The organism is Nocardiopsis lambiniae, from assembly GCF_031845465.1.
Taxonomy (GTDB): domain Bacteria; phylum Actinomycetota; class Actinomycetes; order Streptosporangiales; family Streptosporangiaceae; genus Nocardiopsis; species Nocardiopsis lambiniae.
On the sequence record NZ_JAVREP010000004.1, the window covers coordinates 1 to 57346 of the forward strand.

Annotated in this window: 51 protein-coding genes and 2 pseudogenes; 15 read left to right on the plus strand and 38 right to left on the minus strand. The window is 71.9% G+C overall.

Annotated features, from left to right (window positions below):
* Positions 1-139 (minus strand): annotated as a pseudogene (locus RM479_RS07685) (siderophore-interacting protein); the annotation flags it as partial.
* 14 nt (positions 140-153) lie between these two features.
* Between RM479_RS07685 and RM479_RS07690 the strand changes: the two are divergent.
* A complete protein-coding gene (locus tag RM479_RS07690; RefSeq protein ID WP_397221600.1) occupies positions 154-375 on the plus strand; it encodes a DUF3817 domain-containing protein in 222 nt (73 codons plus the stop codon).
* Positions 376-658: 283 nt separating this feature from the next.
* Here RM479_RS07690 and RM479_RS07695 read toward each other — a convergent pair whose 3' ends face one another.
* Entirely contained in the window at positions 659-3814 is a 3156-nt protein-coding gene (locus RM479_RS07695) for a BTAD domain-containing putative transcriptional regulator (RefSeq protein WP_311511027.1), read from the minus strand.
* Positions 3815-3870: 56 nt separating this feature from the next.
* On the opposite strand from RM479_RS07695, the gene RM479_RS07700 reads away from it, so the two are divergent.
* Positions 3871-4623 carry an SDR family NAD(P)-dependent oxidoreductase gene (locus RM479_RS07700; RefSeq protein ID WP_311511028.1) on the plus strand — a complete coding sequence of 251 codons (753 nt, stop codon included), beginning with the start codon at positions 3871-3873 and terminating at the stop codon, positions 4621-4623.
* A 130-nt stretch (positions 4624-4753) separates the two neighbouring features.
* Here the strand turns inward: RM479_RS07700 and RM479_RS07705 are convergent, their stop codons facing one another.
* The 3 genes from RM479_RS07705 to RM479_RS07715 form a co-directional block, all read right to left on the minus strand.
* A complete protein-coding gene (locus tag RM479_RS07705; RefSeq protein ID WP_311511029.1) occupies positions 4754-5215 on the minus strand; it encodes a GNAT family N-acetyltransferase in 462 nt (153 codons plus the stop codon).
* A gap of 140 nt (positions 5216-5355) precedes the next feature.
* Entirely contained in the window at positions 5356-7770 is a 2415-nt protein-coding gene (locus RM479_RS07710) for an NACHT domain-containing protein (protein WP_311511030.1), read from the minus strand.
* A gap of 1037 nt (positions 7771-8807) precedes the next feature.
* Positions 8808-11348, minus strand: a complete 2541-nt coding sequence (locus RM479_RS07715) for a M14 family zinc carboxypeptidase (protein WP_311511031.1) — start codon at positions 11346-11348, stop codon at positions 8808-8810.
* Positions 11349-11779: 431 nt separating this feature from the next.
* On the opposite strand from RM479_RS07715, the gene RM479_RS07720 reads away from it, so the two are divergent.
* From RM479_RS07720 to RM479_RS07730, 3 genes are all read left to right on the plus strand, one after another.
* Positions 11780-13099 (plus strand): multidrug effflux MFS transporter, encoded by a 1320-nt coding sequence (locus RM479_RS07720; RefSeq protein ID WP_311511032.1) that lies wholly within the window; start codon positions 11780-11782, stop codon positions 13097-13099.
* A 57-nt stretch (positions 13100-13156) separates the two neighbouring features.
* Positions 13157-13675: a pyridoxamine 5'-phosphate oxidase family protein gene (locus RM479_RS07725; protein ID WP_311511033.1), complete on the plus strand. Its 519-nt coding sequence runs from the start codon at positions 13157-13159 to the stop codon at positions 13673-13675.
* An 87-nt stretch (positions 13676-13762) separates the two neighbouring features.
* Entirely contained in the window at positions 13763-13969 is a 207-nt protein-coding gene (locus tag RM479_RS07730) for a hypothetical protein (protein ID WP_311511034.1), read from the plus strand.
* A 40-nt stretch (positions 13970-14009) separates the two neighbouring features.
* Here RM479_RS07730 and RM479_RS07735 read toward each other — a convergent pair whose 3' ends face one another.
* From RM479_RS07735 to RM479_RS07790, 12 genes are all read right to left on the minus strand, one after another.
* Entirely contained in the window at positions 14010-16301 is a 2292-nt protein-coding gene (locus RM479_RS07735) for an exo-beta-d-1,3/1,6-glucosidase (protein WP_311511035.1), read from the minus strand.
* A 374-nt stretch (positions 16302-16675) separates the two neighbouring features.
* Entirely contained in the window at positions 16676-17647 is a 972-nt protein-coding gene (locus RM479_RS07740) for an alpha/beta hydrolase family esterase (protein ID WP_311511036.1), read from the minus strand.
* A 126-nt stretch (positions 17648-17773) separates the two neighbouring features.
* The gene (locus RM479_RS07745) at positions 17774-18172 is read right to left on the minus strand and encodes a gas vesicle protein K (RefSeq protein ID WP_311511037.1); all 399 of its coding nucleotides are present in this window, start codon (positions 18170-18172) and stop codon (positions 17774-17776) included.
* Positions 18169-18426 (minus strand): gas vesicle protein, encoded by a 258-nt coding sequence (locus tag RM479_RS07750; protein ID WP_311511292.1) that lies wholly within the window; start codon positions 18424-18426, stop codon positions 18169-18171. Before RM479_RS07750 ends, RM479_RS07745 begins: the two co-directional genes overlap by 4 nt.
* 80 nt (positions 18427-18506) lie before the next feature.
* Positions 18507-19298: a GvpL/GvpF family gas vesicle protein gene (locus tag RM479_RS07755; protein ID WP_311511038.1), complete on the minus strand. Its 792-nt coding sequence runs from the start codon at positions 19296-19298 to the stop codon at positions 18507-18509.
* Complete coding sequence (locus RM479_RS07760) at positions 19295-19711, minus strand: gas vesicle protein (protein WP_449589930.1); 417 nt, start codon at positions 19709-19711, stop codon at positions 19295-19297. Before RM479_RS07760 ends, RM479_RS07755 begins: the two co-directional genes overlap by 4 nt.
* An 18-nt stretch (positions 19712-19729) precedes the next feature.
* Positions 19730-20791 carry an SRPBCC family protein gene (locus tag RM479_RS07765; RefSeq protein WP_311511039.1) on the minus strand — a complete coding sequence of 354 codons (1062 nt, stop codon included), beginning with the start codon at positions 20789-20791 and terminating at the stop codon, positions 19730-19732.
* A complete protein-coding gene (locus RM479_RS07770) occupies positions 20784-21452 on the minus strand; it encodes a hypothetical protein (protein WP_311511040.1) in 669 nt (222 codons plus the stop codon). The genes RM479_RS07765 and RM479_RS07770 overlap by 8 nt, the downstream gene beginning before the upstream one ends.
* A gap of 13 nt (positions 21453-21465) precedes the next feature.
* Positions 21466-21696 (minus strand): gas vesicle protein GvpG, encoded by a 231-nt coding sequence (locus RM479_RS07775; protein ID WP_311511041.1) that lies wholly within the window; start codon positions 21694-21696, stop codon positions 21466-21468.
* Positions 21697-21727: 31 nt separating this feature from the next.
* The gene (locus RM479_RS07780; protein WP_311511042.1) at positions 21728-22495 is read right to left on the minus strand and encodes a GvpL/GvpF family gas vesicle protein; all 768 of its coding nucleotides are present in this window, start codon (positions 22493-22495) and stop codon (positions 21728-21730) included.
* The gene (locus RM479_RS07785; RefSeq protein WP_311511043.1) at positions 22492-22920 is read right to left on the minus strand and encodes a gas vesicle structural protein GvpA; all 429 of its coding nucleotides are present in this window, start codon (positions 22918-22920) and stop codon (positions 22492-22494) included. Before RM479_RS07785 ends, RM479_RS07780 begins: the two co-directional genes overlap by 4 nt.
* Before the next feature lie 30 nt (positions 22921-22950).
* Positions 22951-23265, minus strand: a complete 315-nt coding sequence (locus tag RM479_RS07790) for a gas vesicle protein GvpO (protein WP_311511044.1) — start codon at positions 23263-23265, stop codon at positions 22951-22953.
* 396 nt (positions 23266-23661) lie between these two features.
* On the opposite strand from RM479_RS07790, the gene RM479_RS07795 reads away from it, so the two are divergent.
* Together RM479_RS07795 and RM479_RS07800 are read left to right on the plus strand one after the other, a co-directional pair.
* Positions 23662-25092: a hypothetical protein gene (locus RM479_RS07795; protein WP_311511045.1), complete on the plus strand. Its 1431-nt coding sequence runs from the start codon at positions 23662-23664 to the stop codon at positions 25090-25092.
* A complete protein-coding gene (locus RM479_RS07800; protein ID WP_311511046.1) occupies positions 25089-26309 on the plus strand; it encodes an ARPP-2 domain-containing protein in 1221 nt (406 codons plus the stop codon). The genes RM479_RS07795 and RM479_RS07800 overlap by 4 nt, the downstream gene beginning before the upstream one ends.
* A 19-nt stretch (positions 26310-26328) precedes the next feature.
* On the opposite strand, the gene RM479_RS07805 is transcribed toward RM479_RS07800, so the two are convergent.
* A complete protein-coding gene (locus RM479_RS07805) occupies positions 26329-27051 on the minus strand; it encodes a TetR/AcrR family transcriptional regulator (protein WP_311511047.1) in 723 nt (240 codons plus the stop codon).
* 69 nt (positions 27052-27120) lie between these two features.
* Between RM479_RS07805 and RM479_RS07810 the strand changes: the two genes are divergently transcribed.
* Positions 27121-28899 carry a CPBP family glutamic-type intramembrane protease gene (locus RM479_RS07810; RefSeq protein WP_311511048.1) on the plus strand — a complete coding sequence of 593 codons (1779 nt, stop codon included), beginning with the start codon at positions 27121-27123 and terminating at the stop codon, positions 28897-28899.
* A gap of 72 nt (positions 28900-28971) precedes the next feature.
* On the opposite strand, the gene RM479_RS07815 is transcribed toward RM479_RS07810, so the two are convergent.
* Positions 28972-29388 carry a VOC family protein gene (locus tag RM479_RS07815; RefSeq protein WP_311511049.1) on the minus strand — a complete coding sequence of 139 codons (417 nt, stop codon included), beginning with the start codon at positions 29386-29388 and terminating at the stop codon, positions 28972-28974.
* Positions 29389-29398: 10 nt separating this feature from the next.
* On the minus strand, positions 29399-29818 hold the full coding sequence (locus tag RM479_RS07820) for a helix-turn-helix transcriptional regulator (protein ID WP_311511050.1): 420 nt from the start codon (positions 29816-29818) through the stop codon (positions 29399-29401).
* 214 nt (positions 29819-30032) lie between these two features.
* Here RM479_RS07820 and RM479_RS07825 point away from each other — a divergent pair.
* From RM479_RS07825 to RM479_RS07840, 4 genes and pseudogenes are all read left to right on the plus strand, one after another.
* Positions 30033-30176 (plus strand): annotated as a pseudogene (locus RM479_RS07825) (aldehyde dehydrogenase family protein); the annotation flags it as partial.
* Positions 30177-30402: 226 nt separating this feature from the next.
* Entirely contained in the window at positions 30403-30849 is a 447-nt protein-coding gene (locus tag RM479_RS07830) for a carboxymuconolactone decarboxylase family protein (protein ID WP_311511051.1), read from the plus strand.
* A gap of 11 nt (positions 30850-30860) precedes the next feature.
* The gene (locus RM479_RS07835; RefSeq protein ID WP_311511052.1) at positions 30861-32750 is read left to right on the plus strand and encodes an FAD/NAD(P)-binding protein; all 1890 of its coding nucleotides are present in this window, start codon (positions 30861-30863) and stop codon (positions 32748-32750) included.
* A complete protein-coding gene (locus RM479_RS07840) occupies positions 32747-34165 on the plus strand; it encodes a lyase family protein (RefSeq protein WP_311511053.1) in 1419 nt (472 codons plus the stop codon). Before RM479_RS07835 ends, RM479_RS07840 begins: the two co-directional genes overlap by 4 nt.
* Positions 34166-34210: 45 nt before the next feature.
* On the opposite strand, the gene RM479_RS07845 is transcribed toward RM479_RS07840, so the two are convergent.
* The 16 genes from RM479_RS07845 to RM479_RS07920 form a co-directional block, all read right to left on the minus strand.
* A complete protein-coding gene (locus RM479_RS07845) occupies positions 34211-35014 on the minus strand; it encodes a methyltransferase domain-containing protein (protein WP_311511054.1) in 804 nt (267 codons plus the stop codon).
* Entirely contained in the window at positions 35011-36615 is a 1605-nt protein-coding gene (locus RM479_RS07850) for a class I adenylate-forming enzyme family protein (RefSeq protein WP_311511055.1), read from the minus strand. Before RM479_RS07850 ends, RM479_RS07845 begins: the two co-directional genes overlap by 4 nt.
* Positions 36612-38252, minus strand: a complete 1641-nt coding sequence (locus RM479_RS07855) for a CoA transferase (protein WP_311511056.1) — start codon at positions 38250-38252, stop codon at positions 36612-36614. The genes RM479_RS07850 and RM479_RS07855 overlap by 4 nt, the downstream gene beginning before the upstream one ends.
* Positions 38249-39856 (minus strand): class I adenylate-forming enzyme family protein, encoded by a 1608-nt coding sequence (locus tag RM479_RS07860; protein WP_311511057.1) that lies wholly within the window; start codon positions 39854-39856, stop codon positions 38249-38251. Before RM479_RS07860 ends, RM479_RS07855 begins: the two co-directional genes overlap by 4 nt.
* Complete coding sequence (locus RM479_RS07865; protein ID WP_311511058.1) at positions 39853-41202, minus strand: protoporphyrinogen/coproporphyrinogen oxidase; 1350 nt, start codon at positions 41200-41202, stop codon at positions 39853-39855. The genes RM479_RS07860 and RM479_RS07865 overlap by 4 nt, the downstream gene beginning before the upstream one ends.
* Positions 41199-42266: a UbiA family prenyltransferase gene (locus RM479_RS07870; RefSeq protein WP_311511059.1), complete on the minus strand. Its 1068-nt coding sequence runs from the start codon at positions 42264-42266 to the stop codon at positions 41199-41201. Before RM479_RS07870 ends, RM479_RS07865 begins: the two co-directional genes overlap by 4 nt.
* Complete coding sequence (locus RM479_RS07875; protein WP_311511060.1) at positions 42263-43417, minus strand: DegT/DnrJ/EryC1/StrS family aminotransferase; 1155 nt, start codon at positions 43415-43417, stop codon at positions 42263-42265. The genes RM479_RS07870 and RM479_RS07875 overlap by 4 nt, the downstream gene beginning before the upstream one ends.
* Positions 43414-44619 carry a DegT/DnrJ/EryC1/StrS family aminotransferase gene (locus RM479_RS07880; RefSeq protein ID WP_311511061.1) on the minus strand — a complete coding sequence of 402 codons (1206 nt, stop codon included), beginning with the start codon at positions 44617-44619 and terminating at the stop codon, positions 43414-43416. The genes RM479_RS07875 and RM479_RS07880 overlap by 4 nt, the downstream gene beginning before the upstream one ends.
* Positions 44620-44702: 83 nt before the next feature.
* Entirely contained in the window at positions 44703-45233 is a 531-nt protein-coding gene (locus tag RM479_RS07885; RefSeq protein WP_311511062.1) for an EF-hand domain-containing protein, read from the minus strand.
* A 150-nt stretch (positions 45234-45383) separates the two neighbouring features.
* A complete protein-coding gene (locus RM479_RS07890) occupies positions 45384-45854 on the minus strand; it encodes a DUF6917 domain-containing protein (RefSeq protein WP_311511063.1) in 471 nt (156 codons plus the stop codon).
* Positions 45851-46771 (minus strand): Gfo/Idh/MocA family protein, encoded by a 921-nt coding sequence (locus RM479_RS07895; RefSeq protein ID WP_311511064.1) that lies wholly within the window; start codon positions 46769-46771, stop codon positions 45851-45853. Before RM479_RS07895 ends, RM479_RS07890 begins: the two co-directional genes overlap by 4 nt.
* Positions 46768-47925 (minus strand): Ldh family oxidoreductase, encoded by a 1158-nt coding sequence (locus tag RM479_RS07900; RefSeq protein WP_311511065.1) that lies wholly within the window; start codon positions 47923-47925, stop codon positions 46768-46770. The genes RM479_RS07895 and RM479_RS07900 overlap by 4 nt, the downstream gene beginning before the upstream one ends.
* Positions 47922-49202 (minus strand): M20/M25/M40 family metallo-hydrolase, encoded by a 1281-nt coding sequence (locus tag RM479_RS07905; RefSeq protein ID WP_311511066.1) that lies wholly within the window; start codon positions 49200-49202, stop codon positions 47922-47924. The genes RM479_RS07900 and RM479_RS07905 overlap by 4 nt, the downstream gene beginning before the upstream one ends.
* Positions 49199-50098, minus strand: a complete 900-nt coding sequence (locus tag RM479_RS07910) for a sugar phosphate isomerase/epimerase family protein (protein ID WP_311511067.1) — start codon at positions 50096-50098, stop codon at positions 49199-49201. Before RM479_RS07910 ends, RM479_RS07905 begins: the two co-directional genes overlap by 4 nt.
* On the minus strand, positions 50070-51116 hold the full coding sequence (locus RM479_RS07915) for a Gfo/Idh/MocA family oxidoreductase (protein ID WP_311511068.1): 1047 nt from the start codon (positions 51114-51116) through the stop codon (positions 50070-50072). Before RM479_RS07915 ends, RM479_RS07910 begins: the two co-directional genes overlap by 29 nt.
* Before the next feature lie 228 nt (positions 51117-51344).
* Positions 51345-51653, minus strand: coding sequence for a hypothetical protein (locus RM479_RS07920; RefSeq protein WP_311511069.1), 309 nt, complete (start codon positions 51651-51653; stop codon positions 51345-51347).
* Between the two features lie 958 nt (positions 51654-52611).
* Between RM479_RS07920 and ctaD the strand changes: the two genes are divergently transcribed.
* Positions 52612-54294, plus strand: a complete 1683-nt coding sequence (gene ctaD, locus RM479_RS07925) for an aa3-type cytochrome oxidase subunit I (RefSeq protein WP_311511070.1) — start codon at positions 52612-52614, stop codon at positions 54292-54294.
* On the plus strand, positions 54291-54650 hold the full coding sequence (locus RM479_RS07930; protein WP_311511071.1) for a hypothetical protein: 360 nt from the start codon (positions 54291-54293) through the stop codon (positions 54648-54650). Before ctaD ends, RM479_RS07930 begins: the two co-directional genes overlap by 4 nt.
* Before the next feature lie 123 nt (positions 54651-54773).
* Here RM479_RS07930 and RM479_RS07935 read toward each other — a convergent pair whose 3' ends face one another.
* Together RM479_RS07935 and RM479_RS07940 are read right to left on the minus strand one after the other, a co-directional pair.
* Positions 54774-55334 carry a hypothetical protein gene (locus RM479_RS07935; protein ID WP_311511072.1) on the minus strand — a complete coding sequence of 187 codons (561 nt, stop codon included), beginning with the start codon at positions 55332-55334 and terminating at the stop codon, positions 54774-54776.
* A 77-nt stretch (positions 55335-55411) separates the two neighbouring features.
* Positions 55412-56056: a VOC family protein gene (locus RM479_RS07940; RefSeq protein WP_311511073.1), complete on the minus strand. Its 645-nt coding sequence runs from the start codon at positions 56054-56056 to the stop codon at positions 55412-55414.
* A 247-nt stretch (positions 56057-56303) separates the two neighbouring features.
* On the opposite strand from RM479_RS07940, the gene RM479_RS07945 reads away from it, so the two are divergent.
* Positions 56304-57224, plus strand: coding sequence for a ketopantoate reductase family protein (locus RM479_RS07945; protein ID WP_311511074.1), 921 nt, complete (start codon positions 56304-56306; stop codon positions 57222-57224).
* The last annotated feature ends 122 nt before the right edge of the window (positions 57225-57346 follow it).

The window sequence follows — 57346 nt, forward strand, 5'->3', positions numbered from 1 at the left end:
ACTCGTCGTCCTCCGCGTCGTGGTGGTCGAGGTTGGCGGTGCCGCGCCGCCGGTAACCGTCGACCTCGCAGGTGACGTTGCGAACGAACCCGCGCTCCTTGAGCAGGCGGCGGATCGGCTTGAGCGTGTCGGCCTCGCCGCGACGAGCGGGGCGTGGAGATCTTCGGCATGCTGCACGGGATCGCCTTCGTCCTCTACGCGCTCGTCTGCCTGGTCTCGGCCGTCCACCTGCGCTGGGGCGTGTGGCCGACCCTGCTGGCACTGGCCGCCTCCGTGCCGCCCCTGTGCACGCTGATCGCCGACCGGTGGCTGCACCGCAGCGGACGCCTGCCCCGGGTCCTCGACACCGAGCCCGTCCCGGAGACCGTGGGCTGAACCGCCCCCGCCGGCCTGCACGGAGAGGCCGCCTTCCGCTCTCTCCCCGCGACGCGGAAGGCATCGGGTCAAGGGAATGCGCGGCACCGGAGAAGCCTTTTCGGGAAGGGTGTCCGATAAATCCCGTCGCGGTCCGGGGCGGATGCCGGGAAAGCCACCCGGGCACACGTGGCGCACACCGGTCGGAAACGGACGGAAACGTCCGGAAAGGGTTCCCTTTCCCTTTTCGATCGTCTTCCACGCCTCGGCCGTGTCCCCCGACCGCGCACGCGACCGAGGCGCGTCAGGGCAGGACGCGCGCCAGGGCCCGGTCCACGTCCCAGCGTTCGACCTCGGTCAACGGCGCGCCGGCACTCTCGCGCAGTCCGGCGGCGCGGGCCAGCAGGTCCGCGGCCACCGTGTGCTCCCCCGCCAGGGAACGGGCACCGGCCTCGCCCTCCAGAGCCAGGGCGATGGCCCGGGGATCACCGCTGAGACGGGCCCGCTCCCGGCCACGGGCGTGCAATTCCAGGGCCCGCTCCGATTCCCCCCGTTGTTCGGCGATATAGCCCAGTTGGGTGAGGATGAACGCCGCGCCGACGTGACCCTCGGTGCGGTGATTCCATTCCAGCCAGCGGGTGAGCGACCGCTCGGCACGGTCCAGGTCGCCGCGCCGACGCGCGATCAGCGCGATGCCCGCGTCGGCGAACTGCCGGGCCACCGCGTCGTCCTGTTCCTCGGCCGACCGCAGGGCGCGTTCGTGCAGGGCGTCGGCGCGGTCCAGGTCACCGGTGAGCAGGGCGACGCGCCCCAGCCCGGCCAGGTGGCGGGAGACGACGAGGTCCAGGCGCAGGTCCCGGGCGATCCGCAGACCCTCCTCGTGGCGACGGGCGGCGTCGTCCAGGTCGCCCCGGGCCTCGGCGATCCGGGCCAGGGCGTCGGAGGCCTGGAGGAGACCCCACGGGTCGCCCAGGTCGCGCAGGGCGGCCTCGGCCTCCCGTCCGGCGGTCGAGGCCTCGGAAAGGTCGCCCCGCCCGAAGGCCGCCAGGGCGAGGGTGACCTGTGACAGGGCCGCGCCCCAGCGGTCCCCGGCCTCTCGGGCCGTCTCGTGGGCGGCGGCGACCCTGGCGGTGGCGACGGCCGGATCACCGAGCGCCCACCGGGTGAACTCGGCGAACCAGGTCAGCCGCGCCCGGGCCACCGGATCCCCGATCCGCCTCAGGTGGTCGTGGACGTCGTCCCGCCACCGCTCGTCGTCGGTGGCGTGCACCGCCAACGCGGCCCGCAGCACCGCGGCCCGCGCCCGCGACTCCCCCGACACGACGGAGACATCGTCCCCGACGGACCCGTCGGGGACGGCGGCCCCGGTGGTCCCGACCGACCCGGCGGGGGTGTCCGGGAGGGCGAGGGCGGTGTCCAGAGCCACGCGGGCCTCTCCCGCCCGGCCGCGCAGGAAGCGGTACCAGGTCAGGGCGACCACGAGCCGCAGCGCGGTGCGCGCGTCGCCGGACCGGGCGGCGAACGCGGAGGCGGCGCGCAGGTTGGCGTTCTCCCGATCCAGGAGGGCGAGCGCCCGAGCCTGTCCCGGACCGCGCAGCCGACCGTCGGCGTCCTCCGCCACGGCGGCGAAGTGGGCGGCGTGGCGGGCGCGCGTCCCCTCCTCCTCCGACTCCGACAGGTGTTCCAGGGCGTAGGCCGCCACCGACTCCGGCAACCGGTACCGGGTCCCCTCCGCGTGGGTCGTCGTCACCACCAGCGACCGGTCCACGAGCGCGCCGACCAGCTCCGACGACCCCCCGCAGACCGTGTCGACGGCGGCCGGGTCGCAGCCGTCGGCGAACACCGCCAGCCGGGACAGCAGGGCGCGTTCCGGACCGGTGAGGGGCTCCCAGCTCCAGTCGATGGCGGCGCGCAGGGTGCGCTGGCGGGCGGGCGCGTCCCGGCGGCCCCCGCCCAGCAGGGCGAACCGGTCGTCGAGGCGGGCCGCCAGGTCGGTCGCGCGCAGGTGGCGCAGGCGGGTGGCGGCCAGCTCCAGGGCCAGGGGGATGCCGTCCAGGCGGCGACAGAGCTCGGCGATCGCCGCGACGGTGTCCGGGTCGGTGCCCGGCCTGGCGCCCGCGGCCTCGGCGCGGGCCAGGAACAGGCGGGCCGCCCCCGAGGCGGCCAGCGCCCGCGGGGTGTCGTCGACGGGCACGTCCAGGGGCGCCAGCGGGTACAGGTACTCCCCCGCCACGGACAGGGGCACCTGGGAGGTGGCCAGGATCCGCAGGTCGGACACCCCCGCCAGCAACCGGGCGGCCAGGTCGGCGACCCCCTCGACGAGATGCTCGCAGTTGTCCAGGACCAGCAGGGCGCGCCGTCCGCGCAGCAGCGCGCCGATCCGGCCCGTGAGCGGCCCGTCCCCGTCGCGCACGCCGAGCGCGGTGGCCAACGCGGTCACCGGGTCTCCCTCGGAGTCCAGGGCGGCCAGGTCCACCGGCCGGGCCGGGTCGCCGGCGGCGACGGCGCGCGCCACCGCCAGGGCCAGGCTGGTCTTGCCCACCCCGCCGGGACCGGTGACGGTGATCAGGCGGTGCCGGTCGAGGAGGTCGCGCAGGGTCGCCGCCTCCGTGTCGCGACCCACCAGGTCCACCACGGCGGCGGGCAGGTTCCCGGCGGGCGGCGCGGGGATCAGGCCGTCGTCCTGGACGAGGATCGCGCGGTGCAGGGCGACCAGTTCCGGCCCGGGGTCCACGCCCAGGTCGTCGGCCAGACGGGTGCGCAGCAGGTCGTAGTGGCGCAGGGCCTCGCCCTGACGGCCGGCGGCGTACAGGGCTCGGATCAGGGCGGCGTGCAACCGCTCACGGTAGGGGTGCTCCCGGGCCGGTGGGGCCAGGGCGTCGGCGAGTTCGACGTGCGCGCCCAGGTCGAGGCGGGCCTCGGCGAGGTCCTCCAGCGCGGTCAGCCGCCGTTCCTCCAGGTGGGCGGCGGCCTCGCGGACCGGCTCCAGGTCGGTGAAACCGGCCGCGGCGGACCCCCGCCACAGGTCCAGCGCCCGGGTGAGCAGGTCGACGCGCCCGCGCGGATCGGCGGTGTCCCCGGCCCGGTCGACCAGGTCCTCGAATCGGACGAGGTCCGGCTCGACGGCGTCCAGCAGGTACCCGGGCGGTCGGTGCCGCACCAGGGCGCGGCTGCCCGTCTCGGCGCGCTCCAGGGCACCGCGCAACTGGGACACCCGGGCCTGGAGCACGGCCCTGGGCCGGGCGGGCGGGTCCTCCCCCCACAGGTCGTGGATCAGCCGGTCGGTGGGGACCACGCGCCCCCGGGCCAGCAGGAGGAGCACGAGGAGGGAGCGGACCTTGGTGTCGTGGACGGGCACGGGCGTCCCGTCCTCGGCCCGTACCTCCAGCGGACCCAACACCCCGAAGCGCATGGGCTCACCGTAGCGTTCCCGTAGGACACCCGTGGCGGAGGGCGACATCGTGATCCCACCGGGGGCGGCGAGGTGCCGCCCCGTGAGAGGGAACGGGGACCGACATGGGCGTCTACGAGAACCGCAGGGCCGTGGTCATCGGCGGGACGCACGGCATGGGCCTGGGCGTGGTGGAGGGACTGCTCGCCGGCGGGGCCCGGGTGCTGCTGACCGGAAACAACGAGAAGAACCTGGAGGCGGTGCGCGGCCGGCTGGGCCCGGACGTGTACGCGGTACGGGCGAACGTCGCCGACCCGGCCGACACCGACGCCCTCGCGGAGACCGTGGAGGGCACGCTGGGCGGTATCGACCTCCTGCACGTCAACGTGGGCGTCTCCGAACTCGGGATGTTCCCCGAGACCACCGAGGAGTCCTTCGACTGGATGTTCTCGATCAACGTCAAGGGGGTGTTCTTCACCGTGCAGCGGCTGCTGCCGCTGTTGGCCGACGGTGGGGCGATCGTGTTCACCACCTCGATCACCAACGCGACCGGGTCGTCGGGCATGGCCGTGTACAGCGGGACCAAGGGCGCGGTGATGGCGTTCGCCCGGGTGCTCGCCGCCGAACTGCTGCCGCGCGGGATCCGGGTGAACGCGGTGGCGCCCGGGTTCGTCCACACCCCCTCGGGCGGGTTCACCCGCGCCACCGATGCGGAGAAGGCGGAGATGGAGCGGATCGGCGACGAGGCCACCCCGATGGGGCGACACGGCACCATCGCCGAGGTGGCGCGGGCCGTGCTGTTCCTGGGGTTCGAGGCGACCTTCACGACCGGGATGGAACTGCCGGTGGACGGAGGCCTGGGCCAGGGTCTGCAGTGACCGGACGTGTCCGTCCGGTGAGCGCCCCGGAGCGGACGGGTGCCGGGCGCCGCCGGGCGGGCGGTGCTCGGACGCCGCTCCGGGGAGGCGGGCCGTTCGGCGCGGGCGTCCGGTCGGGCGTCGCCGCACCTCAGTCCAGGAGGAACTCGCCGACGACCTCGCCCTCGTCCACCCGACCGGTCTTACGGAAGCCGAGCCGAAGGTAGAAGTCCTCGGGGGACCCCTCGCCGGGCACCCACGAGACGGTCACCCGCTTCTGGCCCCGACGCCGGGCCTCCGCCAGGACCGTCTCCACGGCGAACCCGCCGTAGCCCTTGCCCTGTTCGCCCTCGGCGACGTTGAGCCGCCAGATCCCGCAACGGTGATCGGGGTCGTCCTCGTCGGGGTCGAAGGCGGCCATGACGAACGCGACGGGCCGGTCCCCGTCCAGGATCAGTCGGGGCCAGGCGGTCTCGCGTGAGGCGTAGGCCTCGGCGAGGGAGTGGACGACGGGGGCGACGAACGTGTTCTGGTCCTCGCGGACCCGCACCTTGATCGCGGCACGGACGTTCTCGGGGGTGATCTCCACCGCGCGGAGGGATGAGCTGTTCATGCCGGACACCCTAGATACCGACACCGACGGATCACCACGGGTTTTCGTCGTCCAACGCCCGTCGCCCGCCCGCTACCGGTTCAGGGATCTTCCATCAAAGGGCAGGGGCGACCGGCACCCAAGCGTTGTGGAATGGATTCTCATCTGCTCTCGACCCTGTCCCAGAATTCACGCACGCCCGACTGCGTTCCATCGTTGGCCAAGATCGCTGCGGCATTGCATTTTAATCGCAGCCTGACTTTTGGCTCGCCGCTGGCAGCGAGAGTTTCAAGCGTAGCCAACTCTGTCGAACTCAGGTCACTGACAAAATTCTTCCAGTAATCCGGACCGTAAGCCTGGGTCCACTTCAGCCTGTTTTCTTCCGCCTGGTGATTGCGGCGCAGAATCACCGACATTTCTGCTTTTCTCGAAAAGTTCGTCAGGAAGTGACGCGCGGCCAGCACATCGGTGGTGGGGGAGACATCGGATTCTTCCTCCGCGTCCACGACTTCCGCTCCGTGCTTTCGAAGCGCCGTGAGGATTTTTTCCTTTCGATCGAAAAGCTCACTGGTGAGAAGCAACTCGATCAGGTCGGCGTGGCGCACGCCCCTCAACCCGGAAAGATCTTCGGAGGGACCTACTCTACGAATTTTCTTGACCCTGGTATCTTCGAGATCGAGACGCCATCCCGAAGCGCCCGGGAGGACCAGCGAGGAAACTTCGCAATGGAGCATGCGAAAATGACCGAACTGCACTTCACCAAGATCGAGCTCATCCGTGAATATGGCGTTGGATATATCAACGTCAGGAATTCTTTTTGTTTCACTTATCAGGGTGGACCAGAGCGATCCGAGGTTGGTCGCGGCGACGGTCGACTCTCTGTGGCGTTCGAATTCGAAAATTCCCGGAAGAAATCCCTTGATGGCCTCAGCGATTTTCTCTGCTCCGGACGTTGCCACTACACTTGTGACGGTGGCCGACCTCCAGTGGGACTGTTGCAGCATGGTTCTGAAAAGATTGACGTGGCCGGCTTCGAGGTACTGGCTTGCCGCACCCGCCAAGAACTGATCGAAGAACAGTTCATGTTGAAATCGGAAGCGCGACGCAGACGTGTCATCCGAACTGGAAGTGATACCACAGAGCACAGGAAGTCGCTGCTTTAAATGACGCCTTCCGGGACTCGTTAGTTCTTCGCCGATGGCACTCTCCGCCGCAAGTTCCAATTCACTGATATCGGCTTCTCTCTCTTCGTTGCTCGCCATGAACTCGGCTACACACTCGAACATGCGTCGAAGTTCCGAACTGCTGAGCAGGGCTTTGTCCGACTGCCCCAGGGTCAGCTTTCCCTCTTCGCGCTCAACGTACTTTTTAAGCAAGTGCTCGGTGAGCGTACCAAATTCTTCGCCATTTTCGCTTGGCGATAGTATCATTTCAATGAAAGCACGGGCGAAGAAAGGGAGGCCAAGCAACTGGAGATCATGTTCTGACAGGCGTTCCAGGTTTTCCCGATGAACACCATGATCTTCTAGAAAAGAAATGACATCGCCAGAAGTCCAGCGTTGCACTTCCGCAATGCGGTGGCGCACGAGTGGAAGTCCTTGCTTATTGGCACGCTCCACGCTGGAACGGTACTGGCCCATGTAGTATGAGGAGCGGGCGGATACGACGACCACGCCACGCCCGCCGAGTTCGTTGAGCCACGGCCGCAGCGATCCGATGGCATCACTATAACCAACGCCACCCAGAAGTTCATCGAAACCATCGATGAGAAGTGTCATCAGTCCATTGCGGCAGAGAGCTTTCACACCGGCATCGGTAAGATTCCGGGTGGACGCGACCGCGCTCGATACCACCGTTGGCAGGCTATCGAGAACCTGTCCGGTGGAACGGACGTAAAGAAAAAGGGCCTGATCCGAGGACCGGCCTTCCTCCAGCGCCTTTTCAACGGTCTGAGCCCTGGTTTTTGCTGCGTTCACCATGGCCCTGGTCTTACCGATACCGGCCTCTCCGTTGATGAACACCACTTGGGTTTGCCCTCGGTTGGCTTGAAGATCCTCATCGACCCCGTCGATGAGTTGGTTGAACGTACAGGCCGGCTGGGAGTGACTACCATCCATGTCAGAAACGATGACCTTGGCCATCCGGGTGGTATTCGATTCTCGCGGCGGCCAACCCAGTGTCTCGGCCTCCTCTTTGGCGAGTTGTGTCTCGATCTGCTCCAATTTCTGTCGTAAACGTGTGGCTACGACTCGCCAGTTGGCCAGTGACCTCAAGTATTCAGAGTACAGAACCCACCCGTCTTCGCCTCTCCATTGCCTTGTGTCGTTGGGACCGAGACGGAAGTAGTCCCGCCGAGGTTGGGTTCCCGTTCCTTCACCGGTTGCCTTGGTCCAATAAAATTCAAACCCCTGTTCGCTTTCCGAGTACACGGGGGAGGAATCCTCATCAGCGAATCCCTGAATGTCTCTCTCGACGTCTTTGGCAAAATAATTCAATGCATTGTTTTCTTTTACTCCTTCCTTGAGGAGTGGGTGAAGTGCACTGATGATGGTTTCTTCTGATGTGGTGACGAACACTTTTCTTCCACCGAAACTGAGGTATGTGGGATTGGACCCCCGGGACCTGGAGAAAAGATGCCACTCACTTTCCCCCGTGACGTACATGAAAGGCCACAACACCACTTCTTCCTGATTCCAAACAAGTGAAGGGCGACGTGGCCTCGATGAATTCTGGTGGTCCCCGGAGAGACGGAGTTCAGCTCCGGACAGACATTCGATGATGATATCGGAAACGGACTCTATGAGATTATCAAGAGTAGTCAACTCATTCTGCCCGGTGGGCAGAGGGCCACCGTGACTGATGTGATCACGAAGACGCTTGACATTGCGGAGTTCTCCTGGAGCTTCAGACACACCCTGGTCATAGATTTTCAGAACGTCACTGATGGCCCGACCCACCCGAGACGCCGAAGGCTTCTGGCATTGTTCCAGCTTCGGCCCCGTTCGACGCAGTATTCCAATCCACTCACCAAGCCCAGGGGCCCTGCCGATAGGAGAATCCGACAAGCCAGAGGACCGAATCGTGGAAGAAGCCAGCAATGCAAGAAAGCGGAAATCGAAGTCAAGAATGGAAAACCCTTCGTGAACACTTCGAGGGCGTTCCGAGACTGAAGAATAAGAGGACATCATATAAAGAAATACTGCCCGTGGCGTTTCAATCACTGGACCTCCGACATGGCATTGGATCGACTCACTGCGCCCACCTTATCGATTCCCAGGAGATCCCACCAGAATTAATCACAAAATGATCCCAATGGGGCGTTCTTTGCACCTTGGGCTTTTTGTGTGAAATAAAACAAAAAAGACTTTTTGATGCGTTCCGTGTCCTGATCGCCACTTCGATGCGCCACCACGACCAGGATGAGGACCGCACGTCGTCGTCTCGTTTCATCGACACCTGACCGGGCACGGCGCTCGTGTCGCCGGGCCGGCCGCCGGGTGCGCGTGGACGGTGTCCGCGATGGCGGCGTCTCCGTCTCCGCCCACTGCGACGGTTCCCGACCCCGCACCCCGGGCCGCCCCGGGAACCCCGGGGCGGCCCGTCACGTGCGGACTCAGTTCTCCGGAGTGGACGACGCCCAGTAAAGGGACTGGGCGACCTGGCCGAAGAGGCCCTTGGGGTGATGGCGGAACATCGGCTCGGTGCCGAAGAGCACGACCGGGGCGCCCTGCGCCGTGCCGCTGATCACCGACGCCCGCCCGGCCGCCGCGTCGGGCCCGCCGGAACCGTTGGCGGCGGGCCGCCAGTGCCCGGCCACGAGCGGGTCGTCGCCGTAGGCCTGCTCCACCTGCACTCCCTCGCCGAGCCCGGTGAACCAGCCCGGCGAGTACACGAACGCGTGCCCGCCGGTCCCGGTGAGCACCCCCTCCCCCGCCGTCACGGCCACCACGCCGTTGGCGTCGGAGCGGCCCGCGACCCGGGTCGCCGCCAGCAGTCCCGCCTGGTCGTTGAGGCGGGCGCCGGTCGCGCCCCGGCCCACCAGGCCGCCCCCGGAGGCCAGGAACCCGTCCAGGGCCGCGCGGGCGTCGGCGTCGAGGCCGGTGTAGGTCAGACCGGCGCCCGCGTAGAGCACGTCCACCTCCGACCAGTCGAATCCGGCGTTGAGCACCGCCGTGGACACCGGCACCAGGTCGAACCCGAGCGCGTCCAGGGTGAAGACCTCGTCGGCGGCGCCCGCCACCGCCACGGTGACCGGTTCCAGGACGGCGCCGCCCGGTTCGGCGGCGGCCTCGAACACCGAGCCGTGGCGGTCCGCGGCCCCTTCCACCGCGTCGGCGGCCTCGGGTGCGATGACGGCGCCGCCCTCGGCCCAGGTCACCTCGGCCCCGGCGGCGAGCACCTCGTTGAGGGCTGCCGCGTCGGAGCCGTCGGTCACCGTCAACCGCCAGCCGGCCGCGCCGGGCGCGTCCACCCGCCCGGTGGGCGCGGCCACGGTGACCGGCGCGGTCGCGACCGTGACGGCCTCCTGGACCGGATCGACCTCGGCGCCCCACAGGAACCCGTGACTCCAGCCGGAGATGTCGTACATCGCCTCGACGTCGTCGCTGATGTCGCGGCCGGCCTCCAACAGCACGTTGGCCATGCCGCGTTTGGGCTGGTGCATGTCCACCACGTGGGAGCCCGCCGGGTAGTCCTCCCCCGCCACGGTGAACGACTCCTCGGCGCGCCCCACCCGGACGTCGTTGGCGATGAGGAAGTCGACCAGTCGCGCGGTGGCGCGGTCGGTACCGGGCAGCACGTAGGCGCGCGGGAACTCGGTGGTGTACACGTCCTCGGGACCGAACCCGGGCACCCAGCCCTCGGGCGGCACGACCTGCTCCTCACCGGCCGCGCCCCGACGGAAGACCTCGATCTGGTCGCCGACCAGTTTCTCGCGGTTCTCCCGGGCGAAGTCGATGGTGGCCTCGATGGTGGCGGCGGAGATGTCGGTGTTGATCGCCGCGCGCCGCCGCAGTTCCTCCTCGGGCAGGTTCCCGTAGTCGGCGTTGTTCACCCGCATCGGGAACTCGACCGTGGCCGAGGCGACCGCGCCCTGGTAGGGGGCGTACATGGGGGTGAAGACGGGCGGCCAGTCGTCCCATCCGTCGGTGCTGTCGCGGAACGGGATCTGCGGCGGCAGCACCCCGTCGTCCTCGGGCGTGTACCCCAGCTCCAGGACGGCCTCCTCCATCCTGAGCGCGTTCTCGTACGTGTTCTCGATGAAGATGTCGTACTCGTAGTTCTGGCCGTGCGGGGGCGTGCAGGGCTCGATGAGGGTGCCGTTGACGTACCCGTGCTGGTCCACCATGACCAGCGGCTGGGTGTCGATCATCACCTGGCGCACCGCCGCGGTCTCCGGCTGGGACACCGTGACGAAGTCGCGGTTGAGGTCGAACCCGGCCGCGTTGGCCCGGGTCCCCGCCACCCGGCCGTCGGGGTTGGCGGTGAGCACGAAGTACAGCCGCGTCCCCTCCAGCATCTCCTCGGTGTCGGCGTTCCCGCTCGTCGCCAGCTCCTCGATGACCCGCAGCGAGGCGTCCGTGCCCTCCCACTCGTTGCCGTGGATGTTGGCGTTGACCAGCACCGGGGCCTTGTACCGGTCGGGCAGGGTGCGGTCGCGGTCGGCCCGCTCGGGATCGTCGGAGATGAGTTCGCGCATCCGCCGCTGCCGGTCGGCCCGGGCCCGGTTCTCCGGTTCGGTGACCGTGACCAGGTAAAGGTCCCGCCCCCGGGTGCTGGTGCCGATGACCTCGGCGCTGACCCGGTCGGAGGTCTCCATGAGGTCGTTGAGGGTCGGGGCGAGCTCGTGGTACGGGGTCAGGCCGAGCTTGATGGAGTGGTCGGCGGGGTCCTCGGGGTGGACCGGGAGTGCGTCCTGGCGCGGGTAGGGGGCGGTGTCGTCGACGCCGGGCGCCCGGGGCGCGGGGGCGGCGAAGGTCTGCGCGGGCGCCGGGAACGGGGCGGCGGCGACGTCGTGGCGTTCGGGTCCGTTGCCGTGTTCTCGCTGGGCGGGATCGGCCAGGGCGGGCGCCGGGGCGGCGAGCACGCCGGCGGCGACCGCCACGGCCACGGCCGTCAGCGCGGCACGCCGGTGGGCGGGTGGGGATGGGTACACGGGGGTCCTTCCTGGGGGGCGTCCCCTGCTTCCTACCGGGGCGTCGCCCGGCGGACAAGACGTGCAGCGGTGAAAAGACCGTTTCGTGCGACATCCGGTCGTGTTACCGGCCCCCTGACCTGGCACGGTGTCGGATCGGTGCCGCGTCTACCGCAGGCCGGCGCCCGCACGCGCCGATTCCCTCCATGGGGGTCGTCACTCCGCCCCGGATCGCCCGCCCCACAGGGGATCCCGGCACCGTAATCCGGATCACGGGATTTTCCGGGTCGAGCGGGGATTGCCCTCCCCCGATCACGTGTTGGAGGCGGGAGTGCGGCCCTTCCGGGTCATTCACGGCGCCCCGCCCGAAGGCGGCTCACGGCGGCCATGCGCACAGTGCGTTCCGCGCACCCCAGAACATCCCTTTCTCTTCCGGTAATGGAGATTCTCCGGTGACCCTTGCCTCCGTGCGCCCCGATCGCCGCCACGCGGCGACCCCGACACTCCCGACGACCCCCTCCGTCCCGGCGCCCCCGCCGCGGTCGACGCCCCCCACGGCCGGTCCCGGCCGTGCCCGCGCGCTGCTGCTCATCGTGGTGCTGGGCGCCCTGTCGGCCATCGGCCCCCTGGCCACCGACCTGTACCTGCCGGCGCTCCCGGAGATCGCCGCCGACCTGAACACCAGCGAGTCCGCCGTCAAACTGACCCTGACCTCGGTCATGGCCGGCATGGCGCTGGGCCAGCTGGTGGTGGGCCCGCTCAGCGACCGGTGGGGGCGGCGCGGTCCGCTGCTGGTGGGCACCATCGTGTTCACCCTCTCCACCGGAGCCATCGCGTTCGCCCCGAACGTGGAGGTCTTCACCGTTCTCCGGTTCGTCCAGGGCCTGTCGGCCGCGGCCGGGCTGGTCGTGTCCCGGGCGATCGTGCGCGACGTGTTCGACGGTGACGCCGCCGCCACGTTCTTCTCCCGGCTGGTGCTGCTGTCGGGCCTGGCCCCGATGCTGGGCCCGATCCTGGGCGGGCAGCTGCTGGTCATCGGCCCCTGGCCGCTGCTGTTCGGCGTGCTGGGCGCGGCCGGGCTGCTCACCACCGTTCTGGTGTGGTGGGCGCTGCCCGAGAGCCTGCCGGTGGAGCGGCGCACGGCGGTGGACCCGCGCGGTCAGCTACGGGTGTTCGGAGCCCTGCTGCGCGATGTCCGGTTCATCGTGCCGACCATGACGCTCGCGCTGAGCTTCGGGATGAGCTTCACCTACATCTCGGCGTTCTCGTTCGTGTCCCGCAACGAGCTGGGGGCCGACGCCCGCCAGTTCGCCCTGGTGTTCGCGGTGACCACGCTCGGCATGATCGTGGGCAACCAGATCAACGCCATGCTCATCAGGCGGGTGGAGATCCACCGCCGGCTGATCCTGGGCCTGGCCGGGTCGATCGCCTCGGTGGTGGCGCTGGGCGTCCTGGACGTCTCCGGTTCGGCCTCCCTGCTCTCGGTGACCGTCGCCCTGTTCGTGATGATGCTGTTCACCGGGCTGGTCTCCCCGAACGCGACGGCGCTGGCGTTGGCCGGGCAGCCCTCGCGCACGGCCGGGAGCGGCTCGGCGCTGCTGGGCACCCTCCAGTTCGGCATCGGGTCCGCGGTGGCGGCCCTGGCCGGCCTGGGCGGGTCGGTGACCCTGTCGGGCATGACCGCGGTCATGCTCACCGCCGCCGTCGGCGCGGCCTCGGTGTTCGCGTTGGCGGCGGTGCCCGCGAGACGCGCCCGCGCCGCGACCGTGTGAATGTCGGCACGGAACGTTAATCTGGGCGGTTCACGTAAGGCGACCCGGGGGGAGCGCATGTCCACTTTTCCGAACCCGCAGGCCCGATCGTTGACCTCGCAGGAGCCCGGTGAGTGGGGGGAGACGCTGGCGCGGTTGACCCGGGGCACGGGGACGGCCTGGTTGACGGTGTCGCGTCCCGACGGGACGCCGCACACCCGCCCGGTGCTGGCCGTCTGGGTGGGCGGTCAGCCGTTCCTGGCCTCCGGTGAGGGCACCGCCAAGTCCCGGTTGCTGACCGGCTCACCGCAGGTGAGCCTGGCGTTCGCCGTGGAGGGGATGGACGCCGTGGTGGAGGGGGTCGCCGAGCGGGTCGGTGACCGCGATCGCCTCACCTGGGTGGCGGCGGCCTACGCCGAACGGTACGGGTGGGCGCCCGAGCCGGGTGAAGGGGGGTTGATCGGCGCCGAGGGTGCACCGACGGCCGGTCCGCCCCCGTACCTCGTGTACACGGTGGTGCCCTCCACGGTGTTCGCGTTCCCCACCGGGGAGGACGGCCCGGCCCCCACTCGTTGGCGATTCGACGTGTGGCCGTGACCCTCATCGGGTGAAACGTGCCAGTCTCAGGGGTAAAGGTCGGTCAGAACACCGTGGGCCGCCCCCGACCCCCTCTGGAGACGGAAGATGCGCGTGAAGATCGTTCTCTCGACCCTCGTCGTTCTATGGCTGGCGATCGGCGTGGTGGCCGTGTTCCAGCGCGGGCTGTTCAGTGACAACCCCTCGTGTTCCAACGTCGGCTACACGCTCGGGACCGTCTTCGTCGGACCGTTGAACTACATGGGGGTGAACCCGACCATCGAGTGCCCGGCCCTGCCCGAACCCTCCGAGTGATCGACGCGGTGGGGCGGGGTCTCCCCCGCCCCACCGGCGCTCATGCGCGGACGGTGAAGGTGGCCCGCAGCAGGTCCTCCTCGCGGGAGGAGGGCCCCACCCGCAGCTCGAAGTCGCCCGGCTCCACCCGTCGCGCCCCGGCCGCGTCCACCAGGGTGCACTCGGCCACCGGTACCTCCACCGTCACCCGGCGGCTCTCCCCCGGGGCCAGCTCCACCCACCGGTAGGCCTTGAGCTCCCGGTCGGCCCAGGTGACCGAGGTGACGGTGTCGGAGACGTAGACCTGCACCGTCTCCAGCGCGGGCCGGCCACCGGTGTTGGCGACGGTCACCTCGGCGCGCACGACGTCGTCGGCGCCGACCTCGCCCCGCTCCACGGTCAGGTCGGAGTAGGCGACCGTCGTGTAGCCCAGCCCCTCCCCGAACACGAACGCGGGTCGCTGGGTCAGATCCGCGTAGCGGTCGCCGTGCTGGCCGCGCACCTGGTTGTAGTAGGTCGGCTGCTGCCCGGCGTGGCGGGCGTAGGAGATCGGCAACCGCCCGGACGGCTCGATGAGCCCGAGCAGGAGCTCGGCGACGGCCCGGCCGCCCTGCATGCCGGGGTTGGCGGCGTGCACCAGGGCCGCCGCGCCGAGCGCCGACGCGGGCAGCACCAGCGGCTTGGAGGAGATGACCACGACCGTCATCGGGGTGCCGGTGGCGGCCAGCGCGTCCAGCAGCGCGGTCTGGGCGCCGACGAGTTCCAGGGTGGCGGTGGAGCGCCCCTCCCCCACCAGTTCGATGCGGTCGCCGACGACGGCGACGACGTGGTCGGCGGCCTCGGCGGCGGCGACCGCCTCGGCGATCATCGTCTCGTCGGGTTCGGCCGCGTGGACCACCGACGGTCGGGGCTGGCCGTCGGGGAAGGTGTCCCCGGCCGGGTCGGGACCCCAGTGGCAGATGTCCGCGCCCCGGGCGTGGACGACCTTCCAACCTTCGGGGGCGTGGTCGCGCAGCCCGTCCAGGACGGTGCGGGTCATCTCGCGGGGATGGCCGTCGGGGAGCCAGTCGACCTGACCGGAGGCGCCCGCCCAGTCGCCGAGCTGGGTGTGGGGGTCGTCGGCGTTGGGTCCGACGACCGCGATGATGCGCACGGCCTCGTCGGCGCGGGCGCGGGCCCGACCGGAGTCGTCGGCCTCGCGGGCGTCGGTCAGCGGCAGGGTGCCGTCGTTGGCGAGCAGGACCAGGGAGCGCCGGGCCACCTCCAGGTTCAGCTCGGTGTGCTCCCGGGAGCCGATGACGGCGCGTTGGCGGGCCGCGTCGGGGTGGCGGGGGTTCTCGAACAGGCCCAGCTCGAACTTGAGGGTGAGGACGCGGGCGACGGCGGCGTCGATCTCGGACTCGGTGAGCGTCCCGAGGGCGACGGCCTCCTGGGCTGCCTCGAAGAAGGCGGGGGTGGCCATCACCATGTCGTTGCCGGCCCGGACGGCGGCGGCAGCGGCGGCCGTCTGGTCGGGCTTGATGCGCTGTTCCCACACCATGCGGCCGACGTTGTCCCAGTCGGTGACCAGGGTGCCGGTGTAGCCCCACTCGCCGCGCAGCACCTCGTCGAGCAGCCAGGAGTTGATCGTGATCGGTACCCCGTCCATGGACTGGTAGCCGAGCATGAAGGTGCGGCACCCTTCGCGCGCGACCCGTTCGAAGGGGGGCAGGAACCAGGAGCGGAGCTTGCGCCGGGACAGGTCGGCCTCGCTGGCGTCCCGGCCGCCCTGGGTCTCGGAGTAACCGGCGAAGTGCTTGGCGCAGGCCAGGATCGCGGTGGGGTCGTCCAGGCCGGCGCCCTGGTAGCCGCGCACCATGGCGGAGGCGTACTCGCCGATGAGGAAGGGGTCCTCGCCGAAGGTCTCCCCGACACGCCCCCAGCGCAGGTCGCGCGTGATGCACAGGACGGGGGAGAAGGTCCAGTGGATCCCGGTGGCGGCGGCCTCCACGGCGGTGGCGCGGGCGACCCGTTCGAGCAGGTCGGGGTCCCAGGTGGCGGCCATCCCGAGCTGGGTGGGGAAGATGGTGGCGCCCTCCCAGAAGGAGTGTCCGTGGATGCAGTCCTCGGCGATGAGCAGGGGAACGCGCAGCCGGGTCCGTTCGGTGAGCTCGGCCGCCTCCAGGACCGACTCGGGCGAGGTGTGCAGCAGCGAACCGACGTGCATGTCCTCCACCAGTGGGCGCACCCCGCCTCGGGCGTCCAGTTGGAGCATCTGCCCGACCTTCTCCGGCAGGGTCATCCGGGCCAGTAGGTCGGCGACCCGTTCTGCGACACTCCGTGAGGGGTCGAGGTAGGGGTGCGGGGCGTTCACCGGGGCTCCTCCTGTGATTACAGAGCGCGTCGAAGGGTTACCGTAAGGCATGGGAGCGATCCCATGAGGGCTACGCTACGACACCGGACCTTGTCCCACGACGTCGGGCCCCTCGACATCGGCGGCCCGATCGTCCCTTTCGTCCACCCCTTTCCCCTCGGGCGAACGCCGCCACGGCCGGAGCCCGAGGGCCCGGCCCGCGGTCCGCGCCACGAAGGGGTGTCGGCGCGGGCGATGCCGATCGCGTCCCGCGACCGCCGGTGGACGGCCGCCGGCTCCTCCCGCCACGTCATGACCCGTTCTCCGCTCATCGTCCCCCTCGTGGCGAAGTCCAGGAGAAGACGACAGGATCCCGGACGGGCCGCCGGTTCTCCTCAGGGCCCCGTCCGGTCCAGGGGAAGGTGATGCCGGGCCAGGAACCGCCACAGCTCGTGGTGGGCCTCCACGGTGTCGGTGGTGCGCCCCTCGTCACCGGAGACGTCGGCCCCCGGCCAGGTGTGCCCGCCGCCGTCCACCACCAGGTGACGCACGTGGGCGCCCTGATCGCATCCGGACCACTCCAGGACCGTGACGTCGAGACCGGACCGGGTCGTCTCCGGACCGGACCGACAACCGTTGGCGAGGGCGCGGTCGGCGTTCCAACGGGCGAGGTCGGGCAGGCCGCGCTCGACGTCGCCCGTGTAGGGGGTGGTGGCGTCGTCGGTGCCGTGGAAGGACACGATCGGAACCGGCCGGGCCGGGTCGCACTCCAGGCCGTGGGGGTAGAACGCGCCCGCCACCGTGGCGATCGCGGCGATGCGGTCGGGGATCGCGCAGGCCAGGACCACGGCGAAACCGCCGCCGTTGGACATGCCGACGGCGTGGATCCGGGTACGGTCCGCGCAGAGTCCGGCCTCCACCGTGTCGAGGAGGGCACGGGTGAAGGCCACGTCGTCCACCCCGGGCGGGGAGTAGGGGGCGCCCTGCCACGCCGATCGGTCGTCGTCACCGATGAGGCCGTCGGGCAGGACGACGACGGCGGGCAGCCCGGTCAACCCCGACCACTCGGCCATGCGTTCGCCGCTGCCCCCGCGTCCGTGGTAGGCCAGCAGCACCGGCCAGGAACGGTGTTCGGTATAGCCCGGGGGCAGGTGGAGCAGGTAGGAACGTTCCGCTCCTCCGCTGGTCAGCGAGTACCGCACCGTGGCGCCCGGTTCGTGGGGCGGGGACAGCCCGCACCCCGTGGAGCGGTGGGCGGCGACCGGGTCGTCGGGGAGCGGGATCGTCGCCCCCGGCACGGTCACCATCAGGGCCGCCAGGGTGAGAACGAGCGCCGAGCGGCCGAGTGCGCGGACCGGACGTGGCAACGACGCTCCCCATCTACTGTCCGAAACGATGCCTTGATCTCTCGATGACGTTATCGCCCACCGAGGGTGAAAAGGGCTCTCCGACGCTCGGATGGGGAATCGGGTCGGAAAACGCAGAGATCCGGTTCAGTCCCGAGGCAGCAGGGAGCCCAGCGGCCCCAGATCGAGGTTGAGGTCGGCGGCGGTCAGGTCATAGCGCTCACGCAGTTCGGTCATGCGCTCCTCCAAGAGCATCAACGTCATGCCGACGCGCTCCTCCTGCTCCTCGCTCAGGTCTCCCTGGTCCATTCTGCGCAGGGCCTGGCGTTCCATGAGCTGGCGCACCAGTTCCACCACCGTGAGGACCAGCTTGATCAGGTCCCGTTCCACCGTGTCGGGGTCGGTGGACAGCCGTCGCCCCACCGGGCCCGAGCCCCGCCCGGCACCGGTCGCGGCTCCGGAGCCGCGGGGGTCCGAGGCCCGGCGCTGCGCGTCGGAACGCTCGGGGTCCCGCCCCTCCCGTCCGGCCCGTGCGTTCTCCGTCATGATCGCCCTTTCGCCGTTCGGCTCCGATCGGCCCCCGTCACCGGACGCAGGGGGTGGCCGTGTTCCCAGGGCGAGGGGACGTCCTCTCCGATGGACGAGATCAGGGCGCGCAACGAGATGCGGACGAGGTCGACGTCGGCGATGGAGACCGTCAGGTCACCGGTGATCACGACCCCCGCGCCCAGGACCCGGTCGAGCAGGTCCACCAGCGCCACCTCCCGGTCGAGCCACGGCTCGTCCACCCCGCGCGCCATCGAGAAGGCCCGCCTCCCCTCGGGCTCCCCGAAGGGAACGATCACGCCCCGGTCCGGCCCGCCGCCACCTCCCGACCCGTTCACGACCCTTCACCGTCCATCTCCAGCGAGGCGAAGGAATAGGGGGCCCACGGCCCCGACACCTCCACCCTGGCCTCGCCCGGCGCCTGCTCCCTCAACCGCCCCACCGCGCCCAGGAACGACGCGACGTCCTCCTCGTCGACGAGGTAGGCCGCGTTCATGACGTTCTCGCCCTCCACCCGGGACAGCGCGGCGGACTGGGGACGATGCGTCCGCCGGTCGCGCGACCGCTGGAGCAGTTCGGCGTCGATCCGATCGCACAGATCACCCACCAGCCGCCATCCCTCGTCGCGTCGGCGGTGCCGCTCGCGGCGTCTGCGCAGGTACTCCCTGCCGGATCCGGGGCCCCGTTCGGCCGGCGCGTCCTCGGTGGGGGAGGTCGGAACGGAGAAGACCTTCACAGCGAACTCGACCCGGCCGTCCAACCGGCGCAGCACGGAGTCGAAGGCCGCGTGCTCGCGTTCCAGGACCCGCCGCACCCGTTCGTCGTCGCGGTAGAGGGTGGCCAGCCGCAGGGGCACGGCCACGGCGCTCCGGGTCACCGCGTCCACCACCGTGTGGTGGGCCCGTGCCACCTCCTCCAGCCACACCAGGTCCTCGAACCGTTCCTTGAGGGCCTCCTCGTCGAACTCGGCCGCGGGCACCGCGCTGACCACCGCGGCGAGGCCGTCGCACTCGACGGTACGGACGGGGCGACCACCCACGCCGCGCACGCCCTCGAAGGGATCGGGGCCGGGACCGGGCGCGCGGGTCACCGCGTAGAGGTAGCTGATCTCCGCCGTACCGCTCATCCGTCCTCGCCTTCGGCCGTCGTCCGTTCCCCGGATCCCTCCTGTTCGGCCTCGTCCCCGGCCTGGATCTCGGCACGCGCTTCGAGTGCCTCGATCCGCTCCCGCAGACGCCGGTTCTCCTCGGCCAGTTCGTCGTCGTCGCGGTCCCGCGCCTTGGAGGAGAGCGCCGGGTCGTTCTCCCACCAGTCGATGCCCATCTCCTTGGCCTTGTCCACCGACGCCACGAGCAGCCGCAGCTTGATCGTGAGCAGTTCGATGTCGAGCAGGTTGATCTGGATGTCGCCGGCGATGACGATGCCCTTGTCGAGCACGCGTTCCAGGACGTCGGCCAGGCTCGCCGATGACGCGGGCGCGGCCAGGTTCCTTCCGTCCCGGGTCATGGGCGCCCTCTGCCAGGGAGCGGGTTCACTCACAGACCCTCCAGAATCCGGTCAGCGCTCTTGCGCGTCGTCCTCGTCCTCGTCCTCCTCGTACTCCAGCTCCTCCTCGGGCTCCTCTTCCTCCCCGTCCTCGTCAGGCTCCTCCTCGTCCTCGGGCTCCTCTTCCTCCCCGAAGTCCTCGTCCTCCTCGGCCTCCCCGGCCTCCTCGTCGTGCTCCTCCTCGGCCTCATCGGATTCGGAGCGTGACTCCTCCTGTTCGCGTTCCATGGCCTCGTCGTGGGAGACCACGACCTCGCTGTCCCGGATCTCGCCCCGCCATCCCTCCAGTTCCTCGGTCTCCTGCTGGGCCATCATCATGAGGTGGCGGCGGTAGTGCTTGAGGTCGAGACGCAGACGACGCCCCTGGGCCCGCCACAGATTGCCGGTGCGCTCGAAGAACCCGACGGGCCGGTACTCGGTCACCAGCAGGACCCGGGTGATGTTCTCGCCCAGCGGGTGGAAGGTGACCGCGCCCTTGGTGGTGCCCTTGTCCCCCTCGGTCTCCCAGGCGATCCGGTAGTCCTGGATCTGTTCGGTGATGGTGGCGTCCCAGCGCCGGTTGGACCAGAAGATCTTCGCGTTCCAGCGCGAGGCGGTCTCGTCGTCCCCCTCGTGGACGCTGATCACCCCTTTGGCGAAGCGCCCGAAGTCGGGGAAGGCGGACCACTGGTTGTAGGCGGCGCGGACCGGGACGCCGACGTCGATGTCCTCGACGATGGTGATCGGCCACTTGCCGCCCGCTCCCCCGCCTCCACCTCCGGATCCGCCCCCGGATCCGCCACCCATGCCCGGAAGCTTGCCGACCAGGCCCTTGGCCTTGTCCTTGATCCCCTTGCCGCCCTCGACCACGGCGCCCTTGGCGATCCGGGTGCCGAGGGAGGATCCGTCATCGGAGTCGCCTCCGCCGACGAGTCGTTCGACGGTGTGCCCCAGCGACTTCGCCGATTGCGTCACGACGCTCTTGGCCTTCGCGGAGGCGTAGCCCTGCACCGCGTCCGCCAGTTGAGACGTGGCGGGGTTCCTGTCGGCGAGCTCGCGCAACCGGGCGAGAGGGCCCGCGTTGTCCTCAGCCATCCTTCGCACCCTCTTCTTCCCCGGCGGACTTGCGCGCGCGGCTTCCGGTCGATCCGCTCTTGGTGGAACGCTTGCGCGCGGCGGGTTTGCGCGAACCGGTCCCACCGCTCGTGCTCCGGGACCGCCCGCCCTGTCCGCTCTTGGCGGTGGAGGCGCGGCGCCGCCGCGGCTTCTCGGGCGGCTTCTCCTCGTCCTCGTCCTTCTCCTCGTCCTCGGCCTTCTCCGCCTTCCCCTCGTCCTTCTCCTCTTCTTCTTCCTCCGCCTTCTCCGGCTCCCCCTCTTCCTCCTCGGCCTTCTCCTCGTCCTCGGTCTGCTCCTGCTCGTCCTTCTCCTCGTCCGTCGGCTCCCCGTTTCCGCCGTTGAGACGTTCGGTGCGCTCGTTCAAGGCACCGGCCATGCGTTCGGCCCAGCCCGTCACGAGGGTGTCCACCGTGCTCTTGCCCACGCCGGTCAGCTGCTCGCGGGTCTCCTTCTTCAGCTGATCCAGGAGCGGTGAGGAGGCGATCTCACCCTTGATCTCCCGGACCAGTTCGCGCGGGTCGATCTTCAACTTCTTCATCGCGATGTACATGGCCAGCGCGACGGCGAGCTTGAACTTCCGCCGCCGCCCGAGCACGTACCCCGCGCCCGCGGCCACCAGGATCTGCGCGCTTCCCGCCATGAGTCCCTCTCCCTCACCGAAGACCGTGGAAACGCTCGGCCTCGGCCAGGCGTTCCAATAATTGGTCCTCGATGCCATCGAATTCTTCTTCGCTCATCTCACCCGCTTCGAAACGGCGGAAAGCATCCGTGAGCATTCCCCGAATGGCCGCCAGATCGTAATAATCTCTTTCCGCCGCTTCGAGAACACGCTCCGCGGTCCAGCCGACGAAGCGGAGTGGGGCGGCCGGCGACGTCAGGATCATGCGTAAAAGGCCCATGGCGCATCCGTTCGTCTCACATCGGGTCACCGGTCGCCGGGTCGGGCTCGTCCGGCCCGGTCACGAAGCTGTAGGGAGGCAGCGGCCCGTTGACGCCGAGACTGACATGCGCCAACTCCCGGTCGAGCAGGCCCGTCACACGCTCGACCTCTTTCACGCCCTCCTGGTCGACCAGGAGGGACACGTTGACCAGACATCCGGCCACCGCGGCCGAGGATCCCAGCACCAGCCGGTCGGTCACGCCGGACAGGGCCCGCACGATCGCCTCCGCGTCGGCGGCGGCCAGCTCCTCCACGGCGTTCACCACCGCCTCCCCGAAGTCCATGCGCTCGGGGATCGATCCGCCGTCGGCCTCGCGCAGCCTCCGGTTGGTGTCACGGAGCCGCTCGTCGCGTTCGAGCACGACCCTGAGCGCCCGATCCTCGTCGTGGAAGGCCTTGACGTTCACCTCGACCCGGCCCTCGACCTCCGAGAGCAGGTTCTCGTACCGCTCGCGCGAACGCTCCAGTTCCTCCGCCACGGAGCCCTCCCCCTCGGCCACGACGCCGAAGCGCAGGGGCAGGACCGGGCCCAAGGCGATCAGGGCCTCCAGGACCTTCTGATGCGCGACGAGGTCGCGGCGTCTGGGGCGCAGGTCCTCGGGTGCGGGGCTGACGGCGGCTGCCAGCCCCGCGGCGCGTACCGGGGTCACCTCGCCCGGCGGGTCGCCCACACCCGCGAACGCGAACTCCTCCGGGAGGGAGGAGTCCCGGAGGATGCCGTAGACGTAGAGGCCCGCGTTCATTCCGACTCCTTCGTGGACGAGCGACGCCGAGACCTCGTGGAGGTGCGCTCCTTCTTCTCGGACTCCTCCTTGTCGGACTCCTCGGAGTCGTCGCTCTTGAAGGGCTCGGTGACGGCCTCGGTGACACCGCGCAGCGCGCCCTTGGTCTTGCCCTCCGCGCCCTTCTCCACGGTCCCGCCCACGAGGTCGGGCAGCCCCACGCCTCCACTACTGGAAAGGTCGAGGCGGTTGCAGGCCTCGGCGAAGCGGAGATAGGTGTCCACGCTGGCCACGACGATGCGGATGTCGATGGTGATGAGCTCGATGCCGACCAGGCTGACACGGACGAAGACGTCGATCACCAGCCCCTTGTCGAGGATGAGGTCCAGGACGTCGTAGAGTCCGCCCGGTCGGGCGCTGTTACCTGCCTGCTGCATGACGGTCATGGGTTCGGCCTTCCTCGGAGGGGTCGAGGCTCATTGGTGCTCGTCCGCGCGCCCGCGGACGTAACGCTTCTCCCGCCGGTAGCCCGTGAGGGCGCCGTCGGCGTCGAGTTCGAGGCGGTAGGTGGCCAGCAGGCTCACCGTGTCCGGGACGCGTCGCAACTCGACCGTCTCCACGGTCACGACCCACCCCTTCTCCTCACGGTTCACCCCGGACACGGACTCGACGTCGGCACCGGTCAATTCCTCGAACTGCTCCTGCGCGCTCTTGATGCGCAGCGCGACGGTCCTGTTCTTGGCCTTGCGTCGTCCCGGTGCCGTGTCCTCGGCCTTGGGGTTCTGAGCCATGAGGTCCGCCCTTCCCTGCGAACGGGATCCGCCTTCCCCTCCAGTCTCATCGCACGGAAATACACCGAAAGGCCCCGGTCGGCAAAATAAAACAGGACGAGGTAAATTAATCTTTTCGCCCAGCCGGGTCCCGGATAAAAAACGAATCAACCCGAGCGCGCACAGAATGAAAAAGCGGGTGCGGAGGTCGCCGACGGCGTCCGCTCCGATCGCCCCGCCCCGCCCGAGGGGCGGTGGGACAAACCGCTTCCGGGCCGCCCGCCGGTTTTGCTAGGGTCGACGGGCGGGCCGTGGGACTTCGACCGTGACTTCCGAGAACCGCCTTGTAAGCATCATTCACGCCGTTCACGCCTCCACTCCCCGGCCCGCGCCACCTCCTCCCCTGGACGGGCCCCGATGACCGACACCTACGCGGACCTGCTGGCCTGCGAGGACCTGCTGCTGTTCGCCGGCGCGGCGATCTCCTCCACCGGACAGCAGGAGTTCCACGGCGACGCCGACGCCCAGCGCCTTTCCCTGGACTTCCTGCACGAATACGTGCACGGCACCCTCCCCGACCTGTACGCGCTGATGCTCGTGCTGCACGTCAACGACCACAACGCGGCCCGGATCGTCCACACCCTGCTGTCACGCCCCCGGCCCGAGGCCCCTCCCGAGGAGCGGGCGCGGGAGAACGGCCTGATCCGGCGGCGGTTGGCGCTGATGCCTCCGCAGCGCGTGTACCGCCTGTTCGCGCGCCTGGCCGCCGAGCGGGTCAACAACCGTCGCACCCGGGCGGTGATGCGCGACTGGATCGCCGGCCGTGCCTTGGATCTGGACGCTCTGAAGTACCGCGCCGGGTTGCGCGCCGCCGCCCGGCACGCTCGGGTGCCGCTGCCGGACGAGGTGGCCCGGTTCCTGTTCTCCGCCCCGGCCGCCCGGCGCGCACGCCCCTACGCCTCCTCCCTGTTGGAGGCGCACCGCCGCGCCCACTACGCGGCCCGGGACCTGTACGACCTGCCCTACAGCGTCGCCGAGGGTTTCGCCGCCCACCACCGGGTGCCGAGGGCGGTCTTCCTGGAGGGCATCGCCGCACGCGCCACCCGCGCCGAACGCCTGCGGCTGGACCGGACCGCGCACCGACACGGTCTGGCCCCGCCGCTCGCCGACCTGGCCTCGGTCCCGCTCCTGCGGCTGTGCTCCTACGTGCTCGCCCTGTCCCCGTCCGAACGCCGGGCCCGCCGCGCCGAACTGGAACAGGCGCTGGAACGGGCCGCGCTGCGCACCGCCGGGCCTCTGGCGGGGACCTGGCCCCGCACCGCCGCCGTCCTGGACGACAGCCATTCCTCCACCGGTTCGCGCGCCCGCCGCGATCGCCCGCTGGCCCTGGCGTTGGCCTGCCATCACCTGGTGCGCGCCCTGGCCCCCGAATCCTCCTCCCACTGGGTCTCGGGGCGCACCGACGCCCTCACCGCGCGCCCGCTGGGACCCACCCCGCTCATCGAGCCGATCCTGGACGCCCTGGAGACCGGACCCGCGCGGGTGGTGGTGGTCTCCGACGGGTACGACGACACCCCTCCCCTGCTCGCCGACGCCCTCACGCTGTGGCGGCGCCGGGTGGATCCGGACCGATCGGTGACGATGGTGCACCTGTCCCCGGTGTGGGACGCCGACTCACCCTCCCCGCACCGCCTCTCGCCCGCCGTGCCCACGATCGGGCTGCACGACCCGGCCGTCCTGCCGTCCCTGGTGGAGTTGGCCCGCTTCGGCGAGGGCCGACTGGGACTGTCCGAGCTGCGCGGTCACCTGGTCGCCACCGCCGACACCCACCTGAGGGAGGGCTCGTGAACGCCGGACGGCAGCTGTCCCTGGAGGGGATCACCACCGGTACCGCCCAGCAGTGGGGCGGCGTCCGGCTGGTACCGCTGTCGCGCGCCGAGCCGGTTCCCGGGCTGCGGTTGCATCCGATGGCCGCCGAGGACGTGCGTGACGACCCGGCGCTCGTGGCGGCGTACGCGGAGTACGAGGACGTGGGGACCTGCTGCTACGTCCCGCACGCGTACGTTCTGACCTGGGAGGGCGACCCCGAGCCCAGCGCCGCCTACGGCACCCGGCTGATCCCGCCGGGCTGGTCGTCGGCTCCGCGGCGTGTGCATCTGGACCTGCGGGGCCGCCGGGTGCGCGAATCCGTCCGGGGCCGGGCCCGGTTCCTGCCGATGCGGTCGGCCGTGGACGGACTGCTGTCGCTGTTCGCGGGCGGACCCGAGATCGCCTGGGCGGAGTGGTCGCGGAGGCTGATCCGCGACGGGCTGTCCGCGCCCGCCTTGACGACCTACCTGGGCGAGGAGATCGAAGGGCTGGCCGAAGCGCTGCGGGTGTTCGAGATCCACCCCGACCAGTGCGGGGTGGCCGTGTACGTCGCGGACGTGTTGGCGTCGGTGCACCTGTACCCGCACCCGGACGACTACCGGGCGCTGCACACGAGCATGCTGCTCGATCTGTTCGGCGAGTCGTTGTACATGTACGGGCTGCTGCGGACCGAGGTCGCCCCGTTGTACACGCCGCTGCGCGAACGCGAGGTGCGCTCCCTGGCGGACCTGCGCCGGGAGGTGGCGCGCAGCCGTGCCGGGACACGGAGCGGCCACGACTCCCTCATGCTGTCGTCGCTGACCGAGGGGCTCTACCGGAACGGCGGGGAGATCACCTTCGGCCGCTGGGAGTCCCGCTCCGAGGGCGATCCCCGGAGTCCGATGTTCCGCGTCGGATGGCTGGCCCCGAAGCCGACGCGCGGGGACGAGGCCCACGCCGGCGAGATCATCGTGGACGCGCACGGCCGCCCCGCCTACCTGAAGACGTTGCGGCTGTCGACCGGCCAGGTGCGGCGGGCCCGGCTGTTGTCCACGCTGCGCGAGGCCGACTGGCGGTCGGCGGAGGCCGCCGGCTCGTTGGGGATCACCGAGCCGGAGCTGGTCGCCCGTCTGGAACGTACGGGGCTGAGCCACCTGCTCGCCCCGGGTCTGCTGGAGGCGCACCGCGCCGAACGCCGCCGCGCGGCCCGACGCTGACCGACCCGGGCGGGAGGCTTCACCGTCGGTCGGCGGCGGCGCGGATACGGTGTTCGACGCCGTCCAGCAGCCAGCCCAGGCCTTGCTCGAAGACCTCCTCGGCGTCCGGCCCCGGCTCGGTCAGCCGCTCGATCGCGGTGAACCGGCCGGGTTCCAGGTTCCGGGCCAGGTACTCCAGCTGTGCCTCGGACCGGCCCGCCCTGCGCGCGGTGCGGTCGGCCTCCACCACCCGGGAGGCGTGCCCGCGCACGTAGCCGTCCACGGACTCGATCACGGACAGCACCTCACGATCGCTCAGCCCGGTGCCGTCGAACATCCGGATCGCCGAGTCCGTCCAGGCCAGCGCGCCCGGACCGATGGGGTGGTCCGTGGCCATGAGGTCCACCAGCCAGGGGTGGGCGCGGTAGCCGGCCAGGTCCTCGCGCGCCTGGCGGGCCGTCTTCTCCCGCCAGGTTCCGGGACGGGTGTGCGGCAGGGGGACCTCGGCGATCATCGTGTCGACCATGAGGGCCAGCAGCGCCGACTTGTCCGGGATGTAGGTGTACAGGGTGGCGGCCCCGACACCCAGGGCGGCGGCGACGCGGCGCATGGACAGGGCGGCCAGCCCCTCCTCCTCCGCGATGCCGGTGGCGGCCTCCACCACGGCGTCGACCGTGAGCCGATGGCGGGGGCCGCGGCGGGGCGCGGCGATCCCGTGCCACAACAGGTCGAGGGTCGGCCTCGGATCATCGTCGATCACCACTGGCGCCTCCTCCGATCAACACGTACATTGAAATCCCGAACAGTGTACGGAGTTTTTTTGGAGGCCGCCATGACCGACCCGCCCTCCCGTCCTCTCGTGACGGCGGTGCTCGTGACGTCCGCCGCCACCGTCATCGCCCTGGGGGCCACCGCCCTCGGCGACGACGGGACGACCGGTCTCGCGGTGCGCGCCCTGGTGGCGCTCCCCGCCACCGCGCTCCTGTCGTGGGCGACCCTGCGCGTCACCGGGACCCCGTTCTCGGCCCTGGGGCTGGCCACGCCCGGCGGTGCGCGTGCCGCGCTGACGAGTGCCGGCGCGGGCCTGGCCGCCGTCCTGGCGGGCGCGACCCTCGTCCTGGGCGGGGCCCTGCTCCTGGGCGGTGCGACCGCCCCGACGATGACGGCGTCCCTGTGGCTCGCGATCCCGTTGCTCGTGCTCGCGGTGGTCCTGCCCGAGGAGGCGGTGTTCCGGGGCCACGTTCAGCACGCCCTGGGCCTGCGATGGCGGGGCCTGTCGGTGGCCGTCGGCCAGGCGGCGCTGTTCGCGCTGTCCACGGCGGTCGTCCAAGGGGACGCGCGGAATCTCGCGATGCCCTTCCTCCTGGGCTTCCTCCTGGGTTACCTGCGGCTGCGCTCCGGAGGTCTGTGGAACGTGCTGGGGGTGCGCACGGGCCTGGTCGTCGTCGGGATCGTCGCCACCGGCACGGACCCGTCCCCGGGCTGGGAGATCGCCCTGGCCGCCGTCCCGGGCCTGGCCGCCGTGGGGATGGTCCACCTGCTGCGCCCGGCCGCCGGGGCCGCCGCCGGCGGGGGCCTGGAGCCGCTACCGCGTCACCCGCTGTCCCAGAAGGGCGTGCTCTACGACGTGGGCTCCTCCTACCTTCCGGGACAGCACTCCCGGGAGCGGTGGCGGCCCGACGTGGTGGCCGAGGAGATGCGGGTCATCGCCGAGGAACTGCGCTGCACCGCGGTCACCGTGTTCGGCCACGATCTCGACCGGCTGGAGGAGGCGACCCGCCTGGCCCTGGCGCGCGGGCTGTTCGTGTGGGTGCAGCCCCGTCTCGTCGACGGGTCACAGGACGAGATCGTGGAGCGGCTGGAGCGCGCCGCCGTGTTCTGCGAGCGACTGCGCGCCGAACACCCGGACCGGGTCGGGCTCAACGTGGGCTGCGAACTGACCCTCTTCGCCCGGGGGATCATCCCGGGGCGATCGTTCGGGGGCCGGACCGTCGCCCTGGGCGCGCTGTACCCGCTGAGGCCCCTGTTCGACGCAAGGCTGAACCGGCTGTTGCGACGCCTGGTGGAGACCGCCCGCCCCCGGTTCTCCGGTCCCCTCACCTACGGGTCCGGAAGCTGGGAGGGCGTCGACTGGTCCCCCTTCGACATGGTGGGCGTCGACCACTACCTCGACGTCACCACCCGGGGCGATGAGCGGGGCGGGCTGCGGGCGCTGCGCCGCTGGGGCAAACCGATCCTGGTCACCGAGTTCGGCTGCTGCGCCTATGAGGGCGCCCGGGAGGCCGGCGGGTCGGGGGCGGACATCCTCGACTGGCGCGACCTGGACGACCGGAAGGTGCGGCCCGGGTACGTCCGTGACGAAAGGGTGCAGGCCGACGTCATCGAGGAACTGCTGGACGTGTACGAGACCGAGGACGTGCACGGCGCGTTCGTGTGCATGTTCATCGAGGGCGACTGCCGTTACTCCCCCGACCCCGACCGCGACCTGGACAAGGCGAGCTTCGGCATCGTGCGCCCACCGTCCCTGGAGTCGGGCCTGTCCCCCGACGACGGCCACTGGGAGCCCAAGGAGGCCTTCCACGCCCTCGCCCGCCGCTACGCCTCCCCCTGAGCACCGGCGCGCCCCGACCGAAGGCACGAAAGGCGCCCCCCGGCGCTCGCGGCGCCGGAGGGCGGGCGCGACTCACCCGCCGTGCGACCGGGCGAAGCGCAGCATGTTGCCGGAAGGGTCGCGGAAGGCGCAGTCGCGGACGCCGTAGGGCTGGTCGACCGGCTCCTGCATCACCTCGCCGCCCGCGGCGCTGATCCGCTCGAAGGTGGCGTCGACGTCGTCGGTCGCGAAGATGACGCCGCGCAGCATGCCCTTGGCCAGCAGCTCCGCCATGGCCTGCCGGTCGGCGGACGAGGCGTTCGGGTCCGCCAGGGGCGGCTCCAGGACGATGTCCACGTCCGGCTGGGCGGGCGATCCCACGGTCACCCAGCGCATCCCCTCGAACGCGACGTCGTCGCGCACCTCCAGGCCGAGCACGTCCCGGTAGAAGACGAGGGCCTCGTCGGGGTCGTCGACGGCGATGAAGCACTGCGAAAGGTTGATGTTCATGACCCCAACGCTACGGGCGGGGTCCGGATCCGGCTTCTCGATTCCTGATCGGTCGCGTGTGGATCTTGGCGACGCAGGCCGGGACGGCGGCGCCGTCGTCGTGGTCGCGGGCCCGGTAGGCGCTCGGGCTCTCCCCGACCAGTTCGGTGAAACGCGAACTGAACGACCCCAGCGACGTACAGCCGACCTCGAAGCAGACCTCCGTGACCGACAGGTCGCCCCGCCGCAGCAACGCCTTGGCCCGCTCGATCCGGCGGGTCATCAGGTAGCCGTAGGGCGTCTCGCCGAAGGCGGCGCGGAAGCTGCGCGAGAAGTGGCCCGATGACATGAGTGCTTCGCGTGCCAGCGCCGACACGTCGAGCGGTTGCGCGTGGTCGCGGTCCATCCGGTCGCGGGCCCGACGCATCCGGACCAGGTCCTCCAGTGTCATGGGGTCACCCTTTCACACGGCACCGACCGTCGCCGCTCGCGTGCGGGTTCGAGCACGGCGCGGCGCATCCGGTCGACGACGGCATCGGAGGTGTCGGCGTGGGTCGGGGCCGACGCGATCACCTCTTGTCGGCGGACGATCGTGAGGGCGGGGCGAGCACCCTGCCCGGGGTGACCGCGACCTCTGGCAGGGGGCCGACCGGTAACACGGAGGCGACGACGAGGCGGTCGCGCCCTTCGGCGGTGTGGGCGACTCCGGCACCGGGTCGCGCTTCGGCGGGACCCGGGCCGACCTGGAGGCGTTCACCGAGACCCGGTGGGTCACCATGCGGGCCGACCCCGCCCGTTACCCGTTCTGAGGCGTGTCCGCCGAGGCCGATCACGGCCCGTCCGCGTGCGGACGGGCCGTTCGGGTTCCCTCCCCCTCTCGCGTTCTCGCAGGTGAGGACGCAGGCGGCGAGAACATACGCGGTCCGATCGCCATCAAGACGACCTTTCGGAAACCCTCGGTGCCATGAGCGTCACCCTTGGTAGTTTCCCTCTGTCCGGCGGCCTCGTCCGGACGCACCGAGGAGAGGACGTTCGATGGGCTCGCCCCGCGCACAGTTGGCACGACACCTGCCCGAGGCCTACGCGGAACTGGCCCGCCTCGGCGCGGTCGTGGACGCCGTCCTCGACGCGGACCTGCACACCCTCGTCAAGCTCCGCGCCTCCCTGCTCAACGGCTGCGCCTTCTGCGTCGACACGCACACCCACGAGGCCCTCACCTCCGGCCTGTCCCCGCAGCGCGTGTCCCTCGTGGCCGCCTGGCGCGAGGCGGGCGACCACTTCACCGAGGTCGAGCGCGCCGTCCTGGAACTCGTGGACGCCCTCACCCGGGTCGGTGAGAACGGCCTCCCCGACGACGTGTACGCGAAGGCCTCCGCGCACCTGTCGGAACGGGAGACGGTCGCCCTCATCACCGCCGTCGGCCTGATCAACCTCTACAACCGCCTGGGCGTCGGCACCGGCATGACCCCGACCGTCCGCTGAGCGCGCCGACCGTGCCGGACGTCGTCGGACTCGCCGTCGCGATCGTCGGCGTCGGCCCGCGCGGGCTGGCGGTCCTGGAACGCCTCATCGCGGGAGAACGCGCCGCCCCGGGCCCCCGGACCGTGACCGTGCACGTCGTCGACCCCTTCCCGCCGGGGGCGGGTCGGGTCTGGCGCACCGATCAGTCGCCGCACCTGCTGATGAACACCGTCGCCGCGCAGGTCACCGCCTACACCGACGACAGCGTCACCATCGCCGGCCCCGTCGAGCCCGGTCCCTCCCTGTACGACTGGGCCCGGCGGCGGGAGGCGGGGCCGGACCCCGACACCTACCCTCCGCGCGCCCTGTACGGGCGCTACCTGGTCGACGTCTTCGCCCGCGTGACGGCCCGCGCCCCCGCCCACGTGCGCGTGCGCGTCCACCGCGCCCGCGCGGTCGCCCTGGACGGGGACGCCGGACCCCAGGACCTGGCCCTCGACGACGGTCGCCGGCTGACCGGGCTGGACGCGGTGGTGCTGTGCCAGGGACACGTGGGCACCTCCCCGACCTCGGCGGAGGGGGACCTGGCCCACCGCGCCCGGGAGGCCGGCCTGTGGCACGTGCCGCCCGCCAACCCCGCCGACGTGGACCTGTCGGAGGTCGCTCCCGGCGAGACCGTGCTGCTGCGCGGCCTGGGTCTGGCCTTCTTCGACCACATGGCGTTACTCACCGAGGGGCGCGGCGGCGTGTACGAACGTTCCGACGGCCGTCTGGTCTACCGCCCCTCCGGTGACGAACCCCGGCTGGTCGCGGGTTCGCGTCGCGGGGTGCCGCACCGGGCCCGGGGCCGGAACCAGAAGGGGACCTCCGGCCGGCACGTCCCCCGGGTGGTGACCCCCGCGCGGATCGCGGAGCTGCGCCGGCGCGTCGGAGGCCCGTTGCGCTTCCGCGCCGATCTGTGGCCGCTCATCGCCCGGGAGGTCGAGGCCGTCCACTACGCCGCCCTGCTCACCGGACGAGGCCGGGACGGCGCGGCCCTCGCCGACGCCTACACGGCCGCGAGCACCCGCGCGGCCAGGGACGCCCTGCTGGCCGGGGCGGGCATCGCCGGGACCGACCGGTGGGACTGGGCGCGCGTGGCCCGCCCCCACGAGGGGCGCGTCTTCGCCGACCGGGCCGATCACCGGGCCTGGCTGCTCGATCACCTGCGCCGGGACGTGCGCACGGCCCGGGGCGGCAATGTCGACGACCCCGTGAAGGCCGCCCTGGACGCGCTGCGCGACATCCGCAACGAGGTGCGCGTCGCCGTCGATCACCGGGGGCTGGCGGGAAGCTCGCACCGCGACGAGCTCTACGGGTGGTTCACCCCGTTGAACGCGTTCCTGTCCATCGGTCCGCCGCCGTCCCGGGTCGAGGAGATGATCGCCCTCATCGAGGCGGGCGTCCTCGACGTCCTGGGCCCGGAGGCGCGCGTGGACGTGGATCCGGCGGCCGGGGTCTTCGCGGCCGGGTCCCGGCTCGGGGAGCGCGTCACCTCCCGTGTCCTCGTCGAGGCCCGGTTGCCCGAGCCCGACCTGCGCCGCACGAACGACCCCCTGCTGCGGTACCTGCTGGCGACGGGCGCGTGCGCGCCCCACCGGGTCCCGGACCCGGACGGCCCGGCTCACGAGACCGGCGGGCTCGACGTCACCGAACGTCCCCAGCGCCTCGTCGACGCCCGCGGCCGTGTCCACCCGCGCCGGTTCGCCCTCGGTGTCCCCACCGAGGCGGTGCGCTGGGCCACCGCCGTGGGGATCCGCCCGGGGACGGACTCGGTGACGCTCGCCGACGCCGACGCGGTCGCCCGCGCCGTGCTGGCGCTCGCGCCCGTCGGCGGGTCGGACCTGCTCCCCGGCACCCGGGTCCGGGAGGCGGTGCGATGACGACCGATGCCGGACTGCTGTCCCCGGTGCGCGCGGGGACCCCCGTCGAGGCGGTGGTCGACGATGAGGCGTGGTTGCGCGCGCTGTTGGCGGCCGAGGCGGCGCTGGCCCGGGCCCAGGCCCGGCTGGGCACGGTGCCCGCCGAGGCCGCCGAGGTCGTCACCGAGGTGGCCCGTTCCGATGTCTTCGACGTCCGGGCGATCGCGTTGGCGGCCAGGGAGAGCGCCAACCCGGTGGTCGCGGTGGTCGGCGCCCTGACCCGGGCGGTCGCCGCCCGCGACGCCGAGGCCGCCGAGTACGTACACCGGGGTTCGACCAGCCAGGACGTCTTCGACACGGCGGCGATGCTGGTGTGCGCCCGGTCCCTGCGGCTCGTCGGGGCCGATCTGGAGCGCGCCGAACGCGCTCTGGCGGCCCTGGCCCGGGAACACCGGGACACCCCGATGGTCGGCCGCACGCTGGCCCTGCACGCGGTGCCCACCACGTTCGGTCTCAAGGCGGCCGGGTGGCGGCTCCTGGTCATGGACGCCGCCGACCGTTTGCGCGCCGTGCGCACCCCGGTGTCGCTGGGCGGCGCGGCGGGCACCCTGGCCGGATACCTGGAGTACGCCGATCCCCGGGCGGCCCCCGACGGGCGCGCCGCCCGGCCGGGGCCGGTACGCACCGGTCCGGGAACGGATCCCGGTGGGTACGCCGACCTGCTCGTGGCCGAGTACGCCCGTGAGACGGGTCTGGACACGCCTCTCCTGCCCTGGCACGCGCTGCGCACCCCGGTGACCGACCTGGCGTCGGCGCTGTCGTTCACCGCCGTGGCGCTGGGCAAGATCGCGGCCGATGTCCAGGTGCTGACGCGCACCGAGATCGGGGAGGTCGGCGAACCGGCGGTGGCGGGCCGGGGCGGCTCCTCGGCGATGCCGCACAAGCGCAACCCGGTGCTGGCCACGCTGATGCGCGCGGCGGCGCTCCAGGTGCCGGCGCTGGCGTCGACGCTGCACCTGTGCGCGACCGCCGAGGACGAACGGTCGGCGGGCGCCTGGCACGCCGAGTGGGAGCCCCTGCGCGCCTGTCTGCGGCTGGTGGGCGGGTCGGCGCACACCGCCGCCGAACTGACCGAGGGGCTGGTCGTGCGCGCCGAACGGATGCGCGCCAACCTGGATTTGACCGGGGGTGCGGTGGTGACCGAACGGATCGCCGCCGCCCTGACCCCGAGGCTGGGCCGGGACGCGGCCAGGGAGTCGGTGGGGCGGCTGGCGGCGCGGTCGGCGGCCGAGGACGTGCCGCTGGCCGAGCTGCTCGCCGAGGAGACCGTCGGGGTCCTCTCCCCCGGGCAGGTCGCCGACATGCTCGACCCCACCGCCTACACCGGGGCCGCCGGCCACCTGGTCGACCGGGCCCTGTCCGACCGACGCCCCTAGGAGCGTCCCCGCGGGGGCGGGCCGGTGCGGCCCGCCCCGGCGAACTCACGCGGGGCGGCGCCCCTGCACGGAGTAGATCACGCAGGAGCAGGCCCGGAACCCGGGATCGGCCAGCAGGTCCCGTACCCGGGCCAGCCGTTCGTCCGTCATCCCCTCGCGCACGAACGCGTCGCGCAGGTGCCGGGTGTGGTGGGAGATGAGGTGGACGCCCGGGGAGTCGGCGTCCCAGGACTCCACGTACGGGCGCGGGTCGACGTCGACCAGCCCGGCCCGGCGCATCGCCTCTCCGGCGTTGCGGCCCCACGCGGGGTCGGCCCCCGCCCGGGTCATCAGCCCGATCTTCGCCGCCAGGAACTCCTCGTACAGTTCACGGGCCTCGGGGTCGGGCATGAGCAGGGACGGCCCGTAGGTGATGTCGAACTCGTCGAGTTGCAGCACCCCGCCCGGTTTGAGGGCGCGCACCAGCCGCTCCAGCACCTCGACGCGTTCGGGCAGGTGCAGCAGCACCAGACGCGAGTGGACGAGATCGAAGGCCGCCTCCGGCAGCGGGTCGCGGGTGACGTCGTGCCGCCACACCTCCAGCCCTTCGGCCGGGGCGATGTGGTCGGGTTTGACGTCGGTGGCGACGACCCCGCCGCCGGGGGCGACCCGCCGCGCCAGCCAGTGGGCGACACCGCCGCCCCCGGCGCCCACCTCCAGGCAGCGCCACCCGGGTCCGACCCCGGTCTCGGCGAGCCTGCGCGTGGTCAGGGGGTCGTAGGCGGCGGCCAGGAACCGGTGCTGGTCATGGGCGTTCTCGTTGTGGTTGTCGAACACGTAACCGGGTTCGACGGTGACGGTGTCCGTCATCGTGGGCCTCCTGAGAGTACGGTCGGTCGGGCACGGACCGCCTCGGTCGCCATCCGGGTCAGGGTGGACGTGCACACCTTCCCCGTCGGACCGAGCGGCAGCGCGGGCAGGAACAGCACGTGTTCGGGCAGGGCGTGGACGTCCACGCCGTGCCGGTCGCGCAGGTGGGAGAGGAGCGCGCGGGGCGTGGGCGGGTCCGCCCCGGGCAGTGGGCAGACGCAGGCGCACATCCGCTCGCCGAGATCGGGGTCGGGCACCGGGACGCACTGCACGTCGCCGAGCGAGGGGTGGGCGGCCAGGGCGCGCTCCACCTCCGCGGGGAAGAGGGTGACGCCGCCCCGGATCACCGTGCGGCGCAACCGGTCCACGACCCACAGGGTCCCGTCCTCGTCGAGGCGGCCGGCGTCGCCGGTGCGCACCCACCCGCCGGCCCCGCGCCGTCGCGCGTCGAGTTCGGGGGCGGCGACGTGGCACAGGGGCGTCATCGGGCCCCGGGCCAGGACCTCGCCGACCTCCCCGGTGGGCAGCGGTCGGCCCCGGGGGTCGCACACCCGGATCTCGGCGACCTTCGGGTCGGGTCGACCGGCCATGCCGGGTTCCCACGCCCCGGGGTCGTGCGCGGTGTGGCAGTTGACCCCGTCGGTGGAGCCGTAGACGTTGACCACCGGCCGCCCGAAGCGACGTTCGCACAGGTCGCGGACGTCCCGGTGCAGGGGCGCGCCGCTGGACACGAGTGCGCGCAGGGACGAGGTGTCGACGGTCTCCTCCACCAGGGCGGTGCGCCGCAGCATGGTGGGCACGCCGATCAGGTGGGTGGGCCGGTGGCGTTCGACGGCGCGCAGGACGGCGGCCGGGTCGAACCGTCCCGGCAGGACGAGGGTCGCTCCGAGCCGGATCAGGGACACGATGCCCAGGGATCCGAAGGAGGAGGCCAGGGGGACCGGGATCAGGGCGCGGACGGTGTCGCCCAGCAGCGCACGCGCGTAGTTGCCCCGGCCCCCGGCCATGGCGTCGTGGGAGTAGGCGACCATGCCCGGTTCGCCCTCCGACCCCGAGGAGACGAGGATGCGCGCGGGCGACGCGGGGTCGGGACGCACCGGTTCGGGCGCCTTCGCTTCCGCGTACGGCCCGTCGGGGTCCAGTGCCCCGGTGTCGACGCACCAGACCGGCACGCCCTCCAGGTCCTCGCCCCGGTCGGTGACCACGAGCGCGGCGCGGGAACGGCCCACCAGGGAGAGCGCGTCGGCGCGGGAGCGCCCGTGCGGGATCGGCAGGGCGACCGCGCCCAGGGCGGCGATGGCGAGTTCGACGGCGATCGCGTCCCGGCCGTCGGGCAGCAGGACCCCGATGACGTCGCGTTCACCGCACCCGTGGGCGGCCAGGCCGGCGGCGGCCCGCAGGACACGCGCGGCCAGCCCGGCGCGGTCCAGGCCTCCGCGCCCGTCCACGATCGCCTCGTGCGCGGGATCGGCGCGCACCGTGTCCAGGAACAGGGAGTACAGGTCCCGTCCCGGGCACAGTCCCTCCCGGACCCACCGCGCCCGCAACCCGGCGGGCACCAGGTCGGGCAGGACCAGTCCCGCCGTGGAGGTCCAGGTCATCGGGCGACCTCCCCTTCCAGGGTGGTGAACGTCCACGGGGCGCGGGGCAGGGCGACCCCGTGGACCGTCGTGAAGGCCGCAGGGAAGGCCTCGGCCACCGACACCGGATCCGCGACCGGGGGTGTGCCGGCCCGGGGGCGGTGGGCGGTCCCGCGTCCGGTCAGGCGCAGCAGGCGGGCGGCGTCGACCAGCGAGGTCCGGGCGCTCGCCCCGACGCCCGCGCGGGCGCGCGTCAGCAGACCGGCCAGGGCGGCCTCGGCGGCGATCATCCCGCCGAGGACGTCGGTGAGGGTGACCAGGGACGGGGCGGGGTCCGCACCGTCGGACAGCAGGTCGGCGATCCCGCCGTGGGCCTGGACCAGGAAGTCGGTGGCCGGGGTCCCGGGGTCGGGCTCGCCGCCGGCCCACCCGTCGGCGTGGACGCGCACCAGCCCCGGGGCGCGGGCGGCGAGGTCCCCGGCGCCCAGGCCGAACCGTTCGGCCCGGCCGGGCGGCCAGTTGTAGAGCAGCACGTGCCCATCGACCGCCAGGTCGACCGCCGCGTGACGGCCCTCGGCGTTCTTGAGGTCGCACTCGGCCGCGTCCTTGCCCCGGTTGAACGCGGCGAAGCGGGCCGAGAGCCCACCGGCCAGGGGCGGGACACCGCGCATGGGGTCTCCGCCCGGCGGTTCGACGCGCACCGTGTCGGCGCCCAGCAGGGTCAGCAGGAGTCCGGCCAGCGGCCCCTGGACCCGGTTGGTGGCCTCCACCACCCGCAGTCCGGCCAGCGGTCCCGTGGGCGACCACGCCGGCAGGGCCGGTGCGGGTGGCACGTCGACGGCGTGCGGTCGCCACGTCGACGCCGGCCCGTCGTCGGTGACCTCGGCCATCGGGCGCAGGGGGACCGCGCCCACCCCGCACTCCCGGGCGGTGTCGCGCACGACCTCGAACGGCAGGGCCGCGAGCGTGGCGAACAGCGCGGCGGGCAGCGGGCACACCGCCGTGGCGAACCGGCGCTGGAACGGCGCCCATCCCGTGGCGATCGCGTCCCGGGGGGCGTCCAGCTCCCGCCAGAACCGCAGCCACGACTCGGGGTCGAGGGTCTCGATCTCGAAACGGATCCCGTCGGCGGAACGGAAGGGCGGCGGTTCGCCCGCCTCCAGGGCGGAGACCCTCCCCCGGGTGGCGGTGGCCTCGGCGACGTAGGGGGCGACCGCGAGCAACGCCGCCCCGGCCACCGACACCGATCCGCGCAGCGCGGGCCCCCCGCGTTCCAGGACCAGCGCCGCCGCCGTCACCGCCTGGGCCGCCAGCACCCCGGCGCACACCGACGCGTAATCGACCGGAAGGAACCGGGGGCCGCCCCGGGCCCGGCCGTGCAGGTGCGCCAGTCCGCACGCCGCCTGAACGTCGCGCTCGTCGGTCAGGGGGACGTCGGGGGTGGACCACGCGATGTCGCACCCGGAGGTCGCCCCTCCGGTCCCGAGCAGGTCGATCCGCCCGGCGGACACGGTCGCCGGGGGCGCCCCGTCCACCCGCTCGACCGCGCAGCCCAGCGCCCGCAACCGGGACACCGCGACCCGTACCGGCACCGTGTCGCCCACGGCCCGCACGGCGGTCCCCGCCAACGGGGCGGCGGCGACCGCCGTCGCGGTCACGTCCACCGCCCCGTCGCGCGGGTGCGGGAGGGCAGTCCCAGACTCTCGCGCAGCGCGGCGCGGCGGACCTTGCCGGTGCCGGTGCGCGGCAGGTCGTCCCAGGTGAGGACCACGGGGTCGGCCATCGTCGGCAGGTCGACCACGGCCTCCTTCCACACCCCCGGGTCCAGGGTGCCGTCCTCGGTGGCCACGACCGGGACGGGCGGCCCGTCGGCGACCCCCAGCACGACGCACTCCAGCACCTGGGGCAGGCGTTCGTCCACGACGTCCTCGATCTCCAGGCAGCCGCCCTCGGCCAGGGCGTCCACCTCCCGGTCCACCAGCCGGACCGCGCCGGTGCGGTCGATGGAACCGATGTCGCCGGTGCTCCACCACTGGCCGACGAGTTTGTCCCGCCAGCGTCCCTCCTCGCCGACGTAGCCCGGACAGAGGGCGTCGGTGCGGCAGAACAGCAGGCCGGGCGTGCCCGGCGGGACGGGGAGCAGGGTCGCGGGGTCGACGGCGCGCAGCCGGGTCCGACCCGGGATCGGGCGCCCCAGATCGCGGGTGGTGGGTCCGGGCCCCTGTCGTCGGGACAGCGACCGGCGGGTGAGGAAACGGAAGGTCAGCGGCCCCGTCTCGCTCTGGCCCCACCCCTGCATCCACACCGGGGCGCGCCGCTCGCTGGCGTTGAGGAACGCGCGGACGGTGGAGGGGTGCACGGCGTCGAAGGTGCTGATGAACAGGCGCACCCGCCGCAGTCCCTCCCCCCGCTCGTCGAGGTGCCGCTGCCAGCGCACCAGGGTGGAGGGCTGGGCCTCCAGGGTGGTGGGGCGGTGCAGGCGCAGCGCGGGTCCGGCCTCGTCCCAGTCCGGCGCGGTGATCACCGAGATCGCCTCGGGGAACAGCCACAGCACCCCCGCGGTCCAGGCCAGGGCCCGGCCGTGGGCGAAGGAGATCGAGGAGGCGACGGTGTCGTCGCGGCGGCTGCCCAGGATCGGCCATCGGTGCGACTCGAACCCGGCCAGCCGGCGCATGATGGTGCGGGTGGAGTGCACGACCAGTTTCGGGACACCGGTGGTCCCGGAGGTGTGCATGATCGCCAAGGGGGCGTCCAGGTGCGGGCGGCGCGGCGGGGGCGCGGTGCCGCCGCGCACGTCACCGAGGGAGAGCGCGCCCTCGACGGTCCCGTCCACGACCAGGGTCCGGGCGGCGTGGGCCGAGGGGTCGTGGCCGGCGTCCCGCGCGCCTCGGAGCAGGGCGGTGTCGGTGACCAGCAGCGCCGGGTCCAACCGTCGCAGCAGGGTCTCCAGGGTGCGCGGCGCCAGGTGCGCCGACAGCGACGCGGGCACGGCGCCCAGGCGCGCGGCGGCGCAGGAGAGCAGCACGTAGTCCCAGTGGTTGCGCTTGACGATGGCGACGCGGTCGCCCGACCGCACCCCCGCCTCGGCGAACCACCCGGCGGCCCGGCGCACCAGGGAGGACACGGACGGCACGTCGAGTTCGACGCCCGCCTCCGGGGCGATGTCCAGGGGTCGGCTCAGCCGTACGGCGGTGGTGGACCCGCGCGCGGCCATGTCGTCGAAGAGGGTGCCCAGGTGGATGGGCTTGTTCAGCGGTGTCACGGGGCCTCGATCAGGGTCGGTTCGCGGGTCGCGGCGAGGAAGGCCGCGGTGCGTTCGGCGGCGGTGAACGCCGATGCCACCGCCCCCTCGCTGCACGGGCGCAGCGAGATCCAGTCCCCGGCGTAGTCGACGGCCGCCGGGGGGCGGGCGACGAAGGCGGGGCGGGCGGCCAGTGTTCGGGGTTCGGGCAGGGGCAGACCGTGCCGGAAGCGGTGCACGACCGACCCGCGCACGCGCGCGCCCACGCCGGGCAGGACGTGTTCGGCCCGCTCGACGAGTCGGCGGACGACCTCGTCGTCGGGGGCGTCGAGCAGTTCCCCCACCCCGGTGGGTGCGGCGATCAGGGAGACCAGGCCGCGCCCGCGCGGTGCCCGGCCGGGGTGTTTGGCGTGGTCGAGGGTGACCACGCCGAGCAGGGGGTCGCCGGGGACCAGGACGGCGAAGCCCCGGCGCGCGCCGCGCGGGGACAGCGGCGCGTCCAGCATCAGGGACAGTCGGAGCATCGGCGCGTACCCGCAGGCCGCCAGGTACGCGCGTTCCGCCTCCGGTGCCCCGGGGTGGAGGCGGGCGGCGACGGGGGCGGGTACGGCCAGGACGACCGCCCGGGCGGTGAGCGCTCCCCGGGGCGAGTCCAGGCGCACCCCGTCCGGGCCGGGGACGACCCCGGTGATCGGATGGCGGGTGCGCACGTCGAGCCGGTCGGCCAGGGTCCGGGCGAGGGTGTCCATCCCGTCCCGGTAGGTGCGCCAGGTCGCGGTGCTGCCGGAGGCGACGAGGTGGGCGGCGAAGGGGGCGGCGGCGGCCCGGTCCAGAGGCCAGCCGAAGAACCCGGCGGCCAGCGGCCCCAGGAGGCGTTCGCGCAGCTGCGGGTGGTGGGGACGCAGGAGGTCGGCGACGGTCGACTCCCCCCACGCGGCCTTCTCGGGGTGCTCGGGGTCCGGCCCGGCCCGCTCCAGGAACCGGAGCAGGCGCGTCAGGTCGAGACGTGCGCGCGGGGACAGCCCCATTCCGGTGAGCAGGCCCAGGGGACGGCCGGCGTGGCGGCGGGACCGTCCGCCGCACCACACCGACAGGGCGTCGCGCACCCGGGGGATCGCCTCGGGGTCGGCGTCCAGTCCCATGGCGCGGATGAGCCGCCAGGTCGCCGGGTAGGCGTCGGCCGAGGGGATCATCTCGGCACCGGTGTCGATGAGGTGGCCGTCGGTGCGCAGGGTGCGCGTCCGGCCGCCCACGGCGTCGGCGGACTCCAGGACCCGGACCGTGTGTCCGGCGGCGGCCAGCAGGTGCGCCGTCGCCAGTCCGGCGGGGCCGGCGCCCACCACCGCCACGTCGATCGACGTGCTCACAGCGCCTCCGGGAGGAACGGGGCGACCAGGTTGGCGCCGATGAGCAGCACGACCGTGGCCCGGTGGGTGTGGATGGCCAGGCGGCGTGCGCGCAGGATGTCGCCGAGGACGAACCCGATGAAGAGCTGGGCCGCCCTCAGCCCGATGACGGGCAGCAGGGCCAGGGGGAACCACCACGGGGCGATGCCGAGCAGGTGGGAGCCGGTGACCAGCAGCGTCTCGGCGACGGTGAGGGCGATGATGAAGACCATGTTGACGCGCGGTGAGACCTGGGCGGCCACGGTGATCCGTCCGGCGGACCGGTCGCCGTCGGCGTCGTTGGTGTTGGAGTACAGGCCGAAGATCATCGGGCCGCCCCCGAAGATCAGCGCCTGGACGATGACGAACCCGTCGATGTGCCCGACGAGCAGCCCGTAGGGCACCAGGACCCAGCCCACGCCCAGACCGATGAGGAAGATCTCCTGGAAACCCCGGTAGCTGATCTTCAGTCCCCAGGAGTACTGGACCGACGCGACCAGGCACAGCGCGGCGCCGACGACGGCCCACAGCGGCCGGTGCGGGGCCAGCGCCACGACCAGGGTCCACAGCACCACGCTCGCGACGGTCGCCGCCCGTCCGAAGCGCAGCGCCTGGGGTTCGGTGAGGGTCCCGGCGACCAGGGGCTTGCGGGCCAGTCGGCGGCGCGCGGCGTCGGAGCCGTAGTTGGCGGCGTCGGAGCCGTCCCGGTAGCCGGTGACGTCGTCGAAGGAGACCATGGCTGCCACCACGGCGATCTCGGCGACCAGGATCAGCAGGAGGAGCCCGACCGTGTCGACGCGCGCCCCCAGCAGGGGCAGCGACATGGCGAACACCAGCGGCAGGCCGATGTAGTAGTCGACGATGTCGAGTTTGGCCAGCCGGGCGTAGGTGCCCACGGTGGGACGCGGCGGAGCGGTCGGGGCCTGCGGTCCGGGCGCGCCCATCGGGGCGGGTGAGGCCACCGGAGTGCCCGGGGCCGGTGCCGGCGGGGCCTCCGGGTCGGTCGGGGCCTCGGGGGCGGGCGGCGCGGTCGTGTGGTCGGTCATCGCTTCCTTCCGTGGGCGAACGCGCGGACGGCGGCGGCCACATGCTCGACGTGGGCGTCGGTCAGGTGCGGGTACAGGGGCAGGGAGATGTTGCGGCGCGCCGCCTCCCGCGCCCGGGGCCAAGGCCGACGGGACCCGTCGAGGCGGGCGTGCGGGGCGAAGGCTGGCTGTTCGGGCAGGATCCTCGGGTAGTAGACGTGGGTGTCGACCCCCTCGGCGGCCAGGTGGTCGCGCAGCCCGTCACGGTCCTCGCACAGCAGTGTGTAGACGTAGGGGAACCGGCCGTCCCCGCCCACGGGGGGCGCGACGACACCGGCCTCGGCCAGGTCGGCGAACCGCTCGGAGTAGTACGAGCAGATCTCGGTGCGGCGGGCGACGCGCGAGGGGAGGCCGGCCAGGCGGTGCGACTGGAAGGCGGCCATCACCTCGTCGAAGCGGCTGTTGTGGCCGACGTGGTGGTGCAGGAAGCGGTTGCGGCCGTCCTGGCCGTGATTGCGGAGCATCCGCACCCGCCCGGCGAGCTCGGCGTCGTCGGTGAGGACCACACCGCCCTCGCCCGGCATGCCGAAGACCTTGACCTGCACGAAGGAGTACACCCCGGCGTCGCCCCACCGTCCGGCGGGACGACCCGCGAGCGAGCCGCCCTGGGCGAGCGCGGAGTCCTCGATGAGCCGCACCCCCGCCCGGGAGGCCAGGTCGCGCAGGCGCGGCATGTCGGCCATGACGGAGAACATGTGCGCGGGCATCAGCGCCCGGGTCCGGTCGGTGACGAGCGTCCCGGCGTGTCCGGGGTCCATGGTCAGTGTCAGCGGGTCGATGTCGGCGAACACCGGGACCGCCCCCCGGGACAGGACGGTGCTCGCCAACGGGGCGCACCCGAAGGCGGGGACGACGACCTCGTCGCCGGGCCCGATGTCCACGGCGGCGAGGATCAGGGTGAGCGCGGAGGTCCCGCTGGAGCAGGCCACGACGTCGGTGGAGCCCAGGGAGGCGCGCAGCGCGTCCTCGAACCGGGCGGTGCGCCGGCCCAGGATGAACTTCTGTTCGGGGTCGGTGCCGACCTCGTACAGCGTCGCCAGGAGGGCCTCGCGGTCGGTCTCGAAGAGGTCGGGCGGGAAGAACGGAATGGTCCGTTCGACGGTGACGGTCATCGGGACCCCCCGGTGAGGAAGCGTTCGATCTCGTCGCAGACCCGGTCGACCCGGTCCTCGGTCAGGTCCGCGTACAGCGGCAGGGCCACGGCCGAACGGCACACCGCCTCGGCTCGGGGCAGGTCGCCCGATCGATGTCCCAGGTGGGCGAAGCACGGTTGCAGGTGCAGCGGGCGCGGGTAGTAGACCTCGGTGCCGATGCCGGCGGCCGTCAGGTGGGCGACGAGGCCGTCGCGGTCGTCCACCTCGATGAGGTGGACGTAGACCACCCGGTCCTCGCCGGGGCGGGCGGGGGTGTCGCCGGGGACGGCGCGGACTCCGGGCAGGTCGCGCAGCCGGTCGTCGTAGCGGCGTGAGAGCGCGGCGCGGTGTTCGATGTCGGCGTCGAGGCGGGTGAGCTTGGCCAGCAGCACCGCGGCCTGGAGGTCGTCCATCTTGCTGTTGCCGCCGGTGACGACCGTCGGGTTGGAGATACCGGGGAAGGCCGCCAGGGTGCGTCCGGAGCGGCCGTGGTGGCGCAGCATCCGCGCGGTGTCGGCGATGGCGTCGTCATCGGTGAGCAGCGCCCCGGCGTCACCGACCGCCCCCAGCGTCTTGGCGGGGAAGAAGGAGAGCACACCGCCGACGCCGAGCAGACCGGCGTGCACGCCGTTCGCGCGCATGCCGATGGCCTCGGCGCTGTCCTCCACCACCGTCAGCCCGTGGGCGCGGGCGACGCGACCGACGCCCTCCATGTCGGCGAGCCGGTCGAAGAGGTGGACGGGCATGACCATGCGGGTGCGCGCGGTGACGGCGGCGGCGACCGAATCCGGGTCGATGCCGTACCCACCCTCCTCGATGTCGGCGAAGACGGGGACCCCGCCGGCGTGCACGACGGCGCTGGCGGTGGCGACGAACGTGTAGGCCGGGACGATCACCTCGTCGCCGGGGCGCAGCCCGGCGGCGCGCAGGAGCAGGACGAGTGCGTCGGTCCCGGAGTTGACGCCGACGACGTGTCGGGCACCGGTGTAGCGCTCCAGGGCCCGCTCGAAGCCGGCGACCATGGAGCCGTGGGAGAACTTACCGTCGTCCATGACGCGGACACAATTTCCCTCGATCTCCGACCATAGCCTTCGAAAGGTCTCCGACTGATCGAAGAAAGGTACGTCGGAGCGCCTCCCGTTCCTTTCTCCGGAGACCGGCGGGGGGAGTGTCGACTTCATGTTTTCCGTTCCAGGAAAGGGTTCGGGGGCCCGGCCGCACTCGGGTCGCGGCCGGGCCGGAAAGGGTCGTTACCGCAGGTGTGTCAGACGCCCAGGAGCGGGATGTCGTTCTTGCCGAGGTGGTAGTCGCGCACCGCGGCGACCAGCTCGGTGACACTGAGGGAACCGTTGCCGTCGGTGTCGATCTCCTGGAAGGCCTCGTCGGCCTGCCCGGGGTTCAGACCGATGGCGGCGAACCACCGCTGGAACTCGTTCGGGCTGATGAGGCCGTCACCGTCGGTGTCGGCGATGGCCATGATCGCCTGGATGGTCGGCTGGAGGACCTCCGCGAAACCGGCGTTCCCCCTGCCGACGATCTCGCTCTCGGCGGCACGGACGAAGTCGTCCTTGGACATCTGCTCGGTGCCCGCGGCCTGGGCGAGCCGGTCGAACAGGCCCAGGTAGGCGCCGCGGAGGCCGGCCGCCTCGGGAGCCGAGGAGGCGACGCCGAAGCGCGAGAGGATGCCCTCGATCTCCTGCTCGAAGTCCGAGCGCTCGATCACGCCGTTGCCGTTGTGGTCCCACAGGCGGAAACGCTCTTCGAGACGGTCGTTGGCCTTGACGGCGATCGTCATATTACTCCCTTGAAAAAGAAAAAAAGAAATGGAAATACGAAAGAGGAGAAACAGAGGCGATCCGTGAATCACCTTTCCTCAATCGAAGATTACCCAATGGAGAGCCCAGGAAAAACCCATCGGGGGGAAATCATGAGACCTGCTTTAAATTTACATCGGACATTCTTGTGCATTGCCGCTCAACGGTGCCCGGAAAATTTCCTCCGCTGCCCGGGGGACGCCCTGCCGGAACACCACCGGCTCCTCCGGGGACAGTCCCAGATCGCGTCCGGTCGGCATCGGATCGGTGTGGATCAGCACGTTGTAGTGGTTGGGCGTGTGGCAGGCGTCGAACCCCAGCACCACACCCACCCGACGCGACCCGATCCACACCTCGTCGCCCCGGTCCACGACCCCCGCCGCGGTGATCTCGGCGAAGCCCAGGAACCCCACCCGGTCGATCCGGGAGCCCTCGGCGGTCTCGGTGTGGTCGGTGGCGACCAGTTCGTGCACCTCACCCGCACGCACGCACCGGCTCGCGAACGGCTCCAGCCGCATCCCCCGTTCGGCCCTGCGGTGCACCAGCACCTTGACCAGGCTCCCGGTCACGTCCCGTTTGGGACCGTCCTCGTGCGGGTTCACCGTCCCACCCTCTCCTCACGCACCGCCGCGCGGTAGACGTCGCCGACCAGGCGCAGCGCCGACACCCCCGCCCCGTCCTCGATCGGCCCTCGGCGTGTCCGCCGCGCGAAGTCGGCCGCGACGCCCTCGTACTCGTGCCACAGCGACTCCTTGAAGGCGGGCCGCCCGGCCAGCAGGTCGGCCGTCCACACGCCTCCGTCGGCCGTGCGCACCTCCACGTCCTTGCGCTCACCCGGATGGGACCAGTCCAGGACCACCCGGGCCCGGCCCGCCCCGGCGGTCAACGCGATGTCCGCCCGGCGGTCCACGCCCGCGTCGTCGTACCCCACCCGTGCCCCGGCGACCTCGCTCCGGCCCAGCAGCGTCTCCACCAGGTCGAAGGCGTTGGGCCCGTTGTCGGCCACGCACCCGCCCCCGGACCGCGCCGGGTCCAGGTACCAGGTGTCGTCACCCGCGTGCTCCTCGATCCGCTCCGCGTAGCGCACGGTCACCTCCGTCACCGCACGGTCGCCGATCCGCCCCCGCAACGCCGCGAACTCCGAGTTGTACCGGCGGTGGAAGGCCGTGAACAACGGCACCCCGCGCTCCCGGGCCAGGGCGGCCAGCGCCTCCCCCTCCGCCAAGTCCAAGGCCAGCGGCTTCTCCACGCACACCGCCGCCCCGGCGGCGATGGCGTCCGCGCAGATCCGGGCGTGCGCGTCGTTGGGGGCGGTGACCACGACCGCGTCCAGGTCGGCCTCCGCCAGCATCCGGCGGTGATCGGTGTGGCCGACCGCGCCGGGCGGAGGATCCGCGATCCGGCCCGGGTCCAGGTCGCACACCGCCACCGTCTCCCAGTCCGGGGACGCCGCCAGCGCCGCCAGATGGAATCGGGAGATCACTCCCAGGCCGACCACTCCCACGCGCAACGGGTTCATCGTTCCCCCCTCAGGGTCACGGGGGCGGGGATCCCCGCCCGTTCGGCCACCTCCACCAGTTCCGCGTAGAGGTCGACGGTCAGCGGCACCCCCCGGGCGCGGCGCTCCGACGCCAGGTGGTGCTCGTGCCAGCCGGGATAGCGCACGGGGTGCCCCGGGTCGACGGGCGGGCAGTCCGTCAGGACGCCGAACAGCTCCTCGGCGTCGGCCTCCGCCCCGTCGCGCAACGCCCCGGGGGCGATGGCCAGCATCAGGAATCCGATGTCGTCGTCGCGCCCGGTGGGTCGCCCGTCCCCGGCCAGGGCGTCCGGGTGGGGGCCCCGGCCGGAACCGGAGACGACGGCGGACAACACCTCCACCAGCAACCCGAGCCCGAACCCCTTGAAGCGGCCCACCTCGCCGCCGAGCCACATCAGGTGCGCCCGACCGGCGTCGAACGCGGACGGGTCGGTGACCGGGGTCCCGTGGTCGTCGCGCAGCAGCCCCTCCGGCACCGGCCGCCCCTCCCGGGCGGCCTGCCGGATCCGCCCGGTGGGCGCGGCCGTGGTGCTCATGTCCAGCAGGAACGGCGGCAGCGCCCCGGCGGGGGCGGCGGCGCTGAGCGGATTGGTGCCCAGTACGGTCACGGCGCCGCCCGGCGGCCGGGCGATGCGCTGGCCACCGCAGTTGCTCGCGACCAGGCCGATCATGCCGCGTTCGACCGCGCGCAGCGCGTGGTACCCGGCGCAGCCCAGGTGGGTGGCGTCGCGCACCGAGACCAGTCCGACCCCGTGGCGTTCGGCCCGTTCGGCGGCCAGGCCCATCGCCTCCGACGCGGACCACAGTCCGAGGGAGCGGCGGGCGTCGAGCAGTACGGCGGCGCCCAGGTCCGCGATGATCCGGGGTTCGGCGCGGGGGTCGGCGCGGCCCTCGTCGAGTAGGGGCAGGTAGAGGCGGGCCAGGTTGGCGACGCCGTGGGAGTCCATCCCGGTCAGATCGCCGTGGCACAGGGCGCGCGCCGCCTCGGCCGCGCGCTCCGGGGGCAGCCCCCGGCCCGTGAAGACCTCCGTGAGGAAGGAGAGCAGGACGTCGTGGTCGACCGGGACGGTCTCCCGTGTCGGGACCGGGGTCGCTTCCGGCGTCGGCGGAGGGGGTGCGGAGGGAAGGGCTGTCACTGGTGACCGTTCGTCTCGTCGGTGAAGGAGGTCAGGAGGCGGGCCACCGTGTCGGCGAACCCGTCGAGGTCGGACAGGCGGGCGCGCTCGTCGTCGCCGTGCGCGCCGTCGGCGGCCAGGTCCCCCGGGCCCAGCACGACCGTGCAGGTGTCGGGGATCCCCGCCATCCAGATGGCGTCGCAGGTGAAGGCGGGCTCGTCGGCGGGCCAGTCGGGCACACCGGCCCGGCGCAGCAGGTCGTGGCCCCACCGGTCCCGGTCGTCCAGGACCGGCAATCCCCGTTTGGGCCAGTCCAGGCGGGTGAGGCGGCGGGCGTCGGTCGCGGTCCGGGCGAACAGTGCGGTGTCGGCGAAGGAGTCGGCGAACTCGGTCAGGGCGGTGTCGAGCGCGCCGGTGACCGCCGCCTCCAGGGTCCGACCCGAACCGGCGTCGGCGTAGGACAGGTTGAGCAGCAGGTCGCCGGTGCCGTACACCCGGTTGTGCAGGGTGCCGGTGTGCAGTCCCGCCACGCACACCGCCCCGTCGCGGGCGTGTCCGTCCAGGGCGCGGCCCATCCGCTGGGCGAGGAACCCCAGCAGGACGGAGGCGTTGTGTCCGGCGTGGGGGCGATCGTCGATGGCGTCGTCCCCCCGTACCGAGACCCGGGCGGTCATCGACGCGGTGCAGCGGGTGAGGAAGCGCCCCGACGTGGGTTCGCAGAACACGTTGAGACGGCCGATGTGACCGCGTTCGACCAGGGGGCGGGTGCCCAGCACGCCCATGGCGCCGCCCTCCTCCCCCGCGACCGCCTGGACGATCACCGCGCTGTCGCGGCCCAGGGAGGTCGAGCGTTCCCGGGCGGAGCGCACTGCGGCCAGCAGTGCCACCGCCGACCCCTTGGCGTCGATGGCACCCCGACCGTGGAAGACCTCGCCGTCGAAGGAGACCGGCGGACCGCCGGCGACGGTGTCCAGGTGCACGTTGAACATCACGGTGCGCTCGTGCGGGACGGTGTCGGGGCCCAGCCGCAGGACCAGGCTGGGCTGGCAGGTCAGGAAGTCGGGGTCGGCGGCGGCGGCGCGCACCGTCGCGGGCACCCCGGGCGCCGCCAGGTCGGCCGGCTCGGCCGGGGCGTGGCGCACCACCCGGAAGCCGATCCGTTCGGCGGCGTGGGCGTAGTCGCGCTGGGCCTCCCACAACCGGGGCGGCGGGCCGGCCTCGCCGACCTCCAAGGGACCTGCGGTGGGGGTGGCCAGCAGGCGCAGCAGGAGGGAACGGTCCTCGTCGGTGAGCGTCATCGGACCGCCTCGGCGTCCGTGCGGGTGTGCCGGACCCGGCGCACCAGTTCCTCCAGGACCCGTCCGTACTCCACGAACGCGGCCCGGTCGCCCCGGCCGGGGTCGCCGCCAGCGGCCCGCAGGTGGGGGCGCAGGTGCAGGTGGGGCTCGATGGACAGGACCCCCCGGTAGCCGTGGTCGGCCAGGACGCGCAGGCACTCCTCCACTCCGGCCCCGCCCTCGCCGGGCGGCACGTAGGCGGTGTCGCCGTCGGCGGTGCGGACGGCGTCCTTCACGTGGACGTGGGTCACGTACTCCACGAGCGGACGCAGCATCACGGCCGCGTCGTAGCCGTGGGCGACCCCGTTGCCGACGTCGAACAGGATCCGCAGCGCCGGGCTGTCGACGTGGGCGATCAGGTCCAGGGCACGGTCGGCGCGCTCTCCCGCCCAGCCGGCGCAGTTCTCGTGCGCCAGGACCAGACCGGCGTCCTCGGCCCGCCGGGCCAGTTCGCCCACCCGGGCGCGGACCGTGCGCCCCCATGCGGGTTCGGTCAGGCCGCCGGAGGGATAGGACATGATCCGCACCGTGCGCACGCCCAGGACGGCGCAGCGTCGGGCCAGCACGTCGAGTTCGGCCAGGTCGACGGTGAAGTCGCCGGTGGCGGGTCGGGACCAGTCACCGATCTTGGCGGCGACGGCGACGACCTCCACACCGGACGCGCGGATCTCCTCGACCGCCCGCGCGAAGGCGGTTTCGGACAGGTCGGCCATCGGTGTTCCGTCCAGGGTGCGCAGCTCCAGCCGGTTCCAGCCCAGTTCGCGCACGGCGGCGAGCTGGTCGGGCAACGCGGGGGCGGCCTCGTCGCCGATCCCGGCCAGGACCGGTTCAGGCTCCGACGACGCTGTCCACCTCACCGGCCACCTCCCGTCGCTCGCTGTACGCGGGGTAAGGGTCCGGGGAGCACAGCCTCTTGGCCTCGACCAGCAGACGGACCGCCTCCACGTGAACGGGCAGGTCGCCGCGGTCGCGTTCGCCCCACGGGCGCGAGTAGCGGGTGTAACAGGAGCGCAGGAAGGCGGTGAGGGCGTCGTCGGGGAAGACCGAGCGGGTGGCCTCCCGCCCGGGGAGGGCCACCGACAGTTGCGCGGTGTGGTCGGTCTCGCTGCACGGATAGTGGCCGGTCAGGACGGCCTCGTCGAACTCCAGCACGATGCGCCTCTCGCGCAGTGGGGCGGTCAGGTCGGATTCGAGACGGGTCAGCACCCCGGTGTGGTGGACCAGGTCCATGCGGGCCCCGCCCAGCCCGGGCAGGCGGGTCCCGTCGAGGACCATGTCGTCCAGTTCGGCGGCGGCGACGTCGGCCCCGCCCGCCAGGGTGACGACCACGGCCAGGGCGTGGGGGACCTCGATGTCGAAGGCGGTGGGGTGTCCCGGGGACTCCAGGGTGCGGGTGAACCGGGGTTTGTGCTGGAGCACCGTGGCCGCGCGCAGGGAGCCGAAGGCGCCGGAGCGTCGGACCGCCAGGAGTCGGGCGCTCAGGGTGCTGGCCGACCAGGGGGTGGCGACGGTGAGGTCCAGACCCCAGCGGCGGCGCAGCCGGGCGATCGCGGCCAGTTCCATCAGGTCCAGGGCCAGCGGTTTCTCGACGATGATCCTCCGGTAGCCGAGGCCGGCCAGCCGTTCCAACGCCCGTGCCCTCAGATGCGGTGGCGTGCACAGGTGGACCACGGTGTCCCGGGGCGGTCGACGGCGGGCGGCGTCCTCCAGGGAGGCGACCTTCCGGATCCCGTCGACCTCGCCCACCCGAGGGTCGTGTCCCATCACCGGACCGGCGGCGAAGAGGCCGGGGGCCGCCGCCCGCACTTTGGCGAGCGACGGCGCGTGCAGTCCTCGTCCCGATCTCCCCAAGCCCACGATGAGGGTGTGCAGCATGAAGGGAGGACACCTTTCCGTTCACCGTCCCCGTCGTTCCGCACCTTTTCAGGTGTGCGGAACCATCGAACGGAAACCCAGCTTGGGCCATCCGGAAAAAGACGTCAACGAGGGGAACCGGTCCTCATGCCCCAAACCCCGGGAACCCGATTCCTCAACCGACAAGGAAGAATATGACATAAAGGGTGATCGACCGATGGCGGCTTTCGCCCTTTTCGTCCTTCCGGGTCAGTCCACCGAGAAGCTGAACAGACCGCTGGGCGGGGCGTGCCACCCGCGCTCGGGCTCCACCGTCACCCCGGGGCCGGAGCACCAGGGGCCGGCGTGGATGCGCACGTCCGTGTCGGTCAGGTTGACCAGCACGTGCGCGGTGGCGGGGAGTCGCACGCAACCGCCCGAGGCGGGGTCGGCGTAGCGCACGACGTCCTCGAACTCGGTCGTGAAGACCACGACCTCACCGGTCGCGGCGTGCGCGGGGACGACGCCCAGGAGCAGACTTCCCAGAGCCAGGGCGACCACGGTGAACGAAGACCTCATTCCACCGTCCTTTCTCACTGTGTAAGCGTTTCACGGTGATGATCCCCTCCCATGCCAATGACACGGAGGATCACCGCGGCGATCTTCTCCGAAACCATGTCCCGCCGCAACAGGAACAGCGGATGACTTATTTTCGGACCCTCCGACGACTCCGAATAAAACTCACATCACGAAATTCACAAAAAGCCATATTCCACCTTTTGCTCGCTCGCGCGTTCGGCGGAGCCCCACCGGGTGGCGAGGGGGCCGTCCCGGGCGTACCGCTCCGGGTCCGCTCCGCCGGGCGCCGTGAACGCGGGTGACACGAAGCGACGCGGACGGCACGGTTTCGGAGCGGTGGGACCGGCGCACGGCGGCGACCCGCCCCGCGCGTCCTCCACCGCGCGTACGGCACGCTCCGACGCTTTCGCGCTCGGCGGATTCGCGCCGGGAGAAGAACGGCTCCGGAGCCGTCACTGGGCCGGTGTGGCGCACCGTCCGCGCGAGACCGCCGAAAAGCACGGTGCCCCCGCGGAGGACCCGAACGGATTTCCATGAGACCCGACCGGACCGTTTTCCACGATCCGGGGCAATTCTTCGCACAGACCCTCGGACGTCCGCCGCTTTTCACCGGGAGCACTGAAGAAATCCGGATCCGGGCGTGATCGCCGGACACGTCCCGCGCCGTGATGACCGCAGGTCAGCACCGGATGACGAGGTGCGGGCGACGAGAACGCCGAGGAGCGTCCGCACCGCCGGCGTCGAGACGATACCGGCCCCGCGGATCACGGCATATCACTTCCGATTTCTCGGGTGATCATACGGAAGGAAAACGACGATCACACCGCGCGCCGTTCACCGTTCCCCAGGAATGCAACTAGTGTGTTCACCGCCCGCGCGAAATAAACCGCAAAAATATCAACATATATGACTCATGGGCCGAGTAAAACTTATGTCCATTTATTCCGGTGGTGACCAGATGGCAGAGACATCCACGACACGGAGCCCGGCGGACGTCCGGGAGGAGGACCGCGGCAAGGGCTCGAAGATCGTCAGCTGGCTGACGTCGACCGACCACAAGGTCATCGGGTACATGTACCTGATCACCTCGTTCGCGTTCTTCCTCTTCGGCGGCGTCCTGGCGGGCCTGATCCGGATCGAACTGTTCTCACCGGGCATGCAGGTCATGTCCAACGAGCAGTTCAACCAGATGTTCACGATGCACGGCACGATCATGCTGCTGATGTTCGCGACCCCGCTGTTCGTCGGGTTCTCCAACGTCATCATGCCGTTGCAGATCGGCGCCCCCGACGTGGCCTTCCCCCGGATGAACCTGTTCAGTTACTACCTGTTCCTGTTCGGCAGCCTCATCGCCATCAGCGGGTTCCTGACCCCGGGCGGCGCGGCCAGCTTCGGCTGGTTCGCCTACACGCCGCTGTCCGACGCGGTCCGCTCCCCCGGTGTGGGCGGCGACCTGTGGATCCTGGGCCTGGCCGTCTCCGGTCTGGGCACCATCCTGGGCGCGGTCAACTTCATCACCACCGGGCTGTGCATGCGCGCGCCCGGCATGACGATGTTCCGCATGCCGATCTTCACCTGGAACACCCTGCTCACCAGCGTGCTGGTGCTCATCGCGTTCCCGGTGCTGACCGCGGCCCTGATCGCCCTGGGCGCCGACCGCATGCTCGGCACGCAGGTGTACAACGCCGAGCACGGCGGTGCCATCCTGTGGCAGCACCTGTTCTGGTTCTTCGGACACCCCGAGGTGTACATCATCGCCCTGCCGTTCTTCGGCGTGATCACGGAGATCCTCCCGGTGTTCAGTCGCAAGCCGATCTTCGGTTACAAGGGCCTCGTGGCCGCGACGATCGCCATCACGGGCCTGTCCGTCACCGTGTGGGCCCACCACATGTTCCCGACGGGCGCGGTCCTGCTGCCGTTCTTCTCGTTCATGTCCTTCCTCATCGCGGTGCCGACCGGTGTGAAGTTCTTCAACTGGATCGGCACGATGTGGCGCGGTCAGCTCACCTTCGAGACGCCGATGCTGTACTCGGTCGGTTTCCTCACCACGTTCCTCTTCGGCGGGCTCACCGGTGTGCTGCTGGCCTCCCCGCCGATCGACTTCCACGTCACCGACTCCTACTTCGTGGTGGCGCACTTCCACTACGTCGTGTTCGGCACCGTGGTGTTCGCGATGTTCGCGGGCTTCTACTTCTGGTGGCCCAAGTTCACCGGCACGATGCTCAACGAGCCGCTCGGCAAGGTGCAGTTCTGGCTGCTGTTCCTCGGCTTCCACGGCACGTTCCTGGTCCACCACTGGTTGGGGGCGGCGGGCTTCCCGCGCCGCTACGCCGACTACCTGCCGGGTGACGGCTTCACCGAGCTGAACCGGATCTCCTCCGTCTTCACCCTCGTGCTGACGGTGTCCATCCTCATCTTCTTCTGGAACGTCTTCCACACGGCGAGGAGGGCGCCCAAGGTCGAGGGCGACGACCCGTGGGGCTACGGCTGCTCGTTGGAGTGGGCGACCTCCTGCCCGCCGCCCCGGCACAACTTCACGTCGCTGCCGCGGATCCGGTCCGAGCGTCCGGCGTTCGACCTCAACCACCCGCACGCCACGATGGGCGGCGCGCCCCGGCAGGACGGTGAGGAGGAGTCGTGAGCGATCGTCCCGAAGAACCGCGCACGCCGCTCATGGAGGGGCGGGTCATCACGGTGTGCTCGGTCCTGGCGACCCTGGTCACCCTGCTGATGTTGTGGACGTGGACGGACGCGGTCCCGTTCGCCGTGATGGCGGTCTGCCTTGTGGCCGCTACGGGCGCCCTGGGATTCCTGCACCGACGATCGGGGGCGGCCGAGTTGGTCGGCGGTCCCTTCGACGGCGCCCGGGTCGGCCCGGCCCGGGTGGCGGAGTGCCGCCGTCGGGGGGAGCTCATCCTGCCCGCACGGGAGGGGACCGTCCGTTACAGCCCGGACGGGTCGGGGCGTCTGGTGCACGTTCCCGGACCCGGCGCCTGACCCCGGGTCGTGGGGGGAGGGGAGCGAGGCCACCCTCCCCCCGCGACCCGGTCCGCACACGGCCGGGAACGCGCCGACCGGGCGGGCTCCCGGACCGTGAACACCGTGGTCGCGACGGGGCCGTCAGGGCACCAACCCGTGCAGGGGCAGGGCGGTGTCCAGGACGTAGGACACGACCGAGCCCGGTCCGGCCAGGACCCGGTGGTCCTCCCCGTCCGTGTCGGAGTACCGCCCCAGGTCGATCCACCGCACGTCGTCCCCGGCGGGCGTTCCGCCCCAGGGCAGCAGGGCGACCGCCCGAGCGTCCTCGGGCAAGTCGTCGTGGAACGACACCGGTGCCACCACGGTCTCCGCCAACGGGAGCGGCGACATGAGCTGATGGCGCAACAGCGTCCGGTCGCCCTCGAAGGTCCGGACGACCTCCCCCGTCGCGTCCGTGCGCAGCACCGGCGACGGTTCCTCCTCCCCCGGATCGCGCAGGACCACCGCCCCGGCGGTGTCGACCGCCCACAGCCGGTCGCCGCTCTCCAAGGGCTCTCCCGGGAGGTCGGGCAACAGGGGCAGAGGCTCCCCCGTCTCCAGCTCGAACACCGCCCCCAGGTCCGTGACCACCGGATCGGCGGCCTCGCGCGCCGGCTCCCCTCCGATCAGGGGCGGCTGCCCGTCGTACCTACCTCGGGGCACCCCTGCCCTGTCCCGATTCCTCCGGCAGGAAGGCAGGCTAGACCGCCCGTGGACGCGGGTTCACACCGGGTCGCGGTTCAGCGCAGGACGACCTCGCCCTTCGGGCCGTGCAGGACCGCCTCCAGCAACGGTTCCGGGCCCTCGACCAGGTCCAGCTCCACGCCCAGCGCCGACAGGGACCGCCCGGCCTCCTCCGGGTCGGGGTGTTCGGCGCGCACCGACACGAGTTCCAGCGTGGGCAGGTCGCCCAGCCCCGGCTGCGGGGTGGCTCCCCAGTCGATGAGGAACGGCACCGGATCCGGGTACTGCCCGCTCTCCTTCTTCGCCAGTGACCAGCGCAGTCTTCCCCCGTCCGGGGTGGCCCGCGACCACGGCTCGGCGTCCCCCGGGTCGTGCCCCGCCGCGCGGGCCCGTTTCACCGCCCCCGGCAGGTCCGTCACGCCCACGGCGAAGGTGGCCAGGTGCGGCCGGTCCAGCGACGACAGCCCGAACACCCGGACCGGTCCGGGGTCGGCGCGCTCCGGGTCGGGCCCGATGACCTCCAGGTAGCGCGGCGCCCGCGCCCCGTCACGGGTGAGCGCCACCAGGGTGTTGGCGCTGCCCACCGGGTGCCGCCCGCCCGGGACCGGGCGCACCCCCGTCAACTCCTCGAACCCGGTCGTGCCCTCGGCCAGGTCGGGGACCGCGTACACCAGGTGGTCGAGCGCCGCTGGGAATCCCATCCACTCCTCCTCGTCGTCGGATCGCACGAAACTCCCCCCAAGGAGAGCATGATCCGGTCATCCGGCCTAAGGAACACGCACCGTCGATCATGTCGGCGCGCGCCTTGCCGGAGATTTTGTCGAGGCGCGGCGCACCCTTCGCCACGCACCCCTCCCCAAAGGTCCGACCACCCGATGGGTCTTGCCACCCGCCGCCCCGTGGCCCTACGTTGTTCGACGATCGACGTACGGGCCGGGTGGGGGCGACATGAGAATCCTTGTGGTGGGGGCCGGAGCGGTCGGCGGGTACTTCGGGGCCCGCCTGGTCCAGGCCGGGCGGGAGGTCGACTTCCTCGTCCGGCCCGCCCGCGCCGAACTGCTGCGCCGGAACGGCCTGCGGGTGCGCGACGTGGACGGCGCCGTCGAGACGGTCCCCGTCACCGCCGTCACCGCCGACGCCCTGTCCCCCGGTTACGACCTGGTCGTCCTGGCCGTGAAGTCCTACGGGTTCGACTCCGCCGTCAAGGACATCACCCCGGCCGTGGGCCCGAACACCGTCGTCCTGCCCTTCCTCAACGGCATGCGGCACATCGACGCCCTCACCGACCGGTTCGGCGCCGACCGCGTCTACGGCGGCGTCGCCATGGTGATGACCCGGCTGGGCGAGGACGGCGAGATCGTCGAGGTCGGCACGATGGCCCGGCTCGTCTACGGCCCCCTCACCGAGACCCCCGTCATCCCCCCGGCCGACGTGCACGCCGCCCTGGACACCGGGACCTTCTCGGCGACCGCCGTCGAGGACGCGACGCGGGAGCTGTGGGACAAGTGGGTGTTCCTGGCGACCATGGGCGCGTGCAACTGCCTGATGCGCGCTCCCATCGGCCGCGTCAACTCCGCCGAGGGCGGCCGGGAGTTCACCCGGGCGGTGTTCGAGGAGGCCGCCGCCGTCGCCGCGGCCTCGGGTCACCCGCTGCGCCCCGAGACGCGCGAGCGCGCCGACGCCATGGTCGGTGACACCACCGCGAGCACCACCACCTCCCTGTACTGGGACCTCACCCGGGGCAATCCGGTGGAGGCCGACCACATCGTGGGCGACCTGGTGGCGCGCGGCCGATCCCTCGGCGTCCCCACGCCCCTGTTCGCCCTGGCCGATCTGCACCTGCGGGTGTACGAGGCCGGACGCGCCTGAACCGATCCGGTCGGCGGCGCGGGGTCCGAGGACCGGGCCGGGTCCGTCCGACCTCCCGGACGGGGAGGGCACGGGGAACGCGTGGCGCACACCCGTTCCCGGCAACACCGGGGCCGGTCCCC

Coding starts and splice junctions, on each gene's coding strand:
- RM479_RS07840 (WP_311511053.1), top strand. CDS start 32,747: ATGACGACCGATGCCGGACTGCTGTCCCCGGTGCGCGCGGGGACCCCC.
- RM479_RS07775 (WP_311511041.1), bottom strand. CDS start 21,696: ATGATCCTGACGTCGCCGGCCGCCCCACTCCGCTTCGTCGGCTGGACC.
- RM479_RS07880 (WP_311511061.1), bottom strand. CDS start 44,619: ATGAAGTCGACACTCCCCCCGCCGGTCTCCGGAGAAAGGAACGGGAGG.
- RM479_RS07795 (WP_311511045.1), top strand. CDS start 23,662: ATGACCGACACCTACGCGGACCTGCTGGCCTGCGAGGACCTGCTGCTG.
- RM479_RS07940 (WP_311511073.1), bottom strand. CDS start 56,056: ATGGGATTCCCAGCGGCGCTCGACCACCTGGTGTACGCGGTCCCCGAC.
- RM479_RS07820 (WP_311511050.1), bottom strand. CDS start 29,818: ATGACACTGGAGGACCTGGTCCGGATGCGTCGGGCCCGCGACCGGATG.
- RM479_RS07845 (WP_311511054.1), bottom strand. CDS start 35,014: ATGACGGACACCGTCACCGTCGAACCCGGTTACGTGTTCGACAACCAC.
- RM479_RS07730 (WP_311511034.1), top strand. CDS start 13,763: ATGCGCGTGAAGATCGTTCTCTCGACCCTCGTCGTTCTATGGCTGGCG.
- RM479_RS07895 (WP_311511064.1), bottom strand. CDS start 46,771: ATGAACCCGTTGCGCGTGGGAGTGGTCGGCCTGGGAGTGATCTCCCGA.
- RM479_RS07695 (WP_311511027.1), bottom strand. CDS start 3,814: ATGTCGCCCTCCGCCACGGGTGTCCTACGGGAACGCTACGGTGAGCCC.
- RM479_RS07915 (WP_311511068.1), bottom strand. CDS start 51,116: ATGCTGCACACCCTCATCGTGGGCTTGGGGAGATCGGGACGAGGACTG.
- RM479_RS07815 (WP_311511049.1), bottom strand. CDS start 29,388: ATGAACATCAACCTTTCGCAGTGCTTCATCGCCGTCGACGACCCCGAC.
- RM479_RS07770 (WP_311511040.1), bottom strand. CDS start 21,452: ATGGCGGGAAGCGCGCAGATCCTGGTGGCCGCGGGCGCGGGGTACGTG.
- ctaD (WP_311511070.1), top strand. CDS start 52,612: ATGGCAGAGACATCCACGACACGGAGCCCGGCGGACGTCCGGGAGGAG.
- RM479_RS07785 (WP_311511043.1), bottom strand. CDS start 22,920: ATGACCGTCATGCAGCAGGCAGGTAACAGCGCCCGACCGGGCGGACTC.
- RM479_RS07830 (WP_311511051.1), top strand. CDS start 30,403: ATGGGCTCGCCCCGCGCACAGTTGGCACGACACCTGCCCGAGGCCTAC.
- RM479_RS07850 (WP_311511055.1), bottom strand. CDS start 36,615: ATGACCTGGACCTCCACGGCGGGACTGGTCCTGCCCGACCTGGTGCCC.
- RM479_RS07705 (WP_311511029.1), bottom strand. CDS start 5,215: ATGAACAGCTCATCCCTCCGCGCGGTGGAGATCACCCCCGAGAACGTC.
- RM479_RS07875 (WP_311511060.1), bottom strand. CDS start 43,417: ATGACCGTCACCGTCGAACGGACCATTCCGTTCTTCCCGCCCGACCTC.
- RM479_RS07870 (WP_311511059.1), bottom strand. CDS start 42,266: ATGACCGACCACACGACCGCGCCGCCCGCCCCCGAGGCCCCGACCGAC.
- RM479_RS07765 (WP_311511039.1), bottom strand. CDS start 20,791: ATGGCTGAGGACAACGCGGGCCCTCTCGCCCGGTTGCGCGAGCTCGCC.
- RM479_RS07755 (WP_311511038.1), bottom strand. CDS start 19,298: ATGAGCGGTACGGCGGAGATCAGCTACCTCTACGCGGTGACCCGCGCG.
- RM479_RS07920 (WP_311511069.1), bottom strand. CDS start 51,653: ATGAGGTCTTCGTTCACCGTGGTCGCCCTGGCTCTGGGAAGTCTGCTC.
- RM479_RS07790 (WP_311511044.1), bottom strand. CDS start 23,265: ATGGCTCAGAACCCCAAGGCCGAGGACACGGCACCGGGACGACGCAAG.
- RM479_RS07700 (WP_311511028.1), top strand. CDS start 3,871: ATGGGCGTCTACGAGAACCGCAGGGCCGTGGTCATCGGCGGGACGCAC.
- RM479_RS07885 (WP_311511062.1), bottom strand. CDS start 45,233: ATGACGATCGCCGTCAAGGCCAACGACCGTCTCGAAGAGCGTTTCCGC.
- RM479_RS07905 (WP_311511066.1), bottom strand. CDS start 49,202: ATGACGCTCACCGACGAGGACCGTTCCCTCCTGCTGCGCCTGCTGGCC.
- RM479_RS07750 (WP_311511292.1), bottom strand. CDS start 18,426: ATGGCGCGCGGGGTGGACGAGCCGTGGCTCGACCGGGAGGTGGCGCTG.
- RM479_RS07780 (WP_311511042.1), bottom strand. CDS start 22,495: ATGAACGCGGGCCTCTACGTCTACGGCATCCTCCGGGACTCCTCCCTC.
- RM479_RS07745 (WP_311511037.1), bottom strand. CDS start 18,172: ATGACGGAGAACGCACGGGCCGGACGGGAGGGGCGGGACCCCGAGCGT.
- RM479_RS07725 (WP_311511033.1), top strand. CDS start 13,157: ATGTCCACTTTTCCGAACCCGCAGGCCCGATCGTTGACCTCGCAGGAG.
- RM479_RS07810 (WP_311511048.1), top strand. CDS start 27,121: ATGACCGACCCGCCCTCCCGTCCTCTCGTGACGGCGGTGCTCGTGACG.
- RM479_RS07945 (WP_311511074.1), top strand. CDS start 56,304: ATGAGAATCCTTGTGGTGGGGGCCGGAGCGGTCGGCGGGTACTTCGGG.